The sequence below is a fragment of the Collimonas sp. GW821-FHT02H07 genome (assembly GCF_059421505.1).
Genome location: NZ_JBWKVC010000010.1, coordinates 57,419 through 113,324, shown reverse-complemented (window position 1 = coordinate 113,324; position 55,906 = coordinate 57,419). Strand labels below are relative to the sequence as shown.

Annotated in this window: 55 protein-coding genes and 1 riboswitch (2 of these 56 cut by a window edge); of the genes, 34 read left to right on the top strand and 21 right to left on the bottom strand. The window is 61.6% G+C overall.

The window, feature by feature from the left end; genetic code table 11:
- The 7 genes from AC07V8_RS16520 to AC07V8_RS16490 all read left to right on the top strand — a co-directional run.
- A protein-coding gene (locus AC07V8_RS16520) for a sugar ABC transporter substrate-binding protein (RefSeq protein ID WP_494679623.1) crosses the window boundary here: on the top strand, positions 1-576 show its 3' portion. The gene continues 381 nt to the left of window position 1, outside the view; only the last 576 of its 957 coding nucleotides appear in the window; its start codon lies beyond the left edge, outside the window; its stop codon occupies positions 574-576.
- 111 nt (positions 577-687) lie between these two features.
- Complete coding sequence (locus tag AC07V8_RS16515; RefSeq protein ID WP_494679624.1) at positions 688-2,301, top strand: sugar ABC transporter ATP-binding protein; 1,614 nt, start codon at positions 688-690, stop codon at positions 2,299-2,301.
- Positions 2,302-2,320: 19 nt separating this feature from the next.
- Positions 2,321-3,340 (top strand): ABC transporter permease, encoded by a 1,020-nt coding sequence (locus AC07V8_RS16510; RefSeq protein WP_494679715.1) that lies wholly within the window; start codon positions 2,321-2,323, stop codon positions 3,338-3,340.
- Between the two features lie 46 nt (positions 3,341-3,386).
- Entirely contained in the window at positions 3,387-4,376 is a 990-nt protein-coding gene (locus tag AC07V8_RS16505) for a LacI family DNA-binding transcriptional regulator (protein ID WP_494679625.1), read from the top strand.
- A gap of 51 nt (positions 4,377-4,427) precedes the next feature.
- The gene (gene rbsK / locus AC07V8_RS16500) at positions 4,428-5,342 is read left to right on the top strand and encodes a ribokinase (protein WP_494679626.1); all 915 of its coding nucleotides are present in this window, start codon (positions 4,428-4,430) and stop codon (positions 5,340-5,342) included.
- A gap of 1 nt (position 5,343) precedes the next feature.
- The gene (rbsD, locus tag AC07V8_RS16495) at positions 5,344-5,736 is read left to right on the top strand and encodes a D-ribose pyranase (protein WP_098494380.1); all 393 of its coding nucleotides are present in this window, start codon (positions 5,344-5,346) and stop codon (positions 5,734-5,736) included.
- A gap of 52 nt (positions 5,737-5,788) precedes the next feature.
- Positions 5,789-6,034 carry a DUF3717 domain-containing protein gene (locus tag AC07V8_RS16490; RefSeq protein ID WP_098494379.1) on the top strand — a complete coding sequence of 82 codons (246 nt, stop codon included), beginning with the start codon at positions 5,789-5,791 and terminating at the stop codon, positions 6,032-6,034.
- On the opposite strand, the gene AC07V8_RS16485 is transcribed toward AC07V8_RS16490, so the two are convergent.
- Positions 6,031-7,554: a B12-binding domain-containing radical SAM protein gene (locus AC07V8_RS16485; protein ID WP_494679627.1), complete on the bottom strand. Its 1,524-nt coding sequence runs from the start codon at positions 7,552-7,554 to the stop codon at positions 6,031-6,033. The genes AC07V8_RS16490 and AC07V8_RS16485 overlap by 4 nt on opposite strands.
- 229 nt (positions 7,555-7,783) lie before the next feature.
- On the opposite strand from AC07V8_RS16485, the gene AC07V8_RS16480 reads away from it, so the two are divergent.
- Positions 7,784-8,047 (top strand): type II toxin-antitoxin system HicA family toxin, encoded by a 264-nt coding sequence (locus AC07V8_RS16480; RefSeq protein ID WP_494679628.1) that lies wholly within the window; start codon positions 7,784-7,786, stop codon positions 8,045-8,047.
- A gap of 1 nt (position 8,048) precedes the next feature.
- Complete coding sequence (locus AC07V8_RS16475; RefSeq protein WP_494679629.1) at positions 8,049-8,462, top strand: type II toxin-antitoxin system HicB family antitoxin; 414 nt, start codon at positions 8,049-8,051, stop codon at positions 8,460-8,462.
- 23 nt (positions 8,463-8,485) lie between these two features.
- Here AC07V8_RS16475 and AC07V8_RS16470 read toward each other — a convergent pair whose 3' ends face one another.
- On the bottom strand, positions 8,486-10,114 hold the full coding sequence (locus AC07V8_RS16470; protein ID WP_494679630.1) for an ABC transporter permease: 1,629 nt from the start codon (positions 10,112-10,114) through the stop codon (positions 8,486-8,488).
- 124 nt (positions 10,115-10,238) lie between these two features.
- Here AC07V8_RS16470 and AC07V8_RS16465 point away from each other — a divergent pair, with 124 nt between their 5' ends.
- The gene (locus AC07V8_RS16465) at positions 10,239-11,312 is read left to right on the top strand and encodes an ABC transporter ATP-binding protein (RefSeq protein WP_494679631.1); all 1,074 of its coding nucleotides are present in this window, start codon (positions 10,239-10,241) and stop codon (positions 11,310-11,312) included.
- A gap of 184 nt (positions 11,313-11,496) precedes the next feature.
- Here the strand turns inward: AC07V8_RS16465 and AC07V8_RS16460 are convergent, their stop codons facing one another.
- The gene (locus tag AC07V8_RS16460; RefSeq protein WP_494679632.1) at positions 11,497-12,531 is read right to left on the bottom strand and encodes an extracellular solute-binding protein; all 1,035 of its coding nucleotides are present in this window, start codon (positions 12,529-12,531) and stop codon (positions 11,497-11,499) included.
- Between the two features lie 196 nt (positions 12,532-12,727).
- Between AC07V8_RS16460 and AC07V8_RS16455 the strand changes: the two genes are divergently transcribed.
- The 3 genes from AC07V8_RS16455 to phaP all read left to right on the top strand — a co-directional run bounded on the left by AC07V8_RS16455 (position 12,728) and on the right by phaP (position 15,374).
- Positions 12,728-13,912, top strand: coding sequence for a patatin-like phospholipase family protein (locus AC07V8_RS16455; protein WP_494679633.1), 1,185 nt, complete (start codon positions 12,728-12,730; stop codon positions 13,910-13,912).
- A gap of 4 nt (positions 13,913-13,916) precedes the next feature.
- Positions 13,917-14,711 carry a M15 family metallopeptidase gene (locus tag AC07V8_RS16450; RefSeq protein ID WP_494679634.1) on the top strand — a complete coding sequence of 265 codons (795 nt, stop codon included), beginning with the start codon at positions 13,917-13,919 and terminating at the stop codon, positions 14,709-14,711.
- Between the two features lie 108 nt (positions 14,712-14,819).
- Positions 14,820-15,374: a TIGR01841 family phasin gene (gene phaP, locus AC07V8_RS16445; protein WP_211471342.1), complete on the top strand. Its 555-nt coding sequence runs from the start codon at positions 14,820-14,822 to the stop codon at positions 15,372-15,374.
- A 49-nt stretch (positions 15,375-15,423) separates the two neighbouring features.
- On the opposite strand, the gene AC07V8_RS16440 is transcribed toward phaP, so the two are convergent.
- The gene (locus tag AC07V8_RS16440) at positions 15,424-16,338 is read right to left on the bottom strand and encodes a LysR family transcriptional regulator (protein WP_494679635.1); all 915 of its coding nucleotides are present in this window, start codon (positions 16,336-16,338) and stop codon (positions 15,424-15,426) included.
- 144 nt (positions 16,339-16,482) lie between these two features.
- Here AC07V8_RS16440 and AC07V8_RS16435 point away from each other — a divergent pair, with 144 nt between their 5' ends.
- Both AC07V8_RS16435 and ygiD read left to right on the top strand, forming a co-directional pair.
- Positions 16,483-16,887: a DoxX family protein gene (locus AC07V8_RS16435; protein ID WP_494679636.1), complete on the top strand. Its 405-nt coding sequence runs from the start codon at positions 16,483-16,485 to the stop codon at positions 16,885-16,887.
- Positions 16,888-16,907: 20 nt separating this feature from the next.
- Positions 16,908-17,705 carry a 4,5-DOPA-extradiol-dioxygenase gene (gene ygiD, locus AC07V8_RS16430; protein ID WP_494679637.1) on the top strand — a complete coding sequence of 266 codons (798 nt, stop codon included), beginning with the start codon at positions 16,908-16,910 and terminating at the stop codon, positions 17,703-17,705.
- A gap of 22 nt (positions 17,706-17,727) precedes the next feature.
- On the opposite strand, the gene AC07V8_RS16425 is transcribed toward ygiD, so the two are convergent.
- The 7 genes from AC07V8_RS16425 to AC07V8_RS16395 form a co-directional block, all read right to left on the bottom strand.
- Positions 17,728-18,945, bottom strand: coding sequence for a phospholipase D-like domain-containing protein (locus tag AC07V8_RS16425; RefSeq protein ID WP_494679638.1), 1,218 nt, complete (start codon positions 18,943-18,945; stop codon positions 17,728-17,730).
- Between the two features lie 29 nt (positions 18,946-18,974).
- The gene (locus tag AC07V8_RS16420; RefSeq protein ID WP_494679639.1) at positions 18,975-20,690 is read right to left on the bottom strand and encodes a bifunctional metallophosphatase/5'-nucleotidase; all 1,716 of its coding nucleotides are present in this window, start codon (positions 20,688-20,690) and stop codon (positions 18,975-18,977) included.
- A gap of 33 nt (positions 20,691-20,723) precedes the next feature.
- Positions 20,724-21,383: a MotA/TolQ/ExbB proton channel family protein gene (locus tag AC07V8_RS16415; protein ID WP_494679640.1), complete on the bottom strand. Its 660-nt coding sequence runs from the start codon at positions 21,381-21,383 to the stop codon at positions 20,724-20,726.
- A gap of 77 nt (positions 21,384-21,460) precedes the next feature.
- Positions 21,461-23,854: a TonB-dependent receptor gene (locus AC07V8_RS16410; RefSeq protein WP_494679641.1), complete on the bottom strand. Its 2,394-nt coding sequence runs from the start codon at positions 23,852-23,854 to the stop codon at positions 21,461-21,463.
- Between the two features lie 83 nt (positions 23,855-23,937).
- Positions 23,938-24,675, bottom strand: a complete 738-nt coding sequence (locus AC07V8_RS16405; RefSeq protein ID WP_494679642.1) for an energy transducer TonB — start codon at positions 24,673-24,675, stop codon at positions 23,938-23,940.
- A complete protein-coding gene (locus AC07V8_RS16400) occupies positions 24,675-25,082 on the bottom strand; it encodes an ExbD/TolR family protein (RefSeq protein WP_494679643.1) in 408 nt (135 codons plus the stop codon). Before AC07V8_RS16400 ends, AC07V8_RS16405 begins: the two co-directional genes overlap by 1 nt.
- Before the next feature lie 189 nt (positions 25,083-25,271).
- Complete coding sequence (locus AC07V8_RS16395; RefSeq protein WP_494679644.1) at positions 25,272-25,841, bottom strand: hypothetical protein; 570 nt, start codon at positions 25,839-25,841, stop codon at positions 25,272-25,274.
- A 143-nt stretch (positions 25,842-25,984) separates the two neighbouring features.
- Here AC07V8_RS16395 and AC07V8_RS16390 point away from each other — a divergent pair, with 143 nt between their 5' ends.
- The 5 genes from AC07V8_RS16390 to AC07V8_RS16370 all read left to right on the top strand — a co-directional run bounded on the left by AC07V8_RS16390 (position 25,985) and on the right by AC07V8_RS16370 (position 29,954).
- Positions 25,985-26,347, top strand: a complete 363-nt coding sequence (locus AC07V8_RS16390) for a winged helix-turn-helix domain-containing protein (RefSeq protein ID WP_494679645.1) — start codon at positions 25,985-25,987, stop codon at positions 26,345-26,347.
- Between the two features lie 262 nt (positions 26,348-26,609).
- On the top strand, positions 26,610-27,983 hold the full coding sequence (locus tag AC07V8_RS16385; RefSeq protein WP_494679646.1) for a metallophosphoesterase: 1,374 nt from the start codon (positions 26,610-26,612) through the stop codon (positions 27,981-27,983).
- 14 nt (positions 27,984-27,997) lie between these two features.
- On the top strand, positions 27,998-29,215 hold the full coding sequence (locus tag AC07V8_RS16380) for a cytochrome-c peroxidase (RefSeq protein WP_494679647.1): 1,218 nt from the start codon (positions 27,998-28,000) through the stop codon (positions 29,213-29,215).
- Between the two features lie 219 nt (positions 29,216-29,434).
- On the top strand, positions 29,435-29,683 hold the full coding sequence (locus AC07V8_RS16375) for a type II toxin-antitoxin system Phd/YefM family antitoxin (protein ID WP_494679716.1): 249 nt from the start codon (positions 29,435-29,437) through the stop codon (positions 29,681-29,683).
- Positions 29,673-29,954: a type II toxin-antitoxin system RelE family toxin gene (locus AC07V8_RS16370; RefSeq protein ID WP_494679648.1), complete on the top strand. Its 282-nt coding sequence runs from the start codon at positions 29,673-29,675 to the stop codon at positions 29,952-29,954. Before AC07V8_RS16375 ends, AC07V8_RS16370 begins: the two co-directional genes overlap by 11 nt.
- A 39-nt stretch (positions 29,955-29,993) precedes the next feature.
- On the opposite strand, the gene AC07V8_RS16365 is transcribed toward AC07V8_RS16370, so the two are convergent.
- Positions 29,994-31,625 carry an NAD(P)/FAD-dependent oxidoreductase gene (locus AC07V8_RS16365; protein WP_494679649.1) on the bottom strand — a complete coding sequence of 544 codons (1,632 nt, stop codon included), beginning with the start codon at positions 31,623-31,625 and terminating at the stop codon, positions 29,994-29,996.
- 267 nt (positions 31,626-31,892) lie between these two features.
- Here AC07V8_RS16365 and AC07V8_RS16360 point away from each other — a divergent pair, with 267 nt between their 5' ends.
- Entirely contained in the window at positions 31,893-32,210 is a 318-nt protein-coding gene (locus AC07V8_RS16360; RefSeq protein ID WP_494679650.1) for a YXWGXW repeat-containing protein, read from the top strand.
- A gap of 17 nt (positions 32,211-32,227) precedes the next feature.
- On the opposite strand, the gene mnmC1 is transcribed toward AC07V8_RS16360, so the two are convergent.
- Entirely contained in the window at positions 32,228-34,018 is a 1,791-nt protein-coding gene (mnmC1, locus tag AC07V8_RS16355) for an FAD-dependent 5-carboxymethylaminomethyl-2-thiouridine(34) oxidoreductase MnmC1 (RefSeq protein WP_494679651.1), read from the bottom strand.
- 180 nt (positions 34,019-34,198) lie between these two features.
- Here mnmC1 and hemN point away from each other — a divergent pair, with 180 nt between their 5' ends.
- A complete protein-coding gene (hemN, locus tag AC07V8_RS16350; protein ID WP_494679652.1) occupies positions 34,199-35,626 on the top strand; it encodes an oxygen-independent coproporphyrinogen III oxidase in 1,428 nt (475 codons plus the stop codon).
- Between the two features lie 10 nt (positions 35,627-35,636).
- Here hemN and fnr read toward each other — a convergent pair whose 3' ends face one another.
- From fnr to AC07V8_RS16335, 3 genes are all read right to left on the bottom strand, one after another.
- Positions 35,637-36,386, bottom strand: coding sequence for a fumarate/nitrate reduction transcriptional regulator Fnr (fnr, locus tag AC07V8_RS16345; RefSeq protein WP_494679653.1), 750 nt, complete (start codon positions 36,384-36,386; stop codon positions 35,637-35,639).
- A 103-nt stretch (positions 36,387-36,489) separates the two neighbouring features.
- Complete coding sequence (locus AC07V8_RS16340; RefSeq protein WP_494679654.1) at positions 36,490-37,578, bottom strand: fatty acid desaturase; 1,089 nt, start codon at positions 37,576-37,578, stop codon at positions 36,490-36,492.
- A gap of 160 nt (positions 37,579-37,738) precedes the next feature.
- Entirely contained in the window at positions 37,739-38,716 is a 978-nt protein-coding gene (locus AC07V8_RS16335) for a TraB/GumN family protein (RefSeq protein WP_494679655.1), read from the bottom strand.
- Positions 38,717-38,796: 80 nt separating this feature from the next.
- On the opposite strand from AC07V8_RS16335, the gene AC07V8_RS16330 reads away from it, so the two are divergent.
- The 7 genes from AC07V8_RS16330 to AC07V8_RS16300 all read left to right on the top strand — a co-directional run bounded on the left by AC07V8_RS16330 (position 38,797) and on the right by AC07V8_RS16300 (position 46,058).
- On the top strand, positions 38,797-39,525 hold the full coding sequence (locus tag AC07V8_RS16330) for a pyrimidine 5'-nucleotidase (protein ID WP_494679656.1): 729 nt from the start codon (positions 38,797-38,799) through the stop codon (positions 39,523-39,525).
- A 90-nt stretch (positions 39,526-39,615) separates the two neighbouring features.
- Positions 39,616-40,191, top strand: coding sequence for a nucleoid occlusion factor SlmA (gene slmA / locus AC07V8_RS16325; protein WP_494679657.1), 576 nt, complete (start codon positions 39,616-39,618; stop codon positions 40,189-40,191).
- 106 nt (positions 40,192-40,297) lie between these two features.
- The gene (locus AC07V8_RS16320; RefSeq protein ID WP_494679658.1) at positions 40,298-41,470 is read left to right on the top strand and encodes an ABC transporter substrate-binding protein; all 1,173 of its coding nucleotides are present in this window, start codon (positions 40,298-40,300) and stop codon (positions 41,468-41,470) included.
- A 31-nt stretch (positions 41,471-41,501) separates the two neighbouring features.
- Positions 41,502-42,563: a branched-chain amino acid ABC transporter permease gene (locus AC07V8_RS16315; RefSeq protein ID WP_494679659.1), complete on the top strand. Its 1,062-nt coding sequence runs from the start codon at positions 41,502-41,504 to the stop codon at positions 42,561-42,563.
- Positions 42,563-44,365 (top strand): branched-chain amino acid ABC transporter ATP-binding protein/permease, encoded by a 1,803-nt coding sequence (locus AC07V8_RS16310; RefSeq protein ID WP_494679660.1) that lies wholly within the window; start codon positions 42,563-42,565, stop codon positions 44,363-44,365. Before AC07V8_RS16315 ends, AC07V8_RS16310 begins: the two co-directional genes overlap by 1 nt.
- Positions 44,358-45,116, top strand: coding sequence for an ABC transporter ATP-binding protein (locus tag AC07V8_RS16305; RefSeq protein ID WP_494679661.1), 759 nt, complete (start codon positions 44,358-44,360; stop codon positions 45,114-45,116). The genes AC07V8_RS16310 and AC07V8_RS16305 overlap by 8 nt, the downstream gene beginning before the upstream one ends.
- An 82-nt stretch (positions 45,117-45,198) precedes the next feature.
- A riboswitch (FMN riboswitch) is annotated at positions 45,199-45,355 on the top strand.
- Between the two features lie 172 nt (positions 45,356-45,527).
- A complete protein-coding gene (locus tag AC07V8_RS16300) occupies positions 45,528-46,058 on the top strand; it encodes a 6,7-dimethyl-8-ribityllumazine synthase (RefSeq protein WP_494679662.1) in 531 nt (176 codons plus the stop codon).
- A gap of 60 nt (positions 46,059-46,118) precedes the next feature.
- On the opposite strand, the gene AC07V8_RS16295 is transcribed toward AC07V8_RS16300, so the two are convergent.
- From AC07V8_RS16295 to gpmA, 5 genes are all read right to left on the bottom strand, one after another.
- The gene (locus tag AC07V8_RS16295; protein ID WP_494679663.1) at positions 46,119-47,924 is read right to left on the bottom strand and encodes an alkaline phosphatase D family protein; all 1,806 of its coding nucleotides are present in this window, start codon (positions 47,922-47,924) and stop codon (positions 46,119-46,121) included.
- Between the two features lie 187 nt (positions 47,925-48,111).
- On the bottom strand, positions 48,112-48,867 hold the full coding sequence (locus tag AC07V8_RS16290) for a HesA/MoeB/ThiF family protein (protein ID WP_494679664.1): 756 nt from the start codon (positions 48,865-48,867) through the stop codon (positions 48,112-48,114).
- 111 nt (positions 48,868-48,978) lie between these two features.
- Positions 48,979-50,493, bottom strand: coding sequence for a S41 family peptidase (locus tag AC07V8_RS16285; protein ID WP_494679665.1), 1,515 nt, complete (start codon positions 50,491-50,493; stop codon positions 48,979-48,981).
- A 3-nt stretch (positions 50,494-50,496) separates the two neighbouring features.
- A complete protein-coding gene (locus AC07V8_RS16280; RefSeq protein ID WP_494679666.1) occupies positions 50,497-51,948 on the bottom strand; it encodes a murein hydrolase activator EnvC family protein in 1,452 nt (483 codons plus the stop codon).
- Positions 51,949-52,037: 89 nt separating this feature from the next.
- Complete coding sequence (gene gpmA / locus AC07V8_RS16275; protein WP_494679667.1) at positions 52,038-52,784, bottom strand: 2,3-diphosphoglycerate-dependent phosphoglycerate mutase; 747 nt, start codon at positions 52,782-52,784, stop codon at positions 52,038-52,040.
- Between the two features lie 164 nt (positions 52,785-52,948).
- Between gpmA and AC07V8_RS16270 the strand changes: the two genes are divergently transcribed.
- The 5 genes from AC07V8_RS16270 to AC07V8_RS16250 form a co-directional block, all read left to right on the top strand.
- Entirely contained in the window at positions 52,949-53,350 is a 402-nt protein-coding gene (locus tag AC07V8_RS16270) for a rhodanese-like domain-containing protein (protein WP_494679668.1), read from the top strand.
- Positions 53,351-53,396: 46 nt separating this feature from the next.
- Complete coding sequence (grxC, locus tag AC07V8_RS16265) at positions 53,397-53,660, top strand: glutaredoxin 3 (RefSeq protein ID WP_098494339.1); 264 nt, start codon at positions 53,397-53,399, stop codon at positions 53,658-53,660.
- Between the two features lie 108 nt (positions 53,661-53,768).
- A complete protein-coding gene (gene secB, locus AC07V8_RS16260) occupies positions 53,769-54,272 on the top strand; it encodes a protein-export chaperone SecB (protein WP_494679669.1) in 504 nt (167 codons plus the stop codon).
- 140 nt (positions 54,273-54,412) lie between these two features.
- The gene (locus tag AC07V8_RS16255) at positions 54,413-54,871 is read left to right on the top strand and encodes an SH3 domain-containing protein (protein WP_098494338.1); all 459 of its coding nucleotides are present in this window, start codon (positions 54,413-54,415) and stop codon (positions 54,869-54,871) included.
- A 61-nt stretch (positions 54,872-54,932) separates the two neighbouring features.
- Positions 54,933-55,906: the 5' portion of an NAD(P)H-dependent glycerol-3-phosphate dehydrogenase gene (locus tag AC07V8_RS16250; RefSeq protein WP_494679670.1), read on the top strand. Its footprint extends 43 nt past the window's final position; the window shows 974 of its 1,017 coding nt (coding positions 1-974); the start codon lies at positions 54,933-54,935; the stop codon falls past the right edge of the window.

Genomic DNA, 55,906 nt, shown 5'->3' with positions numbered 1-55,906 from the left:
GACGCCGCGCTCAAGGAAAAAGGCATCACCGTGCCGTTCGTCGGTCCGGATAATCGCCTGGGCGCCAAGCTGGTCGGCGACTTCCTGGCCAAGCAGATCAAGTCCGGCGACAAGGTCGCCATCATCGAAGGCGTTTCGACTACGTTCAATGCGCAGCAGCGCACCCTGGGCTTCCAGGACGCCATGAAGACTGCCGGCGCCAACGTGGTTGCAGTGCAATCCGGTCAATGGGAAATGGATCCGGGCAACAAGGTTGCCGCAGCGATCCTGAACGCGCATCCTGACGTCAAGGCGCTGCTGGCTGGCAATGACAACATGGCTCTTGGCGCTGTCGCCGCTGTCAAGGCCGCCGGCAAGACCGGTAAAGTGCTGGTGGTCGGCTACGACAACATCAACGCCATCAAGCCGATGCTGAAAGACGGCCGCGTGCTGGCCACAGCCGACCAGTTTGCTTCGCAGCAGGCAGTGTTCGGGATCGAAACGGTCTTGAAGGCGATCATCGACAAGAAAGCCCAGAGCACCTTGGGCGGCACGGTTGAAACCAAAGTCTCGCTGGTGACCAAAGACAGCAAGTAATCGCGCCGTAACCAAGTAACCTCATTGCGGTACACGGTTGAATAGCCGCCGCGCCTTTGGCGCGGCGGCATGTCCTGTCCGCAACCAGCTTTGCCATTGGTGGAGGACTACATGTCCAACGAATTCATCGCGGCGCACCCGTCTGGCGTGCCCGCTACTTCTGCAAGACCCGCAGTGCCAGTTTTATTGCACCTGACCGGCATCGGCAAGACCTATGTCGAACCGGTATTGAGCGACGTCTCGATCAGCATCAGCCCCGGCCAGATCCTGGCCCTGACTGGCGAGAACGGCGCCGGCAAAAGCACGCTCTCGAAAATCGTCTGCGGCCTGGTGCAAGCCACTACCGGCAGCATGCAGCTGGACGGCAAGAGCTATCAGCCGGCTTCGCGCAAGGAAGCCGAGCAGCTCGGCATCCGCATGGTGATGCAGGAATTGAACCTGATTCCCACCCTCAGCATCGCCGAGAACCTGTTCCTGAACCAGTTGCCGCACCGCTTCGGCTGGATCGACAAGGCCAGGCTGGCGGAGGCTACCCGCCAGCAGATGGCGGCGGTCGGCCTGACCGATCTCGATCCCTGGACCCCGGTCGGCGAGCTGGGCGTAGGCCATCAGCAAATGGTCGAGATTGCGCGCAACCTGATCGGCAGCTGCCGCTTGCTGGTGCTGGACGAACCGACCGCCATGCTGACCAGCCGTGAAGTCGAGCTGCTGTTCAAGCAGATCGCGCGGCTGCAATCGGAAGGCGTGGCGATCATCTATATTTCGCACCGGCTGGAAGAATTGAAACGGGTCGCCGACCGCATCGCCGTGCTGCGCGACGGTCAGCTGGTATGCGACGATCCGATCGCCGGCTACAGCACCGACGCGCTGGTGCAGCTGATGGTCGGCCGCGCCGCCGAAGCCGAGCTTGATCTCGGCCATCGCAGCATAGGCGCGCCTTTGCTGCGCGTGCGCGATCTGGGCCGCGGCAGCGTGGTGGCGCCGACTTCCTTCGACCTGCGCGCCGGTGAAATCCTGGGCGTCGCCGGCTTGATCGGCTCCGGCCGCACCGAATTGCTGCGCCTGATTTTCGGCGCCGACCGCGCCGATCATGGCCAGGTATTCATCGGCGATCAAGCCGAAGCTGCCAGGATTTTGTCGCCGAAAGACGCGGTCGCGGCCGGCATCGCGATGATCACCGAAGACCGCAAGAGCCAGGGTCTGCTGCTGCCGCAATCGATAGGCTTGAACACCACATTGTCGAAACTGGCGTCCGTGAGCCGCTTCGGGGTGCTCGACAAGCCGGCCGAAAGCGCGGTTGCCGACGACTATATCAAGCGCCTGCGGATCCGTTCGCGTGACGGCAACCAGGCGGCCGGCGAGCTGTCCGGCGGCAATCAGCAGAAGGTGGTGATTGCACGCTGGCTGTATCGCGATTGCCCGATCATGCTGTTCGACGAGCCTACCCGCGGCATTGATATCGGCGCCAAGTTCGACATCTACAAACTGCTGGCAGAATTGTCGCGGCAGGGCAAAGGCTTGCTGATCGTTTCCAGCGACCTGCGCGAACTGATGCTGATCTGCGACCGCATCGCCGTGATGAGCGCCGGCAAGCTGGTCGATACCTTCGAGCGCGGCGCCTGGAGCCAGGAAACGATCCTGGCATCGGCCTTCAGCGGCTACATGAACAATGGCGATGACAACGGCGCTGCCGCGGCAGACCACTCCACCGCGCAAGCTGCCTGAAGCACGCCGCTGCGCTGCAATCAACATACTGAAAATCATGACAACATCTTCCCGCCCGTCTTCTGACTTGTCCTCTCGCTTGTCTTCATTTAACGGCAGCATTTCCGGCCTGAAGAATTATCTGGGGCTGATCGGCGCCCTGCTGGCCATGTGCGCGCTGTTCTCGGTGTTAAGCGAGAACTTCCTGACCGCCGCCACTTTCACCACGCTGTCCAACGACATCCCGACGCTGGTCGTGATGGCGGTCGGCATGACCTTCGTGCTGATCATCGGCGGCATCGACCTCTCGGTCGGCTCGGTGATGGCGCTGGCGGCCTCGGTGCTGTCGATGGCGATGGTGCGCTGGGGCTGGCCTTTGTTCACCGCCGGGATACTGGCGATGCTGGTGGCCAGCCTGTGCGGCATGGTGACCGGGCTGATTTCGGTCGGCTGGCGGATTCCCTCGTTCATCGTCTCGCTGGGCGTGCTGGAAATGGCGCGCGGCCTGGCTTACCAGGTCACCAACTCGCGCACTGAATACATCGGCAGCGCAGTCGATGGCATCAGCTCGCCTATCCTGTTCGGCATGTCGCCGGCCTTCATCTCGGCCATCGTGATCGTCATCGTCGGCCATCTGGTGCTGACCAAGACCGTGCTGGGACGCCATTGGATCGGCATCGGCACCAACGAAGAAGCGGTGCGCCTGGCCGGCATCAACCCGCGTCCGCCCAAGGTGCTGGTATTCGCCTTGATGGGCTTGCTGGCCGGCGTCGGCGCGCTGTTCCAGGTGTCGCGCCTGGAGGCCGCAGATCCGAATGGCGGCGTCGGCATGGAACTGCAGGTGATCGCGGCCGTGGTGATCGGCGGCACCAGCCTGATGGGCGGCCGCGGTTCGGTGATCAGCACTTTCATCGGCGTCCTCATCATCTCGGTGCTGGAAGCCGGCTTGGCGCAAGTCGGCGTGAGTGAGCCGATGAAGCGCATCATCACCGGCCTGGTCATCGTCGCTGCCGTGGTGCTGGATACCTATCGCCGCCGTGGCGAGCGTTCTACACACTAACTTTGCAACCAAGTTACGGCACCGTTTCTAGCATCGAGAGTTATTTATGGCAACCATCAAGGATGTAGCGCGCAAGGCAGGAGTGTCGTACACCACGGTGTCGCACGTCCTCAACCAGACGCGGCCGGTCAGTCACGACGCCAGCGCGCGCGTGCTGGCGGCCGCAGAAGCGCTGGCTTACGTGCCGAGCGCGCTGGCGCGTTCGCTGCGCAGCAAGACCACCGGCAGTATCGGCCTGATCATCCCCAACAACACCAATCCGTATTTTTCGGAAGTGGCACGCGGGATCGAAGACAGTTGCTACGCCGCCGGCTACAGCGTCATCCTGTGCAATTCGGACGACGACCCGGCGAAACAGCGCGATTACCTCAACGTGCTGCTGACCAAGCGCTGCGACGGCCTGATCGTGGCAACCCTGGCGCAGACCGATGGCGAGCTGCTGCGCAAGATGAAGGTGCCGACCGTGCTGCTGGACCGGGCGCCCAAGAACATGGGCATTGACCTGGTGGCGGTCGACAATGCCGCCGGCGGCGCCTTGGCGGCAGAGCATCTGCTGAGCCTGGGACGGCGCCGCATCGCCTGCATCGGCGGCCCGGCCGACATCGACATTTCGCGCGAGCGGATTGCCGGCTTGCGCCAGACCCTGCTCGGCGCCGGCGTCGCGCTGCCGGACGATATGCTGGTGTATGCCGACTTCACCAGCGCCGGCGGCTATCTGGCGGCGCGCAGCCTGCTGGCGGCGCAGACACCGGACGCGATTTTCTGCTGTAACGACCTGATGGCGATCGGCGCCCTGCGTGCCGCGGCGGAGCGCGGCATTGCGGTGCCGCAGGCGCTGGCGGTGGTGGGCTTCGACGATATCGACCTGGCGCAATTTGTCCATCCGACCCTGACCAGCGTCGCCCAGAACACGCGCCGGCTCGGCCAGCTCACCGCGCAATGCCTGCTGGACCGGATCGCCACCCCGGACCGGCCGTTGCAGCGGCAGACCATCGCGCCGGAACTGCACGTGCGCGGTTCGACCGTGCCGGCTTGAATTGATCAAGATGCTGCGGTAATTTTTGACAACCTTAATTCGAAGACACACATGATCGTCATCATCGGCAGTATCAATATGGACCTGGTGTTGCGCGTGCCGCGCATGCCGCACCCTGGCGAGACCTTGTCCGGGGGGCAGTTCCGCACCATCCCCGGCGGCAAGGGCGCGAATCAGGCGGTGGCTTGCGCGCGCCTGAGCGCCGACGGCGTCAAGGTGGCGATGATCGCCTGCCTGGGCGACGACGCCTTCGGCGCGGAGCTGCGCGCGGCCTTGCGCAGCGACGGCATTGACGACAGCCATGTCAGCACGGTCAGCGGCACGGCATCCGGCGTGGCATCGATCCTGGTCGATGCCGGCGGCCAGAACAGCATCGTGCTGGCCGCCGGCGCCAATGACGCCCTCAGCCCGGCGCATATCGACGCCGCCCGCGCCTTGATCGAACAGGCGCGCATCGTCGTCTTGCAGCTGGAGACGCCGCTGGCGACCATCCGCCATGCGATCAAGCTGGCCCATCAGCTGGGCAAGACCGTGGTGCTCAATCCTGCGCCGGCGCAGGTCTTGCCGGCCGATCTGCTGGCGCAGGTCGAGTATCTGATCCCGAATGAAATTGAGGCCGCCATGCTGGCAGGCCTGCCGGAAGCCAGCCTCGATAATGACGCAGCCATCGATGCCGCAGTCGCCACACTGCGCGCCAACGGCAGCGCCAACGTGCTGGTGACGCTGGGATCAAAAGGCGTCTATGCGGCGCTGTCGTCCGGCTCCGAGCATTTCGCTGCGCAGCCGGTCAAGGCAGTCGACACTACTGCCGCCGGCGATACCTTCATCGGCGGTTTTGTCGCAGCGCTGGCGGAAGGCCGCAGCGAAGCCGATGCGATCGCCTTCGGCCAGCGCGCGGCCGCCTTGAGCGTGGCCCGCATCGGCGCCCAGACTTCGATTCCTTACCGTCACGAACTGGAGGCTTGAGATGAAAAAGAGCCCGTTGCTCAATATCGCCCTGTCGCAACTGATTGCCTCGCTCGGCCATGGCGACAGCATCGTCATCGGCGATGCCGGCCTGCCGGTGCCGCCCGGCGTGCCGCTGATCGACCTGGCGCTGACACGCGGCGTGCCCGGCTTCATGACGACCTTGCAAACGGTGCTGACGGAAATGCAGGTCGAGCACCATGTGCTGGCCGACGAACTGCCCTTGCACAGCCCGCAGCTGGCGCAGCAGATCGACGCCCTCGGCATCGCCGACAAGCGGACGTTGTCGCATGCCGATTTCAAGCGCATGACGCACAGCGCGAAGGCAGTGATCCGCACCGGCGAGTTCACGCCGTACGCCAACATCATCCTGGTAGCCGGTGTGGTTTTTTGATAATTTTTTATGGCGAAGCTGACAAGATGCCGGCGGCAGGTACAATAAAGGCATGAATATCTCATTGCCCGAACTGGAACAAGCCATCAATTACTGGCGCCTGCAACGGCCTGCGATAGGGGAAGAATGCGCTTTATCGCCGGAGGTCAACGCCCTCGCCAATGTCTACGCCTTGATGATCATCAATCACAGCAGCAGCGTCGCGCTGGCCTCCATGGACAGCGTCGCGCAGCAGCTGATCGCAGCGTGGCGCCAGCATATGCTTGATCTCAGCAGCGCTGCCAGATCAGTGGGCTAAGTGTGAACTAAATGGCGCGCCTGCCGCTTGGGCGCAGCCAGGCTTTCGATTTCTTTCTTTGCCGCTAACTGCTGCACATCCGCCTGCTTGGCCGGCTTGCCCGCGTAGTCCGTGCTGAGCACGGCATTCACTTCTCTTTCCGCCATCCCCTGCAAGCGCAGCCATTGCCCGACCAGTCCTGCCAGCCGGTCCAGCGCGATGCGGTGGGTGGCGTCGGTCTTGCCGTATAGCCAGTCGGAAAACGCCATGAAACTGGCGAACGGCGTCTCGCCCAGCAGCAGCGGCAAGGTATGGGCGAAGCGGCCCGAGTTGGCGACCAGATCCCAGTAGCGAGAAAAACGCTGCAGGCGCTGCATGGTCGGGAAGTCGATCTTGTTGGTGGCAAGGATGGTGTAGGGCGGGTGCGGATCGAAGACCAGGCCGAACGGTTCGGTATGGCGAATGATCGGCGTGCCGCGCAGGCGCTTGAGGATCCCGAACTGGATTTCATGCGGCTGCAGCGCCACCAGGCGGTCGAAGCCGCGGGCGAAGCTTTCCACGTCTTCCCCGGGCAAGCCGGCGATCAGGTCGACGTGCAGATGGGCTTGCGATTCCTGTATCAGCCAGCGGATGTTTTCCGCAGCCTTCTCATTGTTTTGCTTGCGGCTGACCAGCGCCTGCACTTCCGGATTGAAACTCTGGATGCCGATTTCGAATTGCAGCGCGCCCGGCGGGAATTTCGCGATCGATTCCTTCAAGGCGTCCGGCAGATGATCCGGCACCAGCTCGAAATGGGCAAACACCGGATCGTCCGGGTTGGCGGCCAGCTTGTCGAGGAAGAACTGCAGGATCTTGAGACTGGTCTTGACGTTCAGGTTGAAGGTGCGGTCGACGAACTTGAACAGCCGCGCGCCGCGCGCGTGCAGCGCTTCCATCTCCGTCAGGAAATCTTCCAGCGCAAACGGCCATGCCGTCTTGTCCAGCGCCGACAGGCAGAATTCGCACTTGAATGGACAGCCGCGCGAGGCTTCCACGTACAGCGTGCGATGAGCGATGTCATGGTCGCTGTACAGGCTGTAGGGCAGGGTGATGTCGGCCATCGGCGGCTGCACGCCGACATGGACTTTCATCAGCGGCTTGGGACCGTGCAGGATCTGCCGGCACAGCTGCGGCAAGGTGACGTCGCCCCAGCCGGTCACCAGGTAATCGGCCAGCTGCACGATCTGCTGTTCGGCCGATTCGTAGGACACTTCCGGACCGCCCAGCACGATCACCATCTCCGGCGCGACCCGCTTCAGCATCGCCACCACCTTGGTGGTCTCCTCGATATTCCAGATATACACGCCGAAGCCGACGATGGTCGTACCTTCGCTAGCCTTGTGCGCCAGCAGCTTCTCGACGATGTCGGTGGTCTTGGCGCCGATCACGAACTCATGCAGCTGCGTGGCATCGCGCAGGTCGCCCATGTTCGCCTGCAGGTAGCGCAGGCCGAGAGAGGCGTGGGAATAGCGGGCGTTGAGCGTGGACAGCAGGATGGTCATGTGTGGCTAGCGGAAAGATGGACGGCGGAAAGCAGCGGAATGCGCCATTTTACGCCTGTGCGCCTGCCCACCCCGGAAGCTTTTAGGAGGATTGCCAAATTGACACACTCACCTGTGATTGTGAGTATTGCGACAAATAACTGCAGGGCGCATCGATTTTACATGCAATTTCCACGCATTATGCAACTAATATTCAGTTGCGTTTTCAAAGATCAGGCAGGATAATCCAATGACCAAAGCAGAAAAACTACGTAGCCGGGCCGAATCGATTCCTGCCGATTTTACGTGGCAAGAGCTGGTCACTTTGCTCAACGCCTATGGATTTAGCGAGTTCTCCGATAAAGGCGGGTCATACCGCAGTTTTAAAACTGCAGCCGGCCTGAAGATTTTTGTGCACAAGCCGCACCCCGGAAATATCGTGAAGAAATATCTGCTGCGAAAGGTCATCGGCCACCTGAGAGAGTGCGGCTTGATGAGCGCCAACGAGGAATGACATGAGCGATAAAATACTGAGTCATAAAAATTATTCGGGATCGATCGAGGTCAGCCTGGAAGATGGCTGCCTGCACGGCGAGATCCTGTTCATCAGCGATCTGGTCAGCTATGAATCCGAGACCGTCGGCGGCCTGCAGGCCGCATTTGAGGAGGCTGTGGATAATTATCTGGACAAGTGCCGGCGCGAAGGACTGGAACCGGACAAGCCTTGCAGCGGCACCTTCAATGTGCGCCTTACGCCGGAGCTGCATCGGCATGCCAGCGTGGCGGCAGCGAGGAAAGGGCAATCCTTGAACGATTTCGTCAAAGACTGCGTCAGCAAAGGCGTTTCGGATGGGAGAAAAGGCCCCGGCCCAGACCGGCAGCGCAGCCACCTGCGCCCGGTAGTCGTCAAGCCGCATCGCGGCGGATAAGACCAGGCGCTCGCGCCTCTTCCTCAGCGCTTGCCCAAGGCGCGGCTCACCAGCAGCACCGGAATCAAGCCCACCGCAACAATTGTCAAAGCCGGCAACGCTGCCTCTCCCAGCCGCTCATCGCGCGCCAGGTTGTGGGCGATCACCGCCAGCGTATCGGTATTGAACGGCCGCAGTAACAGCGTCGCCGGCAATTCCTTCACCACATCGACAAACACCATCAGGAAGGCGGTCGCCATCGAACGCCACAGCAAAGGCGCGTGCAAGATGCGGGCAATGCGCCAGCCGCTGCCGCCGAGTGTGCGTGCGGCTTCATCCAGCGTCGGCGGGATACGGGCATAGCCGGCCTCTATCGATTGCACGGCGACGGCGCCAAAGCGCACCAGGTAGGCATACAGGACGCCGAATGAAGTCGCGGTCAACAAGATTCCAAGCTTGCTTTGCGGAGCGAGAATTTGCAGCCACGCAAGCGGCAGCAGGATGCCGATGGCGATCACGGAACCGGGTACGGCGTAGCCCATGCCCGCCATGCGCGCCACCAGGCGCAACAGCCACAGCCGGAACGGCGGCAGGTTGCGGGTCCGCTGCACGTAGCTGAGCGCGAGCGCCAGCGCTACCGCCAGCAGTGCAGCGATGCAGCCGAAGCGGAAACTGTTCCAGGCCCAGCCGGCGTAGCGCAACAAATCGAAGCTCGTCGCCAGATAAGGATCACTTTCCTGATGCTGGAATTCGCGCCACATCAGGCGCAGCAGGATTAATACAGGCAAGACAAAACCAAGCAATATCGGCAGGCTGCAAACCAGCCATGCCAGCAGACGCTGGCCGCCGCGCAAGGGCGCAAGGCGGGATTCTGATGCATCGCTGCGCTGCCCGCGCACGCTGGCAAAGCGCAGCCGCTGCTGGCCCTTGCGTTCCACCCACAGCAGCAGCGCCACGATCGCCAGCAGCACCGATGCCAGCTGCGCCGCGGCGATGCGGTCATCCATCACCAGCCAGGCTTTGTAGATGCCGGTGGTGAAAGTAGTCAGGCCGAAGTAGGCGCCGACGCCATAGTCGGCCAGGGTTTCCATCAAGGCCAGCGCGGCGCCTGCCATCAGCGCCGGCCGCGCCAGCGGCAGCGCCACGCGGCGGATGCACGCGGCCAGCGGCGTGCCCAGCAAACGCGCGGCTTCCATCAGATGGACGCCGCGCTGGTTCAAGGCATTGCGCGCCAGCAGGTAGGTGTACGGATAGAGCGTAAAAATGAACAGGAAAATCGCACCCGGCAGGCTGCGGATCTCCGACAGGCGCAAGCCGGGGATAAGCTCCCGCAAACCACTCTGCAGCAGACCGCTGTATTGCAGGAAATCGGTGTAGGCATAGGCGGACACATAAGCCGGCATCGCCATCGGCAGCAATAGCGCCCACTGGAAAAAGCGGCGGCCGCGAAATTCGAACAGGCTGACCGTGACCGCGGTGGCGGCGCCGACGATGACGACGCCGATGGTGACCGCGACCGCCAGCCAGGCGGAGGTGGCCAGGTAGCTCGGCAGCACCGTCTGCATTTGCTGCGACAGGGTATCGACCGCACGGGCATCCAGTTGCAGCCAGGCGCCGGCAATGCCGAGGATGGGAAGGGCGATCAGCAGCGCGATGAAGGCGATGAGCGGCATGTCTGTTTCATGAGAATGAGGGGAGCAAAATGGAGTGGGTTAAACTAGCGGATTCATGACCACCCTTCGACTTGAGCCGCCGCCACAGGTTCATCTCGAGCAAGCGAATTGTAACCAGCTTCCGATGTTTCTTACCCTTGATCAAATCTGTGTCAGCTATCCGGGCGCGCCGGCGCCTGCGGTGAACGGCGTCTCGCTGCAGCTCGCGGCCGGCCAGCTCGGTGTGCTGATAGGGCCGTCGGGCAGCGGCAAAACTTCCTTGCTGCGCGCCGTCGCCGGTCTTGAGCAGGCTCAGGGCGGGCGGATCACGCTGGACCACGCATTGCTGGACGGCCCCGGCGTCAGGGTAGCCGCCGAGCAGCGCCGCATCGGCATGGTGTTCCAGGACTTTGCGCTGTTTCCGCATTTGAGCATCGGCGCCAACATCGGCTTTGGCCTGCACCAGGCCACGCGTCGGCAGCGTCAGCAACGGGTGGAGGAAATGCTGACGCTGGTAGGCCTGGAAGGCTCGCAGGAAAAATATCCGCATCAGTTGTCTGGCGGCCAGCAGCAGCGAGTGGCGCTGGCGCGGGCCCTGGCGCCGCAGCCGCGCCTGTTGCTGCTGGACGAGCCCTTCTCCAGCCTCGACGTCGAATTGCGCGAACGGCTGGCGCATGATGTGCGCGCGATCCTGAAGCAGGCGCACATCACGGCGCTGATGGTGACCCACGATCAGCTGGAAGCATTTGCCATCGGCGATGTGGTGGGCGTGATGCAGGCCGGCCGTCTGCAGCAATGGGCCGCGCCTTACGATCTGTATCATCGCCCGGCAACCCGCTTTGTCGCCGACTTTATCGGCCATGGCGTCATGCTGCCGGGCCAACTGCTTGAGCGCGACGGGTTGCCGGTAGTGGCGACCGCGCTCGGCGAGCTGCGCGAGGTCGGCGCCGCGGCCCTGCAGCAAATCCGGCTGCACGGGCGCGGGCAGCAAGGTTTCGATGTATTGTTGCGCTCTGATGATATCGTGCATGATGACGCTTCTCCGTTCAAGGCGCGGATTGTGCGCAAGTCGTTCCGCGGTGCGGAGTTCCTGTACACGCTGCAACTGGCGGGCGGCCAGGAGGTGCTGGCGCTGGTGCCGTCCCATCACGATCATGCCGTTGACGAGTGGATCGGCATCCGCCTGGATGTCAGCCACGTGGTGACGTTTTCTTTATAAACCGTTTATTTTTCAGGTAAGGCATCATGGCGAAGTACATCGTGGTTGGCTTGGAGTTCGGAGTGGTGCTGCTGGTCGGACTGGCGATCTACATGATCAGGAAGAAGTAATTTTTTGATCGTCCCGAATAGGAAAAAGGCTGGCGCATCGTGCGTCAGCCTTTTTTATGTCCGGCTATACAGGATTATTTGTAGCCGGCGCGGTCCAGCAACTGCTGCACTTTTTGCTGGTTGCGGCCGACCGCCGAGACGTCTATCACTTCAGCCTTGAACGGCCCGAGTGCATCCAAGGCAGGATTGCCGGTCTTGACGCCTTTGACTGCCGGCGTTTCGTTATTGCCTTCGGCGAAATAGCGTTGCGCATCGTCGCCAGACAAGTACTCCAGGAACTGGATCGCGGCGGCGCGATGCGGCGCATGCCTGGCGACACCGGCGCCGGCGATGTTGACATGGGTGCCGGTGGTTTTCTGGTTAGGCCAGATCACCGCGACATTTTTCATCACTTCGATATCTTCCGGCTTGGTCGATTTCATCAGGCGGGCGACGTAGTAGGAATTCGAAATCGCCACGCCGCATTCGCCCGAAGCCACGGCCTTGATCTGGTCGGTATCGCCGCCCACCGGCGAGCGCGCCTGGTTGGCGACATAACCCTTGAGCAGCGCTTCAGTCTTGGCTTCGCCATGGTGTTCCAGCAGCGAGCCGAACAGCGACACGTTGTATGGATGCGAGCCGGAGCGGGTGCACAGCTTGCCCTTGTTTTTCGGATCCGCCAGCGCTTCGTAGGTCTCGACGTCTTGCGGCTGGATATTCTGCTTGTTGTAGACGATCACGCGGGCGCGTGTCGAAAAGCCGAACCAGTCGGAACCCTTGCCGTCATCCTTGCCGCGCAGGTTGGCGGGAATGCGCTGTTCCAGAATCGCCGATTTCACAGGCTGGAACAGGCCGTCGCTTTCCGCCCGCCACAGACGCGCCGCGTCGACCAGCAAGATCACATCGGCGGGACTGGCCGCGCCTTCGCTTTTCAGGCGGGCGATGGTGCCGGCATCGTCGCCGTCGACACGGTTGATCTTGATGCCGGTGGCTTTGGTGAAGTTGCCGTACAGCGCTTCGTCAGTCTGATAGTGGCGCGCCGAATACAGGTTCAGCACCTGTTCCTGGGCGAAGGCGGCAACGCTGCTGCTGGCCAGGACGGCGCTGGCGATGATGGAACGCAAAAGCATGAAAACTCCTCTTTTGATGATGGAAGTAATAATTTCGTTGCCTGTAACAAATGGTTACATTTGAGCAGAAAACACTATATCACAAATGAGAATCGTTACTATTTATGATCGTTTCATGACATATGGGCGCTCGCCGTTGCCGCGCGCCGCGATGGGGTAATATGTTTACTCTTTCATACGTAATGATCGGCTTCCGATGAGCAATAAAACCACCTCCAAGTCACAAATACGCACCAGCAGCAAAGCCGATTCGACCACGCCGCGCGTGGCGCTGGTGTTGCAGGGAGGCGGTGCGCTGGGGGCATATCAGGCCGGTGTCTATCATGCGATGCACGAGAATGGCCTGACGCCGGACTGGGTGGTGGGCACCTCGATCGGCGCCATCAATGCCGCGATCATTGCCGGCAACGAGCGCGATATGCGGCTGTCGCGCCTGAAGGAATTCTGGGAGCAGGTAGGCCATGGCGACCTGACCGATCTGAGCAAGGTGCCGGACGCCATGCGCCAGTTCAACACCTGGTGGACCACCACCGATGTCACCACCCGCGGCGTGCCGGGCTTTTTCTCGCCGCGCTCGCTCAATCCATTCTTGGTCGGCATGCCGGTGCAGCCGGAACAAGCCAGTTTCTACGATACCACGCCCCTCGCCGAGACGCTGGCGCGGCTGGTGGATTTCGACTACCTGAACAGCCCTGGCGGCATGCGCCTGACCGTCAGCGCGATGCGGGTGGCTTGCGGCAGCCTGGTCAATTTCGATTCGCAGGAACGGGCCATCGGCGTCGAGCACATCATGGCCAGCGGCGCCTTGCCGCCCGGCTTCGCACCGGTGCGCATCGACGGCGACCTGTACTGGGACGGCGGCCTGTATTCGAATACGCCGCTGGAAGTGGTGCTGGACGATGAGTCCAAGACCGATGTCGATGGCAATACCCTGTGCGTGATGGTGGATTTGTGGAGTGCCGATGGTCCTGAGCCAACCACCCTGGACCAGATCACTAATCGCCAGAAAGACGTGACCTTCGCCTCGCGCTCGGAACGCCATATCGAAAATTACCTGCGCATGTATCAATTGCGGCGCGCCGCCCAGGCGCTGTACGACAAGCTGCCGCCGGCCATGCGCAAGAAATCCGACCTCAAGGAATTTGAAGGCTTGTCGGACAACAGCACTATCCATATCGTGCGCTTGCGCTACAGCGGCCACGACTGGAACATGCCGTCCAAGGACATCAATTTTTCACGCGGCTCGATCGAGTGGCGCTGGGAACAAGGCTACGCCGACGCCATGCAGGCCGCCGAGCGGGTCAAAGCCAACGGCGACACCTTCGGCAGTTCCGACGCCGGCCTGGTGGTGCACGAGCTGGTCATGCCGCCGTTGAGCTGACGCTGTGAGCCTGCCGATGCTGCGCCGCCTGTTGTCTTTGGTATTGATGCTGCTGGCATGCCTGGCGCAGCCGGCGCACGCGCAGCTTGCCGGTCCGGGCCTGGATAGCCGGCAATGCCAGCTGGTCAAACAGCACGTCCTGCAGCCCGGCGCGCCGGTTGATTGCACGCAACTGCAGGTAGTGCGTTTTGCCTACGTCGACTTTGACAAGGTGCGTCACGAGGATGGCGAAATCATGGTCATGGCGGCCGTGGCGCCGCAGGTAAAGGCGGTGTTCGATGAACTGCTTAAGCGCGGTTTCCCGCTTGCGCAGGCGCGCCTGATGGAGCATTATCAAGGCAACGACGATGCATCGATGGCGGACAACAATACCTCCGCCTTCAACGACAGGCCGATCACCGGCGGCAAGGCGATTTCCTTGCATGCCTACGGTCTGGCGATCGATATCAATCCTTTGCAAAATCCGTACGTGCGGCGCGACGCGCAAGGCCGGCAGATTTTCAGCCCGCCGGCCGGCCAGGGTTTCGGTCAGCGCGTGGCCAGCCGTGCCGGCAGCAGCGAGCAAGTGGTGGAGCTATTCGCCCAGCATGGCTTTCTGATCTGGGGTGGGGACTGGAAAAAGCCGATCGACTACCAGCATTTCCAGGTCAGCCGCAGCATGGCTGAGCGATTGGCCAAACTGCCGCTGCCGCAGGCGCGCCAGTTGTTTGAAAGCTCGGTCGTGGCATACCGCGCCTGCCGCAGCGGCCACGGCAACAAGCCGGGCGACAGGAAAATCTGCGCCGCCGCCGCTGGATGAACGCCGTACTGTCAGGTTTGGCAGGGGGCAGCAGCATACTTTATTTATATAATATGCAATGTTGCCATATTCATAGCAATCGATGATTTGTTCACCTAGGAGAAGGCCATGTTTTCGTTTCACGAACAGTTTGCCGCAGCAACCAAAGCCCATTTCGAAGCCCAGTTGGCATTGCTCAATACCCTGACTACAAAAACCTTCGAAGGCGTGGAAAAAGTTATCGAACTCAATCTGAGCGCCGCCAAGGCGTCGCTGGAAGAATCAAGCGGCGCTGCCAAGCAGCTGATGAGCGCCAAGGATCCACAGGAATTCCTGACGATCTCGGCTGCCCAGGCCAAGCCTGGCGCCGAAAAGGCAGCGGCTTACGGCCGTCACCTGGCTGGCATCGCTTCCGGCACCCAGGCTGAATTGACCCGTGCGGCCGAGGCGCAAGTGGCGGAAACCAGCCGCAAGATCAACGCCTTGATCGAAGAAGTCAGCAAGAATGCGCCGGCCGGTTCGGAAAACGCCATCGCCATTCTGAAATCGGTGATCAGCAACGCCAACGCCGGTTACGAACAGCTGACCAAGAACGCCAAGCAGGCGGTGGAAACGCTGGAAGCCAACCTGAATACGGCCACCACGCAATTGACCAAGGCAGCGGCGCCGCGCACGAAGAAATAAGCCGCAACGCTGGTTCAGCACACAAGAAGGCCGCGGATGCGGCCTTCTTTCATAGTGGGAGGCCGCGGTCCCACTCGGGCACCTCGCCGAACTGCTGCGCCAGGAAATCGACGAAGGTGCGCACCTTGGCGGACAGGTGCTGGCGGCTCGGATAGACCGCGTGGATCGCCAGCTCATCGCCTTGATAATCGGTCAGCAGCGGCAGCAGGCGACCGTCGCGGATGGCATCGCCGATGATGAAGGTCGGCTGGCGGATGATGCCCATGCCGGACAGGGCTGCGGCCAGCAGCAGATCGCCGTTGTTGCAATGCAGGCCGCCATGGATGCGGACCGTATGGCTTTTGCCGTCGCGCCGGAAACGCCATTCGTTATCCGGCTGGGTATAGGCGTAAGTCAGGCATTTGTGCCGCGCCAGATCGTCCGGGTGCTGCGGCATGCCATGCCGGGCCAGATAGGCCGGCGCAGCGCAGGTCAGCACGCGCGCCGCCACCAGCCGGCGCATGACCAGGCTGGAATTCTGCAGCTTGCCGATACGGATCGCCAGATCGAAACCTTCCTCCACCAGATCCACCACCCGGTCCGACAAGGTCACATCCAGTTCGACATTGGGATAGCGCTCGGCATACAGCGGCAGCACCCGGCCCAAGTGGTGCACAGAAAACGACAAGGGGGCGTTGATGCGCAATATGCCGCTGGGATTGGCAGCGTGCATGCCGGCCGCGAGCGTGGCCTGCTCCAGGTCAGCGAGTACTTGCTTGCAGCGTTCGAGATAGGCGCTGCCGGTGTCGGTCAGGCTGATGCGGCGGGTGCTGCGGTTCAGCAGACGCGCGCCGAGGTATTCCTCCAGATCGGCGACATGCCGCGTCACCGACGGATTCGACAGGTTCAGAACCCTGGCGGCGCCGGACAAGCTACCGATTTCCGTGACTTTGACAAACACTTTCATGGCTTCGAACAGATTCATCGCTGGATCCTATTATTCCGGAATTCGGAAATGATATTTTAATAAAAGCGCATTTTTCTTTTCATTGCAAGAATATATAGTGAAACTCGATCCGGCAGCTATCTTCAGCCGCCTTGGTTGTTAACCATTTTTCGAAAGCAAGCGATGAACATCAGCAATCCCGGCATCTATGCCGCCACCCTGCTCAGACTGACCCTCGGCATCGCCTTGCTGGCGCATGCCTACCTCAAGGTTTTCGTCTTCACGCTGCCCGGCGCCGCGGGCTTTTTCGCCAGCCAGGGCTTCCCGGCCTGGTCGGTGTACCCTGTAGTCGCAGTGGAAGTGCTGACCGGCCTGGCGATGGTGCTCGGTTTGCAGGCGCGCATCGCCGCCATCATTTCCCTGCCGGTGCTGCTGGGCGCCTTGTCGGTGCACGCGCCTAACGGCTGGGTGTTTACCAGCCCGAACGGCGGCTGGGAATATCCGGCATTCATGGTGGTGACTGCGCTGTCCGTCGCATTGCTGGGCAACGGCGCATTTGCTATCGGTAACGCCACAGCCGGCAAATAACTTGATTGGATGAGATCACCATGAGCAGCAACGCCACCCGCATGCCGGCGATTTTCTTCGGTCACGGCAGCCCGATGAATGCATTGGAAGACAACCGTTACACTGCCGCCTGGGCCAGCCTGGGCGCGCGCGTGGCGCAACTGCAGCCGAAGGCGATCCTGTCGGTGTCGGCGCACTGGTACACGCGCGGCATCGGCGTCACTGCCATGGCCGCGCCAAAAACCATCCACGATTTCGGCGGCTTCCCGCAGGCCCTGTTTGATGTGCGCTATCCGGCGCCGGGCGATCCGCAACTGGCGGCGCAAGTGCGCGATCTGCTGGCACCGCTGACGGTCACGCTGGATCAGTCCTGGGGTTTGGATCACGGCACCTGGTCGGTGCTGGTCAAGGCCTTTCCCAAGGCCGACATACCGGTGATACAGCTGAGCATCGACGCCACCCAGCCGGCGCAGTTCCATTTCGACCTGGGCCGCAAACTGGCAGTACTGCGCGAACAAGGCGTGCTGATCATCGGCAGCGGCGACGTGGTGCACAACCTGCGCCTGATGAACCGGCACCAGGACGCGCCGGCGCATGCCTGGGCCGAGCGCTTCAACGATCATATCCGCGCCAGCCTGCTGAGCGGCGACATGCAAGCCCTGATCGATTACGCCGATCAGGGCCAGGACGCGCAATTGTCCGTGCCTACGCCTGAGCACTATCTGCCGCTGCTGTATATCGCCGGCGCCAGGCAGGATAACGAAGCCATCTCGATTGTGGTCGACGGCATAGACATTGGCGCCATCAGCATGCTGACCGCGGTGGTCGGCGCCGTCTGACGGGGCAACTCTGCCGACAGGATTACTCCTTGCCCTTCACCGGCTTGGGGTAATCCTTCAGTACGTCGATAGGCTGGGCGTAGGCCGAGTCCCAGGTTTGCCGATGCAGGTCGGCGATCCGCTGCGCCATTTTTTCATTGCGCAGCACGACTTCCAGGTTGCGCGATAAATCCAGGTAGCCGCCGCTCCAGTTGCTGGTGCCTATCCATGCCACCTGGCCGTCGATTTCCATGGTCTTGCTATGGATCACGCGGGCGAACGGGATGAAGCCGCTGCTGGCTTGCGGCAGCGTGACGATGCGGATCTCCATGCCGGGCAGCAGCGCCAGGCTTTGCAGGTAGGCGATCGCCGGCTTTTCGGTATTCCAGTTCGACACCATCAGCTTGACCTTGACGCCGCGCGCCAGCGCTGCTCGGATCGCGTTGTCGATCACGGCATAGTAAGGGCGGCTGCGATTCGGACCGTAGCTCAGCGGCGCGTAGTCCAGCAGCTGTATCCGCACTTCCGACCTGGCCGCCGCCAGCAGCTTGGGCAATTCGGTTTCAGAGTCGCCCACGCCCGGCGGATTGAACGCGTTCGGGCTGGCAACCAGGAATGTCGCCTGCTGGTCGTTGGCGGCAACCACGGCCCGATTCAGCTTCGGCACTTCCTTGCCCTGCGCGATCAATGCCTGTGCCTGCCAGTCATGCTCGAAAATCTTTTGCAGCTGGGCGACCACCACCGGGTCGGTAATCCGCAACCCGGTCTCGTGGATGTGGGCAAAGGAACGCCAGTCGAAGTTCTGGCTGCCGACATAGGCGGCGCTGCCGTCGATCACCATGTACTTGGCGTGGATGATGCCGTTGCCGGTCAGCTTGGAATAATCGAGATAACGGAATTCCAGGTTCGGGATTTTCTTCAGCCGTTCTATGGTTGGCATGTCGGAGGCGAACTTGCCTTTTTCTTCCATCAGGAAGCGGATCTTGACGCCGCGCTCGCCGGCGGCGGCGAGCCGCGCGATCACTTGTTCGAAGGCAGCGCCGGCCTCGCTGGCGACATAGAACTGGCCAAGCACGATCTCGTGTTTGGCGCCATCGAACATCTCGCTCCAGACCTGCAGCGGTTCCCGCAAGTCAGGCGTCGCCAGCGTGGTTTCCACCGGCGCGGTATGCACCAGCTCGTAGCCAGGGATGCTGAATTCCGCCTGGGCCATGCCGATGTGGCCGAACAGGATGGCGAGCGGGACGATCAGTTTGCGCATGTGCAGCTTTCGGATGAGGATTACGAAGATTAATGCAAACGCAGGATGCGGCCGTCCGCCTGTGCACTGCCGGCAGGATGCCCATCGCGTTCGCTGGCGATCAGGTACTGGCTGAGCGCATCGAGATCGTTGATGCCGGTATCGATCCGGTCGGTGCCCTGGGTCAGCAGGCTGAAGCCGTCGCCGCCCTGGGCGATAAAGCTGTTGACGCTGATCCGGTATTGCTTTTGCGGATCCAGCGCCACGCCATCCAGCTTCACGCTGTTCGGCAGCACGCGCTGTCCCGGCGGCTGCCTGGCGTCCCAGCGATAGCTGAAGCCGCGCGATACCTGCAGCATGATGCGGCCGCCGGGGCGGTCTTCCTCCAGCCAGCTTTGCTGCTCCAGCAGCGCAAGGATCTGGCTGCCGCTCAGGTTCAGCAGTACCAGCGTATTGCCATATGGGGTAGTGGCGGCGACCTGGGCGTAGTTGCTGCCGTCGGCGCCGCTTTCCAGGTTTTCGCGGACGCTCTTATGGTTGATCAAGGCAATCCGGGCGCCCAGTTTGCGCGTCGCCGCCAGCTGCGAATCGGCGACGACATCGCCCAGCGGCGATTCGCCGGCGTCGTTGATCTGCTTGTCGATACGCGGCACGGCAATGCGGGCGATCGGCTGCGCCAGTACGGCATTGCTGCGTTCTTTTAGTTTTTGCAAGAAGCCGGCCAGCGCCGGATCGGCAGTGAAGCGCTGCGGATCCATCAGGACGTTGCGCGCGTTGATGGAGGTGATCTTGCCAGCCAGGTCGGCAACTCCGGGATCGACGGTCAGCGTGATGCGGGTCAGCATGTGGCCAAAGGAATCGCCCTGGGTCACGGTGCGGCCGTCCACCTGGCAGGTATAGCCATTATGCGTGTGCGCGCTGATCACCAGCCTGATGGCAGGGTCAAGCCGCTTGACGATGTCGACGATCGGGCCGCGCAGTTGCTGGCAGTTGGTCTTGTCGAACGGTTCCGGGGTTTCTCCGCCTTGATGGATCAGCACAACGATGGCGCTGACGCCCTGCGCCTTGAGCTCCGGCACCCAGCGGTTGATGGCGTCTGCCTCATCGGTGAAGTGAACGCTGGCGATGCCGTCGGCCGACACCATTTTTTCCGTCTCCCGCACCACGCCGCCGATGAAGGCGATCTTGACGCCATGCGCCTGCTCGATGCGGTAGGGCGGCAGCAGCGGCTGGCCGCTGGCATTGCCGATGACGTTGGCGGCCAGGTAGGAGAATCCGGCGCCGCTGAAGGTGGGGGCAAAATGACAAGCCTTGTCGGGCCGGTTGGAATTGCAGCCGCCTTGCTGATCGCGCAGCAATTCCGCCGTGCCCTGGTCGAATTCATGATTGCCGACCGCGCTGACACGCAGCTGCAGCTGATTGAGCGCGGCGATGGTCGGTTCGTCCGCCCAGATCGAAGAGAGCGCCGGACTGGCGCCGATCAGGTCGCCGGCGCCGACCAGCAGCAGCTGCGGATCTTCCATGCGCCAGGCGTTGAGCGCGCCGCCGATGGTGTCTATGCCGCCGGCCTTGAGTGTGCGCGGACTGGCATCGGCGACGCCGGCAAAGCTTTTGGTTTCTGCTTCCAGATGACCGTGCAAGTCATTGATGGCGACCAGGTTGACCGTGACCGCTGCAAGCGGCTGCTGCATGCCGCTGCACGCTGTCAGGAAAAAGCCCGCGGCGCACAGCGCCCCTTTGGTCCGGCTGAAAGATAGTGCACGCATGTATTTCAACCAGTCCTTTACGATCAATATTTATCAGGCAATATGCAGTTTCCCCGCATCTGCCGCCGTTGCCGCTGTCGTTGATCTGGCGCCTTTGCCCGCATCGCGGCCAACGCAGGCGCGCAGCATCAAGACCTTCAGGTGATCGTTGATGCGCTCGATACGTTCCTGGAACATGTTGAAGAAGAACATGCCGACCACCGCGATGCCGATACCCAGCGCCGTTGCGTACAAGGCGGTGCCGATGCCCTGCGATACCTGGCCCGGATCGGAGACGCCGGAAACCGCCAGCGCCTTGAAAGTATCGATAATACCCAAAATCGTGCCGAGCAGTCCGAGCAGCGGCGCCGCAGTCACGATCGTATCGAGGATCCACAAGCGATGCTGCACCGCGCCGCGGTTGGCGATGTACACAGACTCGCTGAAATCTTCCAGATCCTTCTCGGTGGTCAGCTGGTGTTTCTCGGCCAGGATGTCCGACACCAGGGTCAGCGGCAGGCTGCCGCGCGCCGTCAGTTCGGCCGGCAGTTCCTGCACATGCTGCACTGCATGCGTCATGGCCCTTTCCAGGCCGATAGCCTGGCGCAAGGTGTAGTTGAAAAACAGGCCGCGTTCGACAATCACGAAGATCGCCAGTGCGGCACAGGCGTACATCAGATAGAAAGCGAGCTCGTGGAATAATTGCATGTTCATGATGACCTCTTGGTTGTTGCAGCGGTGGACCGCAGTCCGCCGCCAGGGTTTGCTGCAACTGCCTTAAAAACTGCCGATCAGAAATCCGCGACCAGCGTGACGCTGAAGGTGCGCGGCGGGCTGACGTAGAACAAGGGCGCCGATGCCGCGATATTGCCGACTGCCACCGCATTGGTGGTGAACTGGCTACCGCTGCCGGAACTCAGGCTCAGGAACTGCTTGTCGAAGATATTGTTGACGTTGAAGCGGACCGTCGGTTTCTTCAGCCAGGCCGACGACGGGAAGGTATAGCCGGCGCCGGCGTTGAACACGGTGTAGCCGCCGATGCTGTCGTCGTTCACCAGCGTGGTGTAACGCTTGCCGGTGTACTTGCCCTGGCCGAATACATACCAGTTGTCCTGCTGGTACTGCAGGCTCAGGCCGCTCAGCCAGTTCGGCGTATCGGGGAACTCCTTGCCGCCGGTAGGCAGCGCGGTGGTCGCCGAGAACGGCATGTCCTTGTCCATCTTGCTCTTGATATACGAGAGCGAGCCGTACAGGCTCAGATTCTTGGTGAGCGAGTAGCCGGATTCCAGCTCGAATCCCTTGGAGGTGGAATCGCCGACGTTGTAGTCGGTGTTGGTGTTGGTGAACGGATTATAGGAAGTCGCTATGCGGTTCTTGAAATCGACATAGAACAGGGAGCCGGAAAACGTCCATTTGTCGGCCGCGTAACGATAGCCAAGATCGTAGTTCCACGAAGTTTCCTTGTCGACCAGAGGGTTGCGCACGGTGCCGCCGGTATAGACGCCATTGGCGATGCTGCCGCCGGAGATCAGGCCGAAGTAGGAGAAGTTGCCTGGCGCCTTGAAATTCTTCGCTGCATTGAAAAACACGGAATCCGCGGTGGTCAGCTGGTAGCGTGCACCGAAGCTCGGCAGCAGGTCGGAATACGATTTTTGCAGCGTGTAGAAGCCTGGCGAGCTCTGGCTTGGATTGTTGGTGAAGTCGCGGTCGATGCTCGAGTAACGGACGCCGATCTGCAAGTTCAGCTTGTCCTGCATCAGACTGATGTTGTCCTGTGCAAAAGCCGATTTGCCGGTGCTGACGGTCATGGTGTCGCGGTACTGCACGTAAGAACCGTTCTGGTTTTTCAGCCACAGGTCCGGATTGTTGAGCCACACGTCGGCAGCGTTGCCGTTGTTGTCGATCGGCGTGAACGGGCCGGTTTGCTGATGGCGCGCGCGTTCGTACCAGTAGCCGACCATCAGCTTGTGGTTGTCGATCTGCTGGTTGTATTTGATCGTCACGCCTGGACGGTAGGTGCGGGTGCGGCTGCCTTCGTAGACGAACACGGTGTCCTTGGTGTCGCCGTCGCCGTTGACATCGCGCACGCCGCCGCCCAGCAGGTTGCCGGCGTTGCCTTCGGTGAGGGTTTGCAGCTGGTTGCCGCCGGTGCCGAAGCCGTACCACATGTAGGGGCTGACATCGACGCTGGAAGTCGGCGCCAGCTGGAAGTGGGCGTTCATGGTGGCGAGCCAGTTCTTGAACGGATTCAGGTTGTAGCCGTAGTACAGCTTCTTGTTGCCGGTATTGATGCCGGCATTCGGCCCGTAGGTCGAGTCGTTCTGCGCGCCCGGGCCACCGGGCTGGTGCACTGGCGGCACGGTGCCGAAATCCAGGTTCGGACCGAACTGAGCGATCTGCGCCTTGGTCAGCGAACGATAGTTGTTGTTGAGCGCCGAGTTGTACATGAAGCCGGTGTCGACATAGCTGCCGCCGCCGAGGTCGAAATTGCTGTTGAAATCGGTATGTTCCTTGTCGGCGCGGCCGTTACCCTTGAACTTGTTGGCCTGGGTTTTCGAATAAGAGATGAAGAACTTGAAGCGGTCGTTGAACAGCTTGCCGGAATCGAGGCGGACATAGCCTTTTTGCAGACTGTGCGAGCCGAAAGTGTATTCGGTGCGGAAACGCTGCTGGTCTTCCGGCGTACACATGGTCATGCCGATGTTGCCGCCAGAGGCGCCGACGTGCGGCGCTTCGGTATCGGTCGAACCTTGCGTGACGAAGATGTTGCACAGGTTTTCGGCGTCGGTGTATTCCTGTGGATAGACGGCAAAGCTGCCGGAATCGTTGACCGGCGCGCCATTGATGGTGAAACCCAGCTGGTCGCTGTTGAAGCCGCGCACCCGGACGTTGCCGCCGAACAGGCCGGTGCCGTCCTGGTCGTAGGAATTCACGCCAGGCAGCAGGTTGATCATCTGGAACGGGTTGCCGGTGCTGCTTTGCTTTTCGATATAGCCGCGATCGACCGAGCTGCGCGCCTTGGCCGACTCTTCCTGCTGGATCAGGCCGGTGCTCTGGCCGCCGCCGGCATCGCCCTGCACCGTGACCTTGCCGACATCAGAGGTGTCGGCGGCATAGGCCAGCGGACTGGCGGCGATGAATAGCCCGGAGATCAGCAGCGACAGCCGGGTGACTTTGAATTGCATGGTTCTACTCCCTGTAGTTTTTTGGTGTGTGCCCGAACCAGGCGTTCAGGCGACGTCTTCAACTCGGTTTGCAAACTGCTGCTTCATCCCGCTCCCGGGATGAATTCCAACTCGGCGCTGAATCTGTGGGTGGCTTCGCCGGCCCAGCTGGACTCGGGGAAAGCGGTAAACGTGGCGCGGTTGATGGTCTTGCGGGCGGCTTCGTCGAGCAGCATGGAATTTGACGATTCATCGATCCCTTGCTCGACCAGCGTGCCGTCGCGGTTGAGCACGAACCAGACCTTGACCTTGCCTTGCGGCCGCTGCTGGCTGGCTTCGCGGCCGGTCGGGTAGCGCTTGATGCTGTTCAGGTGGGCGCGCAATTTACTGATATAGCTGGCTTCGATGCTGGCGTTGTTCGGCTTTGCTGCTGGCGCCGGTGGCGGCGTTTCCGGAGGCGCCGCCGCTGCGATCGGCGCGGCTACCGCTTTGGGCGGCGCCGGCGCCGCGACCTCGGGGTTCGGCGTGTTGCTGACCGGGGTTGCCGTGACTGTCTGCGGCGGGGCTGGCCGCGGCGGTTGCGGCGTCGGCTTCGCCACCGCTTGCGGTTTGGTTTCTTGCGGCGCTACCGGTGTCGGCGGCGTTGGTGCGGCTACCGGCGGCGCCGGCGGTTCCGGTTCCGTCAGCGCAATCTGCACCAGGGAGTCGTCGACATGCGGCTGGATCTTCACGGCCTTCTGGATGCCGGCGAAGATCAGGATCGCCAGGATCAGCACTGACGGCAGGGTTGCCAGCGCATCGCGGAAGCGATAAAAGAACGGCATGCTCATCATCGCTTGCATCACGGCTTGCGGGTGGCGATGGAAATGGATTCGAAGCCGTTCTGCTTCAGGTTATCCATGACTTCCACCAGCCGCTGCACTTCGACGCCGCGATCGCTGTTGACGATCACGTTGAGTTTTTCACCGGTCTTTTTCGCCAGGTTCAGGCGGGTAGAGAGTTCGCCGATTTTTGTGTCGACGCCGTCAACCTGCAGCGCATCGTTGAGGCCGATGGTGATCACTGCCTTGTTTTGCGGCTTCAAGTCCTGTGAACTGCTGGCGCTCGGCAGGTGCGTCTTCAAGCCCAGGGCCGGAATCACGTTGAGACTGATCAGCACGAAAAACACCAGGAGAAACATCATGACGTCGATCATGGGAATGATTTCGACGCGTGCTTTCCGCTTTTTTGGTTCGTCCCAACTACGCATTGCTATACCCCGATGTATGAGTTGCCGTGATAGCGGAACGCGCACAAAGCTCCGCCCGGGGCGTAGCCTGGCGTTGGCTGACCGCTATAATTTCTATAACTGTGCGGCAGAATAGCGAGGAATTATTTCGGCAGTATTACAATCGATGACAATGTGGCGATCGTGCCACGCAGCACCGGCAGCGCAGGCTCAGCGGCGCGGCACAGGGAAGAAGGACAGCAGGATCTTGATCGCATACACCACGATCAGCGAGCCGGTGAGATCGCCGATGGACATGACGATCAGGCCCGACCAGAAGTGATAGGAAATGCCGCGCATGACAAACCACATCAGCTGCAGCAGCGGATTGGTCAGGCCGTACAGCAGGATGCAGGCCAGCAGGCGCGTGGTGGTCAGGTTGACTAGCGAAGGCTGCAGGCGCATTTCCTGCAAGGTGAAGCGGTAGGCGAGATAGGGCGCCAGCGCCGAGATCGCGCTGTAGCCGATGGTGGTCACCGGATCGCCAGGAAAGATGGCATAGATGCTGGAGGTCAGCAGCGAGGCGATCAAAATGCCGAATACTCCCGCCTCGGCAAACAGCAATGTGCAGATCAGCCTTATCCCCGCAGGCAGATAGATCCAGGCGATCCCCTGGGTAAACTCGATGTGCTTGAACAGCCAGTCGTTGGTCATGTACACCAGCATGTAGGCCGCCACCGTGATGGCGACAGTCAGCAGGTGCAGACGGAATTTCTCGGCAGGGAGCGAAGTGGGGGACATAGCGCGCGTATATTACCGAACTATCCGCCTATGTGCGGCGGGTGTGTGGCAAGATGCTTGCGGAAGCCGTAAATTGGCGAGTATGATCGTTATGAAATCAACAGCGATAGTTTTTCGTTTTTCCTGCAGTTTATAAAATAGCCATGGACAAAAACAGCCGACCTGCAGATATCTATGTGCGTTTCCTGCAACTGGCGAACGCGCTGCGCGGCTTGCCGTCGTTGCCGTCGCTGGACCCGCTGGAAGACCGCATCCTGGCCTTTGTCGCCCGCGCTGGGCAGGCGCGCGAACGGCTTTCGGTGCGCGACATGATGGCGCAGAGCGAACTCGGTTCGCCGGCCATGCTGCATGCGCGCCTGAAGTCGATGCGCGAAAAGGGCTGGATAGTTTTGTCGGATACCGACGATACGCGCCGCAAGCAGGTTGAGCTGAGCCAGGCGGCGTGGCTGCATTTTGACAAATTATCCAAATGCCTGGTGCAGGCGACGCGAGACGTCAGCAAATAAGACCGCTTTCGTTGCTGTCGCGGCAGCACCTTCCCTGAAATGAAAATACGCCGACGGCATGTGCCTTCGGCGTATTTTTTTTGCCTGCCGGATGTAACAAGCGCGTCACATTTTATTTTTATAATTTATCAACTCAGCATCACTCAGCATCACTCAGCATCACTCGGCATCATTCACCTTCATCCTTGCGAGCATCATGGACGCCATCGAGCAACAGCAGCACCGTAAGCCATTTGTAAATGCGTTCAGGCTCGCTTCAAGCATGGCCCTTGCTCTGCTGGCGGCGGCCTGCGGCGGCAGCGACAGCAACGTCGACGCCGGCGTCAAGGCGGCCTGGGTGGCGGTCGGCAGCAACAACCAGGCTATCGTCAGGGTGATCACCAGCGACGCCGGCTGCCCCGATGTGCGCGACGGTTCCAGCTATGTGGCGATGACGGTGCGCGCCGCCGCCGGGACCGCGGCGCAGCGCCCTACCGCCAGCGCGGCCGCGGATTCCAAGCCTTCCGTTTTCCCGGTCACCGCCTGTGAATACCTGGTGCCGGCCGACAGCAGCGGCGTCTCGGTCGGCTCCCGCAGTCTGCCGTTGCCGAAACAGTCGCCGCAGCGCATCGTGGTGCTGGCGGATACCGGCTGCCGCCTGAAAAAGGCCGACAACGCCTGGCAGGCCTGCGATGACGGCGACTCCTGGCCGTTTCCCGACATCGCCAGCACCGCTGCCGCCATGAAACCGGATCTGGTGCTGCACATCGGCGATTATCATTATCGCGAAAACGCCTGCCCGGCGGATATCGCCGGTTGCAAGGACAGTCCCTGGGGCTACGGCTGGGATGCCTGGCAGGCGGACCTGTTCAAACCGGCAGCGCCCTTGATGGCGGCGGCGCCGTGGGTCATGGTGCGCGGCAATCACGAGGAATGCGCGCGCGCCGGCCAGGGCTGGTTCCGTTTCCTCGATACGCAGGCGGCGGATCCCAAGCGTTCCTGCAACGATCCGGCCGATGATGCGGCCGGCAATCTGTCCGATCCGTATGCCGTGGCGGTCGGCGCCGACACTCAGGTGATCGTGTTCGATTCGGCCAAGGCGGGCAGGGCGGCGCTGGCGGCCAGCGATCCGCAGTTCATCGCTTACCAGGCGCAATTCCAGGCGGTCAACCGGCTGGCGGCGAAGGCCGGCGTCAACAGCATTTTCACCAATCATCATCCGATCCTCGGTTTCGCACCGATAGCCGGCGCGCCGCCGGCCCCGGGCAATCAGGCGCTGCAATCGGTCATGCAAAGCGTCAACCCGACCGCGTTCTATCCGTCCGGCGTGAAGACGGCGATCCATGGCCACGTCCATGATTTCCAGGCCATCAACTTCTCTTCAGCGCATCCAGCCACTTTCGTCTCCGGCAATGGCGGCGATAATCTCGATGTGAATTTTGCCGATCCTTTCCCGGCCAACACCAATCCGGCTCCCGGCGCCGTCGTCGACAAGATTTCCCATACCAGCAGCTTCGGCTTCATGGTGATGGACCGCCAGAGCAATGGCGCGTGGGCATACAAGGCCTATACCCGCAAAGGCCTGCTGCTCACTACCTGTCTGCAAAGCGGCAGCAATATCAGTTGCGACAAGACCGGTTATCTGGCGCCAAACTGATGTTGCTGGCGCGGTTGAAATGGCTTCTGCTGAGTGGCCTGTTCCTCGCCGGCGCGGCGCCGGCGGGCACGCCGCCGCTCTATCCCGAAATGCCGGCGCCGGCCGCCGCGCCTGGCGATTCCCCGGCGCTGGTTGCGCTGGGCCGCAAACTGTTTTTCGATACGCGCCTGTCGGAACCGCGCGGCACCAGCTGCGCCAGCTGCCATGCGCCGGCGCAGGCTTTTTCAGGCAATCACGGATCGCGCATCGGCGTCGCGCTCGGCAGCCGTCCAGCCAGCCTGGGGACGCGCAACACGCCTTCGGTGCTGTACATGCGCTATACGCCGCCGCGCTTTTTCTATCAGGACGATGATGCGCTGGCGCCGATGCCATTCGGCGGATTTTTCTGGGATGGGCGCGCCGATACCTTGGCGGAACAGGCGCAGGGTCCTTTGTTCAATCCTCTGGAAATGAATAACCGCAACCCGCGCCAGCTTGCGCGCAAACTGATGCAAGCTTATGCACCCGACATGCGAGCGCAGTTCGGCGCCGCGATATTCGAGCGGCCGGAGCAGGCCAGCCAGGCCGCAGGCCGGGCGCTGCGAGCATTTTTACGCAGCGACGAAATGACGCCCTTCAGTTCCAGGTACGACGACTATATCCGCGGCAGCGGAAAATTGAATGAGGCCGAGCTGCGAGGGCTGCGTTTGTTCAAGGATCCTGACAAAGGCAACTGCATGTCCTGTCACAAGTTCAACGACAAATCCGCTAATCCGGCGCGTTCGATGTTTACCGATTTCGGCTACGACGCGGCAGCCGTGCCGCGCAACCGCCGCATCGCCGAAAACCGCAATGCCAAGTTCTACGATGTCGGCCTGTGCAAAACCGCGGCCGATCTGAAGTGGCCGGACAGCAGCCAGTGGTGCGGCTATTTCAAGACCCCCGGCTTGCGCAATGTCGCCGTGCGCGAAAGCTATATGCACAACGGCGTGTTCACTTCGCTGCGCGATGCCGTCGCGTTCTACGCAACGCGCGCCACCAGGCCGGGCGACTGGTACAAGACCGGCGTCAAGTTCGATGACGTGCCGCCCGCCTATCGGGAAAACGTCAACGTCAACTCGGTGCCCTACAACCGGCGCGAAGGCAGCACACCGGCCTTGAGCGACAGCGATGTGGACGATCTGGTGGCTTTTTTGAAAACATTGACCGACGCGCAGTTTGTTAAACCGCCCGCAGAATCTGCTCGTAAATAAATTGGCCGGTTGCACGCTGGGGAGCCCTTTTCTCCTGAGCGGCGGCTGATTTTTCAGCCAAGACTTATGAATATCCCTATGAACAGACCGTAAAAAGCAGGCGATACTTGAATCTTTCGTTGAGTGAGTACTCACCGCGACTTGTCAGTCAGCTTTTATTGGAGTGCTATGAAAGATGCTATTATTGGTGCTGTTAATAATACTTTAAAGAGTATTTCTATGGCGCACCTTATTTTTGCTGAGACCACAGCCAGTGTTTCCGAGTTAAAAAAAGACCCGATGGGAACTGTCGCTGCCGGCGAAGGATTCCCAGTGGCGATCTTGAACCGGAACCAGCCTGCCTTCTATTGCGTTCCGGCAAAGGCCTATGAGGCGTTGATGAACAAGCTGGAAGACATGGAGCTGAATGCCATGGCGGACGCGCGCGTTGGGCAAGCTGTCATCAAGGTCAAGCTGGATGAACTTTGAGCTCGCGTTTCTTGAAGAAGCGCTGAAGGAGTGGCGCAGGCTCGACTCGGGCACCCGTGAGCAATTCAAGAAGAAGCTGGAAGAGCGATTGCTGAGTCCGCATGTGCCGTCGGCGCAACTTTCCGGTTCTCGCAATCGCTACAAAATCAAGCTGCGCCAAGCCGGTTACCGTCTCGTTTACGAAGTGCGCGACAAGCAGCTGATCGTGCTGGTCGTGGCGGTGGGCAAGCGTGAACGCAATGCCGCGTACAAGGCCGCTGAAAGACGTTAGGGAGCTTGTGTTCCCTAAGGTCTGCCACAGTCAGTGCGCTTAATTTTTATTCAGGATGCTCAAGGCAACCGCTTCCGCCACCCGGATCCCATCAATCGCCGCCGACATGATGCCGCCGGCATAACCCGCGCCTTCGCCTGCCGGGAACAAACCGGTGGTATTCAAGCTTTGCAGGCTGTCGTCGTGGCGCTTGATGCGGATCGGCGATGAAGTACGGGTTTCGACGCCGGTCAGCACCGCATCATTCATGGCGAAGCCGCGTATCTGCTTATCGAAAGCCGGCAAGGCTTCGCGGATGGCGGCGATTGCGTAATCCGGCAGCGACGTACTCAGGTCGCCCAGCAGCACGCCCGGCTTGTAGGATGGAATCACCGAACCAAGCGTGGTCGAGGCGCGGCCGGCGATAAAGTCGCCTACCAGCTGGCCCGGCGCATCGTAAGTGCCGCCGCCTAGTTCAAACGCGCGCGATTCCCATCGCTGCTGGAAGGCGATCCCGGCCAGCGGATGGCCCGGATAATCGGCCGGCGTGATGCCGACCACGATGCCGCTGTTGGCATTGCGCTCGTTGCGCGAGTACTGGCTCATGCCGTTGGTCACTACACGTCCTGGTTCCGAGGTGGCCGCCACCACGGTGCCGCCCGGGCACATGCAGAAACTGTAGACCGCGCGGCCGCGGGCTTGATCGGATTCGCAATGATGCACCAGCTTGTAGTCGGCGGCGCCGAGAATCGGATGGCCGGCGCTCGGGCCGAAACGGCAGCGGTCGATCAGCGATTGCGGATGCTCGATGCGGAAGCCGAGCGAGAACGGCTTGGCTTCGATATACACGCCGCGGTCGTACAGCATCTGGAAAGTATCGCGCGCGCTGTGGCCGATCGCCAGCACCACGTGGTCGGTGACGATGGTCTCGCCGCTGGCCAGCACCACGGCCTGCACCTGGCCCTGGCCGTTTTCTGACTTGATGGCGATGTCTTCCACTTTTTGCTGGAAACGGAATTCGCCGCCCAGCGCCTCGATGGTGGCGCGCATCTGCTCGACCATCTTGACCAGGCGGAAGGTGCCGATATGCGGCTTGCTGACGTACATGATTTCTTCCGGCGCGTCGGCCTTGACGAATTCGGTCAGCACCTTGCGGCCGTAATGCTTTGGATCCTTGATCTGGGTCCACAGCTTGCCGTCGGAAAAGGTGCCGGCGCCGCCTTCGCCGAACTGCACATTGGATTCCGGCTGCAGTTCGCGTTTGCGCCACAAGCCCCAGGTGTCCTTGGTGCGTTCGCGCACTGCCTTGCCGCGTTCCAGGATGATCGGATTGAAGCCCATCTGCGCCAGGATCAGTCCGGCAAACAGGCCGCAGGGCCCGGTGCCGATGACTACCGGCCGCGATTTCAGCTGGCCGGGGGCTTGCGCTACGAAGCGGTAATTGGTGTCAGGCGTGGCCATCACGTTGCGATCGCCGGCGCGCCGTTTGAGGACGGCGCTCTCATCCTTGAGTTCGACATCCACCGTGTAAGTCAGGATCACCGCGGTTTTTTTACGGGCATCGTAACTGCGCCGGAAAATTGTGTAACCGAGCATTTCCTCCGCGGCGATGCCCAGCCGCTCCAGGATCGCGGCATGCAGGGCGTCTTCAGGATGGTCCAGGGGTAGTTGTACTTCGTTCAATCGCAACATGGGTAATCCGGGAAGTCAGGTGGGGACAGGTCGCAAGCTTGGCCTGGCACGGCCAAGGCGCTATCCCGCACATATTTTTATAAAACGACAATGCCGTCTGGCAGGCCGTCATTTTACCTTAGGGGGCGGTGCTACGGCAGTCCGCAAGGTATTTCCACGCTTTCAAAGCGTGTATCTTTTGGAAACACAAAATTACAAGTGGGCCCGTGTTTATGACCTATATTTAATCGTCGTCCGACGTTTTCAAACAGATCAAGGAGGTCCCCAATGAAGATCAAATCGATATTATGCGTGAGCGCCCTGGCCCTGGGCGCCGGATTCATGGCGCCGATGACGCAGGCCCAGGCCCAGGCGTATGTGAATGTCCGGATCGGACAGCCGCCGCCGCCACGCTATGAGGTGGTGCCGGCGCCGCGCCGCGGTTTTGTCTGGGCGCCGGGATACTGGCGCTGGAACGGCCGCCGCCATGAGTGGGTCGGCGGCAGCTGGATCAGGGCTCGGCCGGGCTATCGCTACGTGCCGCCAAGCTGGGTCAGAGGCCCGCGCGGCGATTGGCAGATGCGGCCATATCGCTGGGATCGCTAAGTTGCCGCAGGGGCGCCTCAGGGCGCCCTTTTGACTGTGCCTGCGACATTCCGGTGCTGCCTTTTTAGTAAAAACCGTGCCGGATCGAGCGCCGCTGCCAGATCGGCCTCGATCGGCAAAGGTTCGCCCTCAAGTTGCGCCGCCAGCAACTCTGCCGCCAGCGGCGCCCAGATCAATCCCCGCGACGCGTAGCCGAGCAGGCTGTACAGGCCGGGAAAGCGCGGCAGGTCTTTCAGTTTCGCCTCGCGCACGCTGCACGGCCCGCTTCTGTCCGGCATAGCGCCGACCAGGGGCAAACGGTCGCTGGCGACACAGCGGAAGCCGACCCTCCCGGCTAGCGGCAAATCGCCGGCGAACCAGCCCGGCAGCATGTTGGCCAGTCGCGCCAGATTGTCGTCCTGGCTGTCTTGCCGCAGCGCCTGGTCGTTATCTTCGTCGTAAGAAGCGCCGACGCTGCAGATATTTCCGCTGGGCGGGGTCAGGTAGGCTTCGCCGCAAATGACCGGCGCTATGGATGGCGCCAGGCTGGCGTCGAGATGGGTGATCTGCCCGCGCACGGCGGCAAGGGGCAAGTCTTCCGCTTGCGGGAAAGCGAGCGCGTCGCAGCCGTTGGCTAGTATCAGTATAGGCGCGCGGGCAATTTCGATGCCGCCTTCAGCGCGCACCACCCAGCGCTGCTGCTCATACTCAAATCTTTCGACTCGCTGTCCGAAAAGAATGCGCAGGCTGGCGCCGCAGTCGTCCAGCATGGCCCGGCACAAGCTGCGCGGCTGTACCCAGCCGCCGGCCGGGAAGTGCCAAGCGCCATGGCTGACCGCAGTGCCTGCCAGGCGGGTGGCCGCGGCCTGATCCAGCCATTCCGCAAAATCGCCTGGATAGCGCCAGTGGCTTGCCAGCTGTTGCTGTGCGCCGGCGTGCTGGGCGTCGCGGGCGATTTGCAGGACGCCGCAGGCGGCGCCGGTGAACGCGTTGCCGATGCCGCCCAGCTGGCGCCAGACGTGCCGGGCGAACAGGTAGGCGCTGCGGCTGAGGCGTGAGCTTGGGTTGTCGTCGCGCGACAGCAGGGGCATGAAAATGCCGGCGGCGTTGCCCGAGGCTTCCTGTGCTATTTCGGCGTGGCGCTCGATCAGGGTGACGCGCCAGCCGCGCCGCACCAGCCGCTGGCAGGCGGCGCTGCCGGCCAGTCCGGCGCCGATCACGATGGCATGGCGTTCTGTCAAGGGCGGTGTGCTTGCGAACGGCGACCTGGGCGTAAAGCGCGGCGCAAATTGCGCGCGCAAGGCGTCTTCCTCGAAGACGAATCCCGCTTGCTGCAGCGCCGTCCGTTGCGCTTCAAACGGTGCGGCGCCAGGGCTGGAAATGGCGAGGCTGGCTTGCCTGGCAGCCAGCCTGCCTAGCGTGTTGAACATGGGCAGCGGCCATTCCAGCCAGCCATGCCCTCGCAAGTGGAAGGCATCGACGCTGGCCACTATCTGCCGCAGGCAGGCGGCGCTGTCGCCAGACATCAGCGTCAGCACCAGCTGGCCATCCTGCAGGAAGATCCGGTGAAACCCCGGGACCGCCGGCGGCCATGCGGCGCAAAGTTCGGCCGTCAGAGCCTGCCACTGCGGCGCTTGTTCCAGCGTCCGGCGCAAGGCATGCAGGGCAGTCATGGCCGGCGCCAGCGCCAGGTAATGCAGCTGCCGCGGACGGTTGGCATCGTTGCGCCAGGCTAGCCAGGTCGCAAAAAACTGTGCACCGTCGCCAAAGTCGCTATCCAGCAGCACGTAGCGATCCCGCCCTTGCCAGCGGCTGGGATCTGTCGGCAATGCTGAGACTGGATGATGGAGAAGCAAGATGGCAAGAAATTGGTGGTCAATGCGCGATTATAGGCAGTATCGAGCGCGCGGCGGTCAGTGTAAAGCTGGCGCTTGATCTATATCAAAGCGCTCGCCGGCCCGGCCCGCTACGCTGTGGCGATGGATACAGCCAATCGCCGGAGCCGCTACATGTTAACTTCCCAAGAGACGATAGCCGCCGCGGCGCCGCCGGCTGCGCTGGCGTTTGAACCTGCATTGCTCAGCAGGATGAACCAGCTCGGACCGCGTTACACCTCCTATCCGACGGCAGACAGGTTCTCCGTGGAGTTCGACGCCGAGGCCTATCATCAGGCAGTCTCGGAGCGGCATGCGATGGGTGCGCGGCATGCCTTGTCGCTGTACCTGCACATTCCGTTTTGCGATACGGTGTGCTACTACTGCGCCTGCAATAAAGTGGTGAGCAAGAATCTGAGCAAGGCCGCACTCTACCTGACTTATCTGAAACGCGAAATTTCGATGCAGGCCGCCTTGTTTGACGGCATGAACCAGGTGGAGCAGCTGCATTTCGGCGGCGGCACCCCAACCTATCTCAGCGACCGCCAGATGAGCGAACTGATGGCGCACCTGCAGCGGCATTTCCAGTTCGCGCCCGACCAGCTGGGCGAGTATTCGATAGAAGTCGATCCGCGGACCGTCACGCCGAAGCGCATCGTCACGCTGCGCCGCCAGGGCTTCAACCGGCTCAGCCTGGGCGTGCAGGATTTCGATCCGGCGGTGCAGAAGGCGGTGAACCGGATACAGGCCGAAGAAGACACGCTGCGCATCATCGACGCCGCCCGCTTTGCCGGTTTCCGCTCAGTCGGCATCGATCTGATCTATGGCTTGCCCAAGCAGAGCCTGGCATCCATCGCGCAAACGCTGGACAAGGTGATCGCGGCGTCGCCGGACCGCATCGCTATCTACAATTATGCCCACATGCCGCACCTGTTCAAGCCGCAAAGGCGGATCGCCGACAGCGACCTGCCGACGCCGGCAGAAAAAATCGACATGCTGTTCCTGTGCATCCAGCGCCTGACCGAAGCCGGCTACGTGTATATCGGCATGGATCACTTTGCCAGGCCAGGCGACGATCTGGCGATTGCGCAGCGGCAGGGACGCTTGCACCGCAATTTCCAAGGCTATTCGACCCATGCCGAGTCCGATCTGGTGGCATGCGGCGTATCGGCGATCAGCGCTGTCGGCGCCAGCTACAGCCAGAATGAAAAGACGCTGGAAGCCTACTACCTGCGGCTCGATCGGCAGGAACTGCCGATTGCGCGCGGCATCAGGCTGAACCTGGACGATTTGCTGCGGCGCTTGATCATCCAGCGCCTGATGTGTCATTTCGAACTGTCGCTGGCGTCGATCGAGATCGCGCATCCGGTCCGGTTTGCCGAATATTTCGCCGCCGAGCTGCTTCAATTGCGGCAGCTGGAAGCCGACGGTTTGCTGACCCTCGATGAGGAATGGATCAGCGTGACCACGAAAGGGCGTTTGCTGATCCGTAATATCTGCATGGTGTTCGACCGCTATCTGGATCCGCACAGAACGCCGCTGCGCTATTCAAAAACCATCTGAGGCCAGGCCTTCAGCAGGCGTCGGCGCCAGTCGCCAGCGCTTTCAGCATCGGCAAATCGGTCAGTTCGATTTCCCTGTTGCTGACTTTCAGCAGGCGGTCCTTCTTGAGCTTGGACAGCAGGCGGCTGATGCTTTCGATCGTCAGGCCGAGATAGTTGCCGATGTCTTCGCGCGTCATGCGCAGCTGGAAGCTGGTCGGCGAATAGCCGCGCGCCGCATAGCGCGACGACAGGTTGACCAGGAAGGCCGCAAAGCGTTGCTCCGCGCGCATATTGCCGAGCAACAGGATGACGCTTTGCTCGCGCGTGATTTCCTTGCTCATGATGCGATGAAAATGCCGCAGCAGGGTCGGGATCTCGCCGAACAGTTCTTCCAGCCGCGCGAATGGAATTTCGCAGACTTCACTATCTTCCAAGGCTACCGCGTCGCATTGATGGGTGTCGGTGCTGATCGCATCCATGCCGAGCAATTCGCCGGTCATCTGAAAACCGGTGATCTGCCGCGCGCCGTCAGGATTGGTTTGCGAGGTCTTGAACTGGCCGACCCGCACCGCATACAGGGAAACGAACTTGTCGCCGATGCGATACAGGCTGGCTTCGCGCGATACGCGGCGGCGGCCGATAATGCCGTCCAGCTTTTGCATCTCAGGCTCATCGAGCCCCATAGGCAGGCACAGCTGATGCATGCTGCAAGACGAGCAACTGGTGCGCAGGGCGCGGACATCCAGCAGCGGCGCTGCACGGAGTGGAGCATGATTCATGGCGGGATCCGATGGAGGGCGTGGCGGTGCAACTTGCCAAGATCACTCATTCTACCGCCATGTACCCGGCTACGGCTGCAATCCTGCTGCAATTGCGCGCCGCTCAATTGACGATGGCGGCGGCGCTGGTGGGCATGCCGGAAAAATCGGTCCAGCAATGACGCCGGAAATCGTACAGCTTGCAGCGCCGCGCGGTATCAAAATACCAGCGCCAGGAGAATTTCTGGATCACGATGCGCAAGGGCAGCATGGTTTCGAGAATCTGCTGCGCTTCCTGCAGGCGATACAGCGGGATGCTCATGTCGACGTGGTGCGCGGTATGTTCCATGATGTGATGCAAGAGCGCGCCGATACGGTAGCGGAACGTCAGGTGCACGGTGGTGGAGACAAACGGCTGCGCCGCCGCCCACACGGTTTTCTGGTCATACCAGGCGACCCCGGTGTGGGTGTGATGCACGTACACGACAAAACCGATCATGGCATTCCAGAACAGCAAAGGCAGCACAAAACCGGCCAGCAAGGTCAGCCATAGCGGCTGCGCGGTGGCCAGCGCAGCTGCAGCCAGCAGGGCAATCCACAGCAACGCCGCCGCCGTGACCAGGATGCCGTCCCAGACGAATGCCGGACGCCGGGTCGGCATGGTGCGGCGGCTCGGAAAGTACATGCGCTGCCACCACATTTCCACCAGATAGTAGAGCCAGGGCGCCCAGCCGCTGCGGTAGACGCGTTCCAGCCACTGACGCCGGCGCGGCAGCGCCTGAAATTCCTCCAGCGACAGCGGATGCCAGACAAAGTCGAAACCCTTCAGGTTGGTATAGCCGTGATGAACGACGTTATGGCCCACATCCCACAGGCTGTAAGGCGTCAGCGAAGGCAGGAACAGCAGGCGGCCGAGCCAGCGGTTGAGGCGCCGGTGCGATGTAAAGCTTTGATGGCAGGCGTCGTGGCCGAGTATGAACAAGCGGCCGATGATGAAGCCGGCGACTGCGCCGAGCAGCAATTTCGCGGCGGCATTCCGCAGCCAGACTGTGGCCAAGATAGCCGCCGAAAACAAGATCAGATCAAGCAGCACCAATGCCAGCGCACGACCGGTATCGCGTTGCGCAATCGGCAGCAGCCAGGAGCGGATCACTTTGCGATGCGGCATGGCCGCCGACGGTGATACCGGCTCTGGCAAGTGAGAGGAATTCATGTGGCAAACCTTTGAGATAGAGATAACGCCGGCTGATCTTAGAAGACTTGAAACTGCCTGGCGTTGATTTCGATCAAAGATTATGCAGATTGCAGGGCCGGTTCCGCCTGGACGCGGCTTGCGGCAGGCAATGGCATGGCAAGGTGAGCACCGCCGGACTTCAGTAAAGCCGCTTCACCGTATAGCCGCGCTGCTGCAGGATCGCCAGCACGCTGTTTGGCCCGACCAGATGCAGCATGCCGATGGCGACGAAGGGATCGGTTGCCGAGGCTGTCAGTTTTGCGATGCCGTCGGCCAAACCGGGATTCCTGCCGTCGAGCAGGGAGCGCTGCATGAATTTGCTGGCAAAGCTGTCTTCGGCATTCATTTCCGCCAGCATCGCGGCCAGGCCGTCGAGATCGCCGTTGCGCCACAAATTGACGAGGTCCAGGGAGCGCCGCGCCTTGGCCGGATCCTGTATCTCATCGACGCTATCCTGCAGGAACTGGACCTGTTCGGCGAGCGACAGATTGCCCAGCAACGCCAGTTGCGCATCGGCGGTTTCCAGCTCGACCAGGCGTTTGTTGCCGCTTTTCGCCAGGCTGGCGAGCGTGCCGTCGACCCCGTATTGCGACAGATAACCCTGGCTGGCGTATTCACTGATGCCGAGCATGGTGGCGATCAGCCATGGTTTCAGGCCGGCTATCTGCTCCGGCGCCATCTTGTATTTATCCAGCAGCGCGGCCAGTTGTTTTTGCAGCTTCGGCGGCAAGTCTTTCTGGTGCGGTTTGCCATCCAGGTAGAAACCGTATTTTTTCATCAGCGGAATCATGGCCTGGGTATTGCCAGGATCGATTTCCAGCGCCAGGCAGCACGATTGTTGCAGAGCTTGCAATACTTTCGCATCCATCGGATAGAAGTCCGCCTTGCCGACGTGGATGGTGCCGAATACATAGGCGCTGCGGCCGTCGCGCTGTATCTGGAACATGGCGCCGCCCTGGCGGACCGCGGCAGACGGCTGCAGGGAAGCGCCGGCGAGGACGTCCTGGGCGAAAAGCGGCGGCGCGCTCGCCAGCAAAGCTCCCAGGCCCAGGGGCAGCATCAGGCGGCGCAGGCGGTTCCCCTGCAAGGGCTGCAGCAGCTGCGCGAGTAATGTCACTATAATCTGACGAAACACATGTTCCCCTTTGGTTAACGATTTCAACGATTTTAATTCCGGATAAATCACCGGCGCACATCATGGTAATGGATACACGCAGGAAAAAGCCAAGGGGGAAAAATAATACGGCGCTCTGGCTGTTCGACCTGGACAATACCCTGCACAACGCTTCGCATGCGATTTTTCCGGCGATCCACGTCAACATGAACGCCTTCATGGCGCGCACCCTTGGCAGCAACGGCGTCGATGCCGACGTCGCCACCGTCAACGCCACCCGCGAAAACTACTGGCGGCGCTATGGCGCAACCTTGCTGGGCATGGTAAAACACCATCAGGTGCGGCCCGAGGACTTTCTGCGCGAAGCCCATCGCTTCGACGATTTGCTGGGGATGATCAGGGCCGAGCGCGGCCTGATCAATCTGCTCAAGCGGCTGCCGGGCCGCAAGATCCTGCTGACCAATGCGCCGCTGGGCTATTCCGGCGACGTCATGCGCCACCTGCGCCTGCAGCGCTGTTTCGGCAAGCATATTTCGATCGAATCCATGCATGTGCACCGCCAGTTGCGGCCCAAGCCGTCGCGCCTCCTGTTGCGGCAGCTGATGGCGCGCGAGAAGGTGCCGGCGCGGCGCTGCATCCTGGTGGAGGATACCATCGCCAATCTCCGGGCCGCCAAGCGGGTCGGCATGCGCACTGCATGGGTGACGCAGTACCTGAAGGACCAGTCAAATACGATAAAGCGCCCCAATTACGTCGATGTCAAAGTAAAATCCGTCCGTCAGCTGAGCAAGAATCTGCACCGTTTGCGTTGAAGCCCCGATAGCGGCTGGATGCCGGCTTCAACCCTGCGGCCGGTTCAGCCTCAGTTTTCCTTATCTCCATCATTACTAAAATAAAAAACCATGGCTACTACCAAACCAGGCGAGCGTAAACTACAAATCCTTCAGACCCTGGCGGTCATGCTGGAACAACCCAAAGGGGAAAAGATCACCACGGCCGCGCTGGCCGCCAGGATCGCGGTATCCGAGGCAGCTCTGTACCGGCATTTCGCCAGCAAGGCGCAAATGTTCGAAGGCTTGATCGAATTTATCGAGACCACCGTCTTCGGCCTGGTCAACCAGATTACCGAACAGCAGGAAAAGGGACTGCACCAGGCGCAGGCGATTACCTTGATGCTGTTGAATTTTGCCGAGCGCAATCCGGGCATGACGCGGGTCATGATCGGCGACGCGCTGGTGAATGAGGACGAGCGCCTGCAACTGCGCATGAACCAGTTCGTCGACCGTATCGAACTGGCGCTCAAGCAGGCGCTGCGCACCGCCGCCGCACAAGGCGAGGCGAATGAGGCGGAAACCGCGATGCGCGCCAATATCCTGACCAGTTTCGTGCTGGGCCGCTGGCAGCGTTTCGCCAAGAGCCGTTTCCAGCACAAGCCAGGCGCCGACGCCGCCCAGCAGGTCGCGCTGATGCTGGTTTGATTTTTTTGCTACCATCGCTGGCGCGGTGGTACTGTCTAGGTCGACAGACCCTGGCGCCGCCCGCCATGGCAGGCCGCACGCCGTACAACTCAATGGAGCAGATCAGATGAAAAAAGCATGGTTGGGGACCACCGTTTCCGCAGCATTGGCAATCACCCTGGCCGCGGGCAGCGGCGGCGCATTTGCCCAGATCAAGGTCGGCGTGAGCGTTTCCGCCACCGGTCCGGCGGCGTCGCTGGGCATCCCGGAGAAGAATACCTTCGCCTTGCTGCCCAAGGAAATCGCCGGCCAGAAGGTGCAGTACATCGTGCTGGACGACGCCACCGACAGCACCACCGCGGTAAAAAATGCACGCAAGCTGATCAGCGAAGAAAAGGTCGACCTGCTGATCGGCTCGACCGCCGTGCCCGGTTCGCTGGCGATGAGCGATGTCGCCGCCGAATCCGGCACGCCGATGATTTCGATGGCGGCTTCTGCATCGCTGATCGAACCGGTCGACGCCAAGCGCCGCTGGATATTCAAGACGCCGCAGAATGATTCGCACATGGCGACCGCGATCATCGCCCACATGGCCGACGCCGGCGTCAAGAGCGTGGCCTTCATCGGTTTTTCGGATGCTTACGGCGAAGGCTGGTACCGCGAGTTTTCCAAGCTGGCCGAGCTGCGCAAGATCAAGATCGTCGCCAACGAGCGTTTCGCTCGCCCCGATACGTCGGTCACCGGCCAGGTCTTGAAAATCGTCAGCGCCAATCCGGACGCCGTGCTGATCGCCGGCGCCGGCACGCCTGCCGCCTTGCCGCAAAAGACTTTGAAAGAACGCGGCTACAAAGGCAAGATCTACCAGACCCACGGCGTCGCCAACAATGACTTTTTGCGTGTCTGCGGCAAGGATTGCGAAGGCACTTTCCTACCGGCCGGACCCTTGCTGGTGGCGGAACAGCTGCCCGACAGCAATCCGGTCAAGAAGTCGGCCATGGCCTACCGCAGCGCCTATGAAAAAGCCTATGGCGCCGGCAGCATTTCCACTTTCGGCGGCCATGCCTGGGATGCCGGCATGCTGCTGGGTGCGGCTGCGCCTGAAGCGCTCAAGAAAGCCCAGCCCGGCAGCAAGGAATTCCGCGCCGCGCTGCGCGACAGCATCGAAGCCATCAAGAACCTGCCGGTCTCGCAGGGCATCGTTAACATGAGCCCGGCCGACCACGTCGGTTTCGACCAGCGCGCCCGCGTGATGGTGGAAATCGTCAACGGCAAATGGAAACTGCTGGGCGCCGCGCAATAACGCTGCATAGAAAACGCTGTATAGAAAAAACATGGATCTCTCAATCGCCGCCATCCTGGCCCAGGATGGCATCACCAGCGGCGCGGTATATGCGCTGCTGGCCCTGGCGCTGGTGCTGGTGTTTTCAGTGACCCGCGTCATCTTTATCCCGCAGGGCGAGTTCGTGGCTTTCGGCGCCTTGACGCTGGCGGCCATCCAGGCCGATAAGTTTCCTTTGTCGGCGACCCTGCTGGTGGCGCTTGGCGTATTGAGCTTCGCGCAGGAAGCGGTGATGCTGCTGATCGGCCGCCATGGCGAAAGCGGTGCGGCGCTGATCCGCCGCATCAGCCTGGCTTCGCTGAAATTCATCCTGCTGCCTTTGGCGATCTTTGGCGTCGCCCGGCTGTACGGCCACGCAGCGCTGGCCATGCCCTTGCAGGTCTTGCTGACGCTGGCGATCGTGGTGCCGATGGGACCGATGGTCTATCGGCTGGCGTTCCAGCCGCTGGCGGAGGCCAGCACCCTGGTGCTGCTGATCGTGTCGGTAGCGGTGCACTATGCCTTGATCGGCATCGGCCTGCTGATGTTCGGCGCCGAAGGGTCGCGCACCACCTCGTTTTCCGATGCGCGTTTCGAGATCGGCGGCTTGACCGTTTCCGGCCAGAGTTGCGTGATCATCGTCGTCTCGCTGCTGCTGATCGTTGCGCTCTATCTCTACTTTGAGCGTACCTTGTCCGGCAAGGCGCTGCGCGCTACAGCCGTCAATCGCCTCGGCGCGCGGCTGGTCGGCATCGGCACCACGCAGGCGGGGCGGCTGGCGTTTACGCTGGCTGCCGCGCTGGGCGCCTTGTGCGGCATCCTGATCGCGCCGCTGACCACCATCTACTACGACAGCGGCTTCCTGATCGGCCTGAAAGGCTTTGTCGGCGCCATCATCGGCGGCCTCGGCAGCTACCCGATCGCGGCCGCCGGCGCTGTGCTGGTGGGTTTGCTGGAATCGTATTCTTCATTCTGGGCCAGCGCCTTCAAGGAAGTGATCGTATTCACCCTGATCATCCCGGTGCTGCTGTGGCGTTCCCTGACCAGCAAGCAGATCGACGAGGGGGATCAGTGATGCCGCGCTTCGCTCTCGTGAAACTGCCGTTCATCGCGTTCGCGGCGATCCTGCTGTTGCTGCCGATATTGCCGACGCCGGAGTTCTGGATCACGCTGGCCAACTATATCGGCCTGTATGCGATCGTGGCGCTGGGGCTGGTGCTGCTGACCGGCATCGGCGGCCTGACTTCCTTCGGCCAGGCCGCTTTTGTCGGCCTTGGCGCTTATTCCACCGCCTACCTCAGTACGCAATTCGGGCTGTCGCCCTGGATCGGCCTGCTGGCCGGCCTGGGCGTGACGACGCTGGCGGCCCTGGCGATCGGCGGCATTACCATGCGCTTGTCCGGACACTACCTGCCGCTGGGCACGATTGCCTGGGCGCTGTCGCTGTATTTTTTGTTCGGCAACCTGGAGTTCCTGGGCAAGTACGACGGCTTGAACGGCATCCCCGCCGTCAAGCTGTTCGGCATCGAGCTCGACAACGGCCGCAAGATGTTTTACCTGATCTGGGCGATCCTGCTGCTGGCGCTCGCGGGCTTGCAAAATCTCTTGAACTCGCGCTCCGGCCGCGCCATCCGGGCGCTCAACGGCGGCGGCGTGATGGCGGAAGCGATGGGCGTCAATACCGCCTGGATCAAGGTGCTGATCTTTGTGCTGGCGGCCTTGCTGGCCAGCGTCTCGGGCTGGCTGTATGCGCATCTGCAGCGTTCGGTGAGTCCGACGCCGTTCGGCCTGAACGCCGGCATCGAATACCTGTTCATGGCGGTGGTCGGCGGCGCGGGCTATGTGTGGGGTGCGATCCTGGGATCGGCCTTGCTGACTGTGCTGAAGGATCAGTTGCAATCGTGGCTGCCGAAACTGCTGGGCGCCAACGGCAATTTCGAGACTATCGTCTTCGGCATCCTGATGGTGTTGCTGCTGCAGCGCGCGCGCGACGGCCTGTGGCCGTATCTGCGCAAACTGGTTCCTGCCGGCGTGAAAGCAAGAGCGCCTGAATCCGCGGCTGCGCTGCCGATGCGGGCCAAGCATGCCGGTGCCGGTGCAGTGCTGGAGATCGATCACGCGCGCAAGGAATTCGGCGGGCTGGTAGCCGTGAACGACATGAGCTTCAGCGTCGGCGCGGGACAGATCGTCGGCCTGATCGGTCCCAATGGCGCCGGCAAATCGACCATGTTCAACCTGGTGACCGGGGTCTTGCCTTTGACCGGCGGCGTGATCAGGTTCCGTACGCAGCAGGGCTTGCAGCCGATCTCGGGCTTGCCTTCGCGCCGGATCGTCGCGCGCGGGATTGCCCGCACCTTCCAGCATGTACGCCTGATGGGCAGCATGTCGGTGCTGGAGAACGTGGCGATAGGCGCGCACCTGCGCGGTACGCACCAGGATGTCAGCGGCATTGCCGCCAGCCTGCTGCGGCTGAACCGGGCGGAAGAACAGAGCTTGCTGTTTGAGGCCAGGACCCAGCTTGAGCGCGTCGGTCTCGGACATTTATTGTATGAAGAGGCCGGCAGCCTGGCGCTGGGCCAGCAGCGCATCCTGGAAATCGCCCGCGCCTTATGCTGCGATCCCAGCTTGCTGCTGCTCGACGAACCGGCCGCGGGTTTGCGTTATCAGGAAAAACTGGCGCTCGCCGATTTGCTGCGCAAGCTGAGGGCCGAAGGGATGAGCATTTTGCTGGTGGAACACGATATGGATTTTGTCATGAACCTGACCGACCGGCTGGTGGTGATGGAATTCGGCAGCAAGATCGCCGAAGGCTTGCCGGCCGAGATCCAGCAAGACCCGGCCGTGCTGGAAGCTTATCTGGGAGGCATCGATGCGTAACGCGGTCGCCAATCCGGTGCTGGAAGTGAGCGACCTGCACGTCGCCTATGGCAAGGTGGAAGCCTTGCATGGCGCCAGCCTGCAGGTCGGCGCCGGCCAGATCGTGACCGTGATTGGCCCCAACGGCGCCGGCAAGTCGACCATGCTGAACGCGATCGCCGGCGCCATGCCAGCCAACGGCAGCATGCGCGGCACGGTGCGTTTGCTGGGCCAGGATACCGCCGGCGTGGCGATCGAAGCACGGGTCGCGCGCGGCATGTGCCTGGTGCCGGAAAAGCGCGAGCTGTTCGCCAGCATGACGGTGCAGGACAATCTGCTGCTCGGCAGCTATCGGCGCTACCAGGCAGGGGAGAGCGGCTACGCCGACCAGATGGCGGTGGTGTACGAGCTGTTTCCGCGCTTGCAGGAGAGGCGCCGCCAGCAGGCCGGCAGCCTGTCCGGCGGTGAACGGCAGATGCTGGCGCTGGGACGGGCCTTGATGGCGAAGCCGCAACTGCTGATGCTGGATGAGCCCAGCCTCGGCCTGGCGCCGCTCATCGTCAAGGAAATTTTCCACATCATCGTGCGCCTCAAGCAGACCGGCGTGGCGATCCTGCTGGTTGAGCAAAATGCCCGCGCAGCCTTGCAGGCGGCCGATTACGCCTATGTGCTGGAAACCGGCGACATGGCCATGCAAGGACCGGCAACCGAACTGGCGCATGATCCCAAGGTCATCGATACCTATCTGGGACTGGCGAAGAAAACCAGTTGATGTTGCGGATGCCGGATCGGGGCGGTTTGTGCGACGCCGCAAATTATGTGATAAATTCTTGGCTCGGTTAAGCGATTGACCGAGACGTTCTCAGGGCGGGGTGCGATTCCCCACCGGCGGTAATTGCGTGCAATGCGCATAGCCCGCGAGCGCTTGTCGTTGCGGTTGCAGCGGCAAGGTCAGCAGACCCGGTGTGATCCCGGGGCCGACGGTATAGTCCGGATAAAGAGAGAACAGGTTGCACCGTGCTGTCAGCATTGATAAGGGTCCTGCTGCCTGTCGCCCAGGCGACGGCAGCGCTATTGCCATTGGCATGATCTGTGGCGTGATCTTTATCGGCGCCTGACAAGTGCGCGCTTCCTTTCGATCCAACACGCCCTGTTTTTATCATTTAAACAGGAGAGTCTTCTAATGCAACAACAACAGCAACAGCAACACGCCAAAACCCCCGGCACAGCCAACGAACGCATTGCTTTCATCCAGGCCGGCTGGCACCGCGAGATTGTCGATCAATGCCGCATCGCCTTCATTGCGGAAATCGCCAAAGCCGGCTACAGCGAACAAGACATCGATTTCTTCGAAGTCGCCGGCACCTTTGAGATTCCCTTGCATGCCAAGCTGCTGGCCAACAGCGGCCGCTACGCCGCGGTCGTGGCCACCGCGCTGGTGGTGGACGGCGGCATCTATCGCCATGAATTCGTCGCTCACGCGGTGATCGACGGGCTGATGCAGGTGCAGCTGGAAACCGGCGTGCCAGTGTTGTCGGCGGTGCTGACTCCGCACCATTTCCACGGCGGCGAAGAACATCGCAAGTATTTCTTCGAGCATTTCCTGGTGAAGGGGGCGGAAGCGGCGCGCGCCTGCGCCGACACCATCCAGAAGCTGCGCACGCTGAAGGCCATGCAGGCGGTCGGCGCAGTGCGCACCTTGCATAGCGCTTAAAGGCTGCTCCGCTGTCGCCTGCCGTTGTCTCGGCCGGCGACAGCGCGCATCGATATCCGATCAGATGTTGTCTTCGACCAGCGGCGTGGTGGAGCCCCTGGCGAGCGTCATGCGGGTGCGCTTCAGCAAGGGTTGCGCCGGCGCGCTGCCGTCGCCGGCCAGCGGCTTGACCTTGTTGAACACCACGACCATGCTGTCGCTGGTGATGGTGGCCGTGGCGTAGCCCTGGGCATCGTGGTCGACATAGGCAAAGTCGGGATTGAAGTGTTTCAGCAGGCTGTCGAAAGTCTGCGGCGTCTGCACCAGTGCGCCCAGCAGCGGATTGACGACAGCGGCGCCGGACTTGATGTAGTTGTAGAAGGACTGGCTGCTGATGCCGGCCGTCAGGAAATCCACCAGCACCGGCGGACTGTTCAGGTCGCCGGGATTGGCGCGCACCACGCCGCACTGGAAAGCGTGCAGGTCGCCGGTGATGGCCACCACGTTCTGGATGTTTTGCGTATGCAGGTAAGACAGCAGTTCCGCCTTGTGGCTGGGGAAGCCGTCCCATGAGTCGCAATTGATCACGTACAGCTGGTTGTAAGGCGGCGGAATGCCCAGCGCCGGCGGCGTCAGGTCGGCCCACATGCGGCTCAGCATGATTTCATTGCCCCATACCTTCCAGGTCGCATCCGAATTTTTCAGAGTGTCTTTCCACCATTGCGTTTGCGTCGGGCCGAGTATCGACGGCGCGCGTCCCAGCCTGGCGCTTTCCTGCGCTTCCATCTGCAGCAAGAGCGGCTGCGGCACAAAGTAGCGCGAACCGATCGAATCGTCGCCGTTGACTGGATCATGGCCCAGCTGCTGCGCCACCGATTGTTCGCTGACGATGTGGTCGTCGCGGTACAGGCGCTCGTCGGTCATCACCAGGTGCACCAGTTTGCCGAAGCGGAAATCGCGATAGATGCGGATGTTCTGGTAGCTGCTGTTGTTGAGGTCGAAGGAGAGGTCGCCGAAATCGATAGGCGTATATTCCGCCCAGGCCTGGGTTGCGCTGCGGCGGCGCGCGGTCTGCTGCTTGTTTTCATTGGTGTAGACCTGATGGTCTTGCCAGCAATCGTCGGAGAATTCGTGATCGTCCCAGATCGCGATGACCGGGAATTGATGATGGATGCTCTGCAGGCGCGCATCGGTCTTGTAGGTGCGGTACAGGGTGCGGTAGTCGTTGAGTGTATTGGCGTAGACGCCGCTGCCCGGATGCGCCAGGCCGTCCGGCAGCTTGATCGTGCCGTGCGCCGGTTCTGCGCCGCCGGTCTGGAACGAGGCACCCACGGTTTCATAGATGTAGTCGCCGACGTGCACCACGAAATCCAGGCTTTCCTGCGCCAGCAAGGACATTGCCTGCCAGTGGTTGACCGACCAGTCCTGGCAGGTGAACCAGGCAAAGCGCACCTGGCTGTTGCTGCTGCCGGCGAGCGGCGCGGTCTTGGTCTGGGCGGTGACGCTGACGTCGCTGCCGGCGGTAAACCGGTAGTAATAGACGGTGTCGGGAGTGAGCTGCGTGACCTTGGCGCGTACCGTGAAATCGTAGTCGGCGCTGGCGCTCAGGTTGACTTGCGTCGTGAAGGTCGAGAAATCCGGCCTGGTGGAGACATCCAGGCGGACATCGATGGCGTCGGCAATGGCGCTGTTGTTGCGCACCACCCGCCCCCAGAATACGACGCTGCTATCCTTCGGGTCGCCGGAGGCAATCCCCTGCGGAAAGGCGAACATTCCCGGACTGCCGCCGCCGATATCGGCGCTGCCGCCGCAAGCGCTGAGTATTCCCGATGTTGCTGCTACTACCGTGAAAAATGCCGAGCCTTTCAAAAACTGTCTGCGCTTCATTGCTTTATCTCCTGCTTATAGTTATGTGATGTTTATCGCAGCATTTGATGACACGATAACAAGACGTAATTTAAAGCAACGGAGTGAGTTGCAGGAAGGAAAAACCGGCAATCCGAGGGTTGTTACTAATCATCAATCCGGTAATTGCATAAACGCCGGTTCGCGGGCAGTTCCCCGCAATGCGTGCTCAGGGATGTTGCGCGCCGCACACCGGGCAGCCGGCATCGCGGGCGACGCCGATGCGGGTCCACTCCATGCTGCGCGCATCCAGCATCAGCAGGACGCCCGCCAGGGAGGCGCCGATGCCGGCAATCAGCTTGAGCGCTTCGGCCGCCTGCATGCTGCCGATGATGCCGACCAGCGGTGCAAACACGCCCATGGTGGAGCAGGCCACTTCTTCAAATGCGCGGTCCGGCGGAAACAGGCAGGCGTAGCAGGGCGATGTCTCGGAGCGCGGATCGAAGACGCTGATCTGGCCGTCGAACTGGATCGCCGCGCCCGACACCAGCGGTACTTTCAAAGCGACGCAGGCACGGTTGATGGCTTGGCGGGTGGCGAAGTTGTCGCTGCAGTCGATCACCACATCGGCATCGCTTATCAACTGCTGCAGGCGCGCCTGATCCGCGCGTTCGGGCAGGGCGATGATGTCGATTTCCGGATTGATCTGCGCCATGGCGGTCTTGCCGGAACTGACCTTGGCCTGGCCGACGCGGTCGCTGGTATGCAGGATCTGCCGCTGCAGGTTGGTGAGGTCGACCGTGTCGTTATCCACCAGCGTAATGCGGCCAACGCCGGCCGACGCCAGGTACATCGCCGCCGGCGAGCCGAGACCGCCGGCGCCGACGATGAGCGCATGCGCCGCCAGGAATTTCTCCTGGCCGGCGATATCGATATCGTCCAGCAGGATGTGGCGTGAATAGCGGAGTAATTGCTGGTCGTTCATAAGAAACTGTCGAAACTGTCAAATAGGTAAGTTGTGCTGCCGTATCGGCCAAGCGCCGCATCCATAAAAAAAGGCCGCATCGCTGCGGCCTTAGTGTAGCGTGAAAAGCGATTATTTTTTATCGCCCTTCTTGCCGTCCGTCTTGTCGTTGCCCGGTTCATCTTTACGGATGATGGCGCCGGCAGCCGGATCGGCCTTGTCGTCCTTGTCGCTTTCCGAACGGATTTCCGGCTTGATCTTGGATATCTGCACCGGCAAGCCCTTCAGCTGGTTGAGCGCTTGCACCAGCTGGAAGTCATCCTTGCCGCCGTATTCCAATGGCTTGCGCTTTTTCTCGGCCGCAGCGATCCGTTGCGCTTCTTCCAGTTCATCCACCTTCGCCTTGATCTCAGGACCCTTGTCGGTGTCGTTGCTCAGATGCTTGGTGAGGTCGGCTTCGCGCAGGCGCAGTCCGTTCAGGCCGTCGCCGTCGGCATATTCATCCACCATGACGTCCGGCACGATGCCCTTGGCCTGGATCGAACGGCCGTTGGGCGTGTAGTAGCGCGCGGTGGTCAGCTTGACCGCGGTGTTGCGGTCCGGCGGCAGGGCGATCACCGATTGCACCGAACCCTTGCCGAAGGTCTGGGTGCCCATGATGGTGGCGCGCTTGTAGTCTTGCAGGGCGCCGGCGACGATTTCCGAAGCGGAGGCGGAACCGGTATTGACCAGCACCACCATCGGCACCTTCTTCAAGGCGTCAGGCAGGCGCGCCAGCGGGTCGTTGCCCGGGTTGGCATAGTATTCGCGCTTGGCGTAGAACGAAGCCTTGGAGCTCGGCAGCTGGCCGTTGGTGGTCACCACCACCGAATCCTTGGGCAGGAAGGCGGCGGAAACGCCGATCGCGCCTGGCAGCACGCCGCCCGGATCGTTGCGCAGGTCCAGCACCAGGCCTTTCAGGTTCGGCTCCTGGGCGTAGATGGCGGCGATTTTCTTGGCCATGTCGTCCACCGTCGGTTCCTGGAACTGGGTGATGCGCAACCACGCATAGCCCGGTTCGACCACTTTCGACTTGACGCTCTGGACGCGGATTTCCTGGCGCGTGATGTTGAAGATCAGCGGCTTGTCTTCATCCTTGCGCGAAATGGTCAGGGTGATCTTGGTGTTCGGTTCGCCGCGCATGCGCTTGACGGCCTGCTCCAGGGTCAGGCCCTTGACCGGGGTGGCGTCGAGGCGGGTGATCAGGTCGCCCGCCTTGATGCCGGCGCGGTAGGCCGGCGAGTCCTCGATCGGCGAGACCACCTTGATGTAGCCTTCTTCCATGCCGACTTCGATGCCGAGCCCGACGAATTTGCCTTGCGTGCTCTCGCGCAACTCTTTGTAGGCTTTCTTGTCCAGATAGGCCGAGTGCGGGTCGAGCGAAGCCACCATGCCGGAAATGGCTTCGGTCAGCAGCTTCTTGTCGTCCGCCGGTTCCACATAGTCGGACTTGATCAGTCCGAACACATCGGCCAGCTGCCGCAATTCTTCCAGCGGCAACGGCGCGGCGGCACTCTTCTGCGCAATGGCGTCGAACTGGATAGAGGCGCCGATGCCCGCGATGACGCCTAAACTGATTAGACCGATATTTTTAAGCTTACTGCCCATGTTTCACCTAGTAGTTACCCATCCGAGTGGGTCAAACGCACGGCCTTGATGCCGAATTTCAAAGTATAAACCTGATTGTTCATTGCCGCCGCTGTTGCCGGCATTGGCAATCACGTCGCCGGCTTTAACCGCATCGCCGGGGCGCTTCAATAATGCCTGATTATTACCGTAAATAGTCATGTACTGGTTGCCGTGGTCGACAATGATCAGGTTGCCGAAGCCGCGCAGCCAGTCGGCAAACACGACGCGGCCAGAGGCGACCGCCTTGACTTCGGTGCCTTCCGGGGTGCGGATGAACAGGCCTTTCCAGCTCGGGCCGTCGCCGCGCTTGCTGCCGAAGCGCGCCATGACGTCGCCCCGTACCGGTAGCCGCAACTGGCCGCGCAGGGATTCGAACGGCTTGCCATAAGAGACATCCTTGACCTCGGGCTCCGGCGTCAGCTCGTTGCGCGCCAGCGGCGGCACGGGCGCCGGCGGCGTGACCGCCACCACGGGCGGCTGATCGTCGTCGATGGCGTCCGGATTGACCGGCTTGGGTTTGACCGTGCCGTCCGTTGCTGGCGGCTTTGCGGCCTGCGCGGCGCGCTGCTGCTCCGCCAGGCGCTGGCGCTCGCGCGCCGCCTGGGCTTGCGCCAGCGCTTCGGCTTTGGCTTTTGCCTGGGCCAGCTGCTGCAGGCGCTGCTTTTCGCGGGCGGCGGCTTCCGCCTGCTTCTGCGCCTCGATCAGCTGCGCCAGCTTGTCCACCAGGCCGGACAGGCGCTGGTCGTCGCGCTGGATATTGCCGGCTTCCTTGCGCTGGCTGTTGAGTTTGCTGGAAAGCTGGGTCAGCAGCGTCGCCCGCTTGGCTTTTTCCTGTTCCAGCAGCTTTTTCTGGTCACGCTGTTCCTGGGCGATCTCGTCCAGGTCGTCCTTGGCGTTCTGGGCTTCGGTCTGGTTGGCCTCCACCGCGGCCAGGTTGGCGCGCAGCGCTTCCAGCAGCTTGGCCTGCGCTTGCGAGACATAGCCCATGTATTGCAGGTCGCGATTGATGCGGTTCGGATTGTCGCCTGACAGCAGCAGCTTGATGCGGTCCTCATTGCCTGCCACGTACTGCTGGCGCAGCAGATTGGCCAACTGGGTCTGCTGCCGGGTCACGGTCTTGCTGAGTTCGTCGTGCTGCTTGGCCAGCCTGGCAACCTTGGCCTCGGTCTGCTGCTGCTCCGCGCTCAGGTCGCGCAAGGAGCGGGTGGCCTTGGAAACGGCTTCCTCGGAGTCGGCCAGGGCGTCGCTGGCATCGTCCTTCTCGGTTTCGGTCTGGCTGATGTCGCGCTTGAGGCTGTCCAGCTTTTGCCGCAAATCGGCGCGCTGCGCTTCCGCCGCCTGCTTTTGCTTGCTGCGTTCGGTGATTTTAGCGGGGGCTGCGCTGACAGCCGCCGGTTGGGCCGCTGCCAGCGTGGCCGCCAGCAGCAGCGCCAAAGGCCACGCCAGGAGCGCCGGCTGGCGGCTTCTGGCGTGGTTGCTGTTGCGCTTGCTGAGAGGTGTCAGGAGATGACCCAGCGAGATATTTATTTCGCTTTCCCCTGGCTGGCGACGGCGTTCATCGCCGCTGCTATCGCCTCCTGGTCGCCCAGGTAGTAGCTCTTGATCGGCTTCAGGTCGGCGTCCAGCTCATAGACCAGCGGCTGGCCGTTAGGAATGTTGAGGCCGACGATATCCTCGTCGCTGATGCCGTCCAGCATCTTGATCAGGGCGCGCAGGCTGTTGCCGTGGGCGGAAATGATGATGCGCTTGCCGCTGCGGATGGACGGCGCGATGTCATCGTTCCAGAACGGCAAAACACGCGCCACGGTGTCTTTCAGGCATTCGGTCAGCGGGATTTCCTCGCGTTTCAGGCCGGCGTAGCGCGGATCGGCGTAGGAAGTGCGCGGATCGTTCGGTTCCAGCGGCATAGGCGGCGTGTCATAGCTGCGGCGCCATACCATGACTTGCTCGTCGCCGTACTTGGCCGCGGTTTCCGCCTTGTTCAAGCCTTGCAGGGCGCCGTAGTGGCGCTCGTTCAGGCGCCAGTGATGCTTCACCGGCAGCCACATCAGGTCCATCTCGTCGAGCGTGCCCCACAAGGTGCGGATCGCGCGCTTCAGCACCGAGGTATACGCCAGGTCGAAGGTGAAGCCGGCTTGCAGCAGCAGCTGGCCAGCCTGCCTGGCTTCCGCCACGCCCTTGTCGGTGAGGTCGACGTCGACCCAGCCGGTGAAACGGTTAGCCAGGTTCCAGGTGGATTCGCCGTGGCGCATCAATACGATTTTGTACATGGTAATTTGCTAACTAAGTTAGATAGGTAAGTAGGAAATCGGTTGCTCGCCATCGGAATCCAGCTGCGGCGCTCAAAGGTTTTTCGAGCTGAGCTGATACGAATTGAATGGCGCTACAGCTTCTATTTTATAATGGCGGGATTAACTAATACCATTGGATACCCGTGAAATTCTTGATTGATAACATTTTTCTGATTGCAGTAGCAATATTGTCGGGTGGCGCGCTGTTGCTGCCTTTGTTGCAAAAGCGCGGTAACCGGGTGTCGACTTTACAGGCCACCCAGCTGATCAACCAGGGCAAGACACTGGTGCTGGATGTGCGTGACAGCGATGCATTTGCCGCCGCTCACCTGATAGACGCCAAGAACATCCCCTTGAAAGACCTGCCGCAACGCATGGCTGAACTGGACAAGTTTAAAGCAAAGAATGTGCTGGTGGTGTGCCAGACCGGCAGCCAGGCCACCAAGGCGGTAGCGCAATTGACCCAGGCCGGCTTTGCCCAGGCCTATAACCTGGAAGGCGGCATCGCCGCCTGGCAGACCCAGGGCCTGCCTACCGTCAAATAAGTGCCGCCAGCTGGCTGGCGTTGGGGTTGAACAAGGAAGAGTAGTCATGACAGCACATGTTGTAATGTATAGCACCGCAGTATGCCCATACTGCATCCGCGCCGAGCAGTTGCTGAAGGCAAAAGGCGTGGAAAATATCGAAAAGATCAGGATCGACCTCGATCCCTCGCAGCGCGAGACCATGATGCAAAAGACCGGCCGCCGCACCGTGCCGCAAATTTATATCGGCGCGACCCATGTCGGCGGCTTTGACGACTTGCATGCGCTCGATCGCGATGGCAAGCTGGAGCCCCTGCTGCAAAGCGCCTGATTTTCGGCAATTTCTCCAGGGAATCAGGTATTGTTGCACACTGCATTGAAAACCGGCCAGGTCGCAGGCATTGCCGTCTGGCTAATTTAAATTAACTGAAAGAGTGTCATGGCTGAAGAGAACCAACAAGTTGAAGCACCAGTGTTCCAGATTCAACGCGTCTACCTGAAAGATTTGTCGCTGGAACAACCGAATTCGCCGGCCATTTTTCTCGAGCAAGAGGCTCCGCAGATCGAAGTGGCAGTCGATGTCGGCGCTGAAGCGCTGGCCGAAGGCATTTTCGAGTCGACCGTGACGGTGACCGTCACCGCCAAGGTGAAAGACAAGGTCGCGTTCCTGGTCGAAGGCAAGCAAGCCGGTATTTTCGAACTGCGCAACATCCCGACCGAACAACTGGATCCATTGCTCGGCATCGGCTGCCCGAACATCGTCTACCCGTATCTGCGCGCCAATCTGGCGGACGCCATCACGCGTGCCGGTTTCCCGCCTATCCACCTGGCCGAAATCAATTTCGAAGTGTTCTATCAACAGCGTCTGCAGGCACTGGCCGAGCAAGCGCAAAAAGGCAGCGGCGACAGCATCGCGGTTGACGGCTCGACAACCATCAACTAATTTCGCAAGGCGCAGCGGCGGCCTGGCGCAGTGCCGGCCGCCGGCGCCGGCCGCGGATGATCGCGGCAAGGAGAGGGCGCCCGCCCGCAGCTTTTCCCTGTGATTTTGCGGCAACCCTCGCTGCAACTGGAGACCAATAGATGAATTTTGCACGCATAGCCGCTGCCGCCGCGTTGTTGCTGGGAAGCTCGCTCGGCGTTGCCGGTTCTGCCCACGCCCTCGATTTCAAGGCGGTTGGCGCAGCACCCGTGGTGTTATACGATGCGCCTTCGGAAAAAGGCCGGCGCGTAGCGGTTGCACCGCGCGGCATGCCGGTCGAAGTGGTGCTGACCTACGGCGAATGGACCAAAGTGCGCGACGCCAGCGGCGATTTGTCGTGGCTGCAGTCCAAGGGACTGGTCGCCAAGCGCAACCTGCAGGTGACCGTGGCCAATGCCAAGATTCGCGCCAATCCTGACGACGCCGCCGCAGTCGTGTTCAGCGCCGACAAGGGCGTGTTGCTGGAACTGGTCGATCCGGTCGCCTCGGGCTGGGCCAAAGTGCGCCATCGCGACGGCCAGAGCGGCTACGTCAAGGCGGCCGAGGTCTGGGGCGATTGATTCTTCCTCGTATTTTTGTCATTTCTAGCCGCCCGTGTCTTCTGAACCCACCATTCCATCGATGAATATAACTGTACTTGGCGCTGGCGCCTGGGGCACGGCGCTGGCGATCACCCTGGCGCAGCGCCATAGCGTGACGCTGTGGGGACGGAATCCCGACACCATGGCGGCAGCCGCCGCGCAGCGCGAAAACAGCGTCTATCTGCCCGGTTTCCCCTTGCCGGACAATCTGCGCCTCTCGGCCGATTTCTCGCAGGCCGTCGCCCATGTCACCGGCGACGCGGCCGCCGCCCAGGCGGAAGGCTTGCTGATCGTGGCATCCTCGGTGGCCGGCTTGCGTGAACTGGCGCAGCAGCTGCAAGCCTATCCGACCCCGAATATCGTCTGGCTGTGCAAGGGCTTTGAAGAAAACACCAGCCTGCTGCCGCACCAGATCGTGCGCGAGGTGCTGGGCGATGCGATGCCGGCGGCGGCGCTGTCGGGGCCGTCGTTTGCGCAAGAAGTCGCGCGCGGCCTGCCTTGCGCCTTGTCGGTCGCGAGCGTCCATGCGGGCTTGTGCGAGCAGGTGGTGGCGGCGGTGCATGGCGATAACATCCGGGTGTATTCGACCGACGACCTGATCGGGGTTGAAGTCGGCGGCGCGGTAAAGAACATCCTGGCGATTGCCACCGGCGTCGCCGATGGCCTGGGACTCGGCTTGAACGCGCGGGCTGCCTTGATCACCCGCGGCCTGGCGGAAATCACCCGGCTCGGGGTGGCGCTCGGCGGCCGCAGCGAAACCTTCATGGGTTTGTCCGGCGTCGGCGACCTCATCCTGACCTGCACCGGCGATCTGTCGCGCAACCGCAAGGTCGGGCTGGGGCTGGCGCAGGGCAAGCCGCTGGCATCCATCGTCACCGAGCTCGGCCATGTCGCCGAGGGCGTGCGCTGTGCCGCTGCCGTACGTGCTCTGGCGCAGCAGCGCGGCGTCGACATGCCGATCACCAATGCGGTCGCGGGCGTGCTGTTCGACGGCGCTTCCCTGCGTTCCGTGAT

Coding starts and splice junctions, on each gene's coding strand:
- AC07V8_RS16515 (WP_494679624.1), top strand. CDS start 688: ATGTCCAACGAATTCATCGCGGCGCACCCGTCTGGCGTGCCCGCTACT.
- AC07V8_RS16505 (WP_494679625.1), top strand. CDS start 3,387: ATGGCAACCATCAAGGATGTAGCGCGCAAGGCAGGAGTGTCGTACACC.
- rbsK (WP_494679626.1), top strand. CDS start 4,428: ATGATCGTCATCATCGGCAGTATCAATATGGACCTGGTGTTGCGCGTG.
- rbsD (WP_098494380.1), top strand. CDS start 5,344: ATGAAAAAGAGCCCGTTGCTCAATATCGCCCTGTCGCAACTGATTGCC.
- AC07V8_RS16490 (WP_098494379.1), top strand. CDS start 5,789: ATGAATATCTCATTGCCCGAACTGGAACAAGCCATCAATTACTGGCGC.
- AC07V8_RS16485 (WP_494679627.1), bottom strand. CDS start 7,554: ATGACCATCCTGCTGTCCACGCTCAACGCCCGCTATTCCCACGCCTCT.
- AC07V8_RS16480 (WP_494679628.1), top strand. CDS start 7,784: ATGACCAAAGCAGAAAAACTACGTAGCCGGGCCGAATCGATTCCTGCC.
- AC07V8_RS16475 (WP_494679629.1), top strand. CDS start 8,049: ATGAGCGATAAAATACTGAGTCATAAAAATTATTCGGGATCGATCGAG.
- AC07V8_RS16470 (WP_494679630.1), bottom strand. CDS start 10,114: ATGCCGCTCATCGCCTTCATCGCGCTGCTGATCGCCCTTCCCATCCTC.
- AC07V8_RS16465 (WP_494679631.1), top strand. CDS start 10,239: ATGTTTCTTACCCTTGATCAAATCTGTGTCAGCTATCCGGGCGCGCCG.
- AC07V8_RS16460 (WP_494679632.1), bottom strand. CDS start 12,531: ATGCTTTTGCGTTCCATCATCGCCAGCGCCGTCCTGGCCAGCAGCAGC.
- AC07V8_RS16455 (WP_494679633.1), top strand. CDS start 12,728: ATGAGCAATAAAACCACCTCCAAGTCACAAATACGCACCAGCAGCAAA.
- phaP (WP_211471342.1), top strand. CDS start 14,820: ATGTTTTCGTTTCACGAACAGTTTGCCGCAGCAACCAAAGCCCATTTC.
- AC07V8_RS16440 (WP_494679635.1), bottom strand. CDS start 16,338: ATGAATCTGTTCGAAGCCATGAAAGTGTTTGTCAAAGTCACGGAAATC.
- AC07V8_RS16435 (WP_494679636.1), top strand. CDS start 16,483: ATGAACATCAGCAATCCCGGCATCTATGCCGCCACCCTGCTCAGACTG.
- ygiD (WP_494679637.1), top strand. CDS start 16,908: ATGAGCAGCAACGCCACCCGCATGCCGGCGATTTTCTTCGGTCACGGC.
- AC07V8_RS16425 (WP_494679638.1), bottom strand. CDS start 18,945: ATGCGCAAACTGATCGTCCCGCTCGCCATCCTGTTCGGCCACATCGGC.
- AC07V8_RS16420 (WP_494679639.1), bottom strand. CDS start 20,690: ATGCGTGCACTATCTTTCAGCCGGACCAAAGGGGCGCTGTGCGCCGCG.
- AC07V8_RS16415 (WP_494679640.1), bottom strand. CDS start 21,383: ATGAACATGCAATTATTCCACGAGCTCGCTTTCTATCTGATGTACGCC.
- AC07V8_RS16410 (WP_494679641.1), bottom strand. CDS start 23,854: ATGCAATTCAAAGTCACCCGGCTGTCGCTGCTGATCTCCGGGCTATTC.
- AC07V8_RS16405 (WP_494679642.1), bottom strand. CDS start 24,675: ATGCAAGCGATGATGAGCATGCCGTTCTTTTATCGCTTCCGCGATGCG.
- AC07V8_RS16400 (WP_494679643.1), bottom strand. CDS start 25,082: ATGCGTAGTTGGGACGAACCAAAAAAGCGGAAAGCACGCGTCGAAATC.
- AC07V8_RS16395 (WP_494679644.1), bottom strand. CDS start 25,841: ATGTCCCCCACTTCGCTCCCTGCCGAGAAATTCCGTCTGCACCTGCTG.
- AC07V8_RS16390 (WP_494679645.1), top strand. CDS start 25,985: ATGGACAAAAACAGCCGACCTGCAGATATCTATGTGCGTTTCCTGCAA.
- AC07V8_RS16385 (WP_494679646.1), top strand. CDS start 26,610: ATGGCCCTTGCTCTGCTGGCGGCGGCCTGCGGCGGCAGCGACAGCAAC.
- AC07V8_RS16375 (WP_494679716.1), top strand. CDS start 29,435: ATGGCGCACCTTATTTTTGCTGAGACCACAGCCAGTGTTTCCGAGTTA.
- AC07V8_RS16370 (WP_494679648.1), top strand. CDS start 29,673: ATGAACTTTGAGCTCGCGTTTCTTGAAGAAGCGCTGAAGGAGTGGCGC.
- AC07V8_RS16365 (WP_494679649.1), bottom strand. CDS start 31,625: ATGTTGCGATTGAACGAAGTACAACTACCCCTGGACCATCCTGAAGAC.
- AC07V8_RS16360 (WP_494679650.1), top strand. CDS start 31,893: ATGAAGATCAAATCGATATTATGCGTGAGCGCCCTGGCCCTGGGCGCC.
- hemN (WP_494679652.1), top strand. CDS start 34,199: ATGTTAACTTCCCAAGAGACGATAGCCGCCGCGGCGCCGCCGGCTGCG.
- fnr (WP_494679653.1), bottom strand. CDS start 36,386: ATGAATCATGCTCCACTCCGTGCAGCGCCGCTGCTGGATGTCCGCGCC.
- AC07V8_RS16340 (WP_494679654.1), bottom strand. CDS start 37,578: ATGAATTCCTCTCACTTGCCAGAGCCGGTATCACCGTCGGCGGCCATG.
- AC07V8_RS16330 (WP_494679656.1), top strand. CDS start 38,797: ATGGTAATGGATACACGCAGGAAAAAGCCAAGGGGGAAAAATAATACG.
- slmA (WP_494679657.1), top strand. CDS start 39,616: ATGGCTACTACCAAACCAGGCGAGCGTAAACTACAAATCCTTCAGACC.
- AC07V8_RS16320 (WP_494679658.1), top strand. CDS start 40,298: ATGAAAAAAGCATGGTTGGGGACCACCGTTTCCGCAGCATTGGCAATC.
- AC07V8_RS16315 (WP_494679659.1), top strand. CDS start 41,502: ATGGATCTCTCAATCGCCGCCATCCTGGCCCAGGATGGCATCACCAGC.
- AC07V8_RS16310 (WP_494679660.1), top strand. CDS start 42,563: ATGCCGCGCTTCGCTCTCGTGAAACTGCCGTTCATCGCGTTCGCGGCG.
- AC07V8_RS16305 (WP_494679661.1), top strand. CDS start 44,358: ATGCGTAACGCGGTCGCCAATCCGGTGCTGGAAGTGAGCGACCTGCAC.
- AC07V8_RS16300 (WP_494679662.1), top strand. CDS start 45,528: ATGCAACAACAACAGCAACAGCAACACGCCAAAACCCCCGGCACAGCC.
- AC07V8_RS16295 (WP_494679663.1), bottom strand. CDS start 47,924: ATGAAGCGCAGACAGTTTTTGAAAGGCTCGGCATTTTTCACGGTAGTA.
- AC07V8_RS16290 (WP_494679664.1), bottom strand. CDS start 48,867: ATGAACGACCAGCAATTACTCCGCTATTCACGCCACATCCTGCTGGAC.
- AC07V8_RS16285 (WP_494679665.1), bottom strand. CDS start 50,493: ATGGGCAGTAAGCTTAAAAATATCGGTCTAATCAGTTTAGGCGTCATC.
- gpmA (WP_494679667.1), bottom strand. CDS start 52,784: ATGTACAAAATCGTATTGATGCGCCACGGCGAATCCACCTGGAACCTG.
- grxC (WP_098494339.1), top strand. CDS start 53,397: ATGACAGCACATGTTGTAATGTATAGCACCGCAGTATGCCCATACTGC.
- secB (WP_494679669.1), top strand. CDS start 53,769: ATGGCTGAAGAGAACCAACAAGTTGAAGCACCAGTGTTCCAGATTCAA.
- AC07V8_RS16255 (WP_098494338.1), top strand. CDS start 54,413: ATGAATTTTGCACGCATAGCCGCTGCCGCCGCGTTGTTGCTGGGAAGC.